Origin of the sequence: Agrobacterium albertimagni AOL15, from assembly GCF_000300855.1 — a bacterium.
In the GTDB taxonomy this organism is placed as follows: Bacteria; Pseudomonadota; Alphaproteobacteria; order Rhizobiales; family Rhizobiaceae; genus Allorhizobium; species Allorhizobium albertimagni.
Genome location: NZ_ALJF01000006.1, coordinates 113709 through 168510, shown reverse-complemented (window position 1 = coordinate 168510; position 54802 = coordinate 113709). Strand labels below are relative to the sequence as shown.

Annotated in this window: 54 protein-coding genes and 2 pseudogenes (2 of these 56 only partly in view); 26 read left to right on the top strand and 30 right to left on the bottom strand. The window is 61.3% G+C overall.

All coding sequences use genetic code 11. The features are described 5' to 3' along the window. Positions 1 to 261: the 3' portion of a DUF6220 domain-containing protein gene (locus QWE_RS07825; protein ID WP_006725566.1), read on the top strand. It extends 114 nt beyond the left edge of the window; 261 of the gene's 375 nt are visible here — the last part of the coding sequence; its start codon lies beyond the left edge, outside the window; its stop codon occupies positions 259 to 261. 54 nt (positions 262 to 315) lie between these two features. On the opposite strand, the gene QWE_RS07820 is transcribed toward QWE_RS07825, so the two are convergent. The 4 genes from QWE_RS07820 to trxB all read right to left on the bottom strand — a co-directional run bounded on the left by QWE_RS07820 (position 316) and on the right by trxB (position 4030). Further along, entirely contained in the window at positions 316 to 1416 is a 1101-nt protein-coding gene (locus QWE_RS07820; RefSeq protein WP_006725565.1) for an alkene reductase, read from the bottom strand. A gap of 61 nt (positions 1417 to 1477) precedes the next feature. After that, on the bottom strand, positions 1478 to 1771 hold the full coding sequence (locus QWE_RS07815; protein WP_006725564.1) for an ArsR/SmtB family transcription factor: 294 nt from the start codon (positions 1769 to 1771) through the stop codon (positions 1478 to 1480). Between the two features lie 364 nt (positions 1772 to 2135). Next, on the bottom strand, positions 2136 to 3032 hold the full coding sequence (locus QWE_RS07810; RefSeq protein WP_006725563.1) for a LysR family transcriptional regulator VtlR: 897 nt from the start codon (positions 3030 to 3032) through the stop codon (positions 2136 to 2138). Positions 3033 to 3052: 20 nt separating this feature from the next. Beyond that, entirely contained in the window at positions 3053 to 4030 is a 978-nt protein-coding gene (trxB, locus tag QWE_RS07805) for a thioredoxin-disulfide reductase (protein ID WP_006725562.1), read from the bottom strand. A gap of 237 nt (positions 4031 to 4267) precedes the next feature. On the opposite strand from trxB, the gene QWE_RS07800 reads away from it, so the two are divergent. Then, a complete protein-coding gene (locus QWE_RS07800) occupies positions 4268 to 4735 on the top strand; it encodes an Lrp/AsnC family transcriptional regulator (RefSeq protein ID WP_006725561.1) in 468 nt (155 codons plus the stop codon). A gap of 9 nt (positions 4736 to 4744) precedes the next feature. Here QWE_RS07800 and QWE_RS07795 read toward each other — a convergent pair whose 3' ends face one another. From QWE_RS07795 to greA, 3 genes are read right to left on the bottom strand one after another with little or no spacing between them, the layout of a single operon-like run. Continuing rightward, positions 4745 to 5701, bottom strand: coding sequence for a glycosyltransferase (locus QWE_RS07795; protein ID WP_006725560.1), 957 nt, complete (start codon positions 5699 to 5701; stop codon positions 4745 to 4747). A gap of 3 nt (positions 5702 to 5704) precedes the next feature. Beyond that, a complete protein-coding gene (locus QWE_RS07790; RefSeq protein WP_006725559.1) occupies positions 5705 to 6802 on the bottom strand; it encodes a glycosyltransferase family 4 protein in 1098 nt (365 codons plus the stop codon). A gap of 22 nt (positions 6803 to 6824) precedes the next feature. Further along, a complete protein-coding gene (greA, locus tag QWE_RS07785; protein WP_006725558.1) occupies positions 6825 to 7301 on the bottom strand; it encodes a transcription elongation factor GreA in 477 nt (158 codons plus the stop codon). A 267-nt stretch (positions 7302 to 7568) separates the two neighbouring features. Here greA and QWE_RS07780 point away from each other — a divergent pair, with 267 nt between their 5' ends. Next, positions 7569 to 8798, top strand: coding sequence for a putative DNA modification/repair radical SAM protein (locus tag QWE_RS07780; protein ID WP_006725557.1), 1230 nt, complete (start codon positions 7569 to 7571; stop codon positions 8796 to 8798). Next, positions 8798 to 10258 (top strand): UdgX family uracil-DNA binding protein, encoded by a 1461-nt coding sequence (locus QWE_RS07775; RefSeq protein ID WP_006725556.1) that lies wholly within the window; start codon positions 8798 to 8800, stop codon positions 10256 to 10258. Before QWE_RS07780 ends, QWE_RS07775 begins: the two co-directional genes overlap by 1 nt. Before the next feature lie 9 nt (positions 10259 to 10267). Here the strand turns inward: QWE_RS07775 and QWE_RS07770 are convergent, their stop codons facing one another. Further along, complete coding sequence (locus QWE_RS07770; RefSeq protein ID WP_006725555.1) at positions 10268 to 11812, bottom strand: MFS transporter; 1545 nt, start codon at positions 11810 to 11812, stop codon at positions 10268 to 10270. Between the two features lie 111 nt (positions 11813 to 11923). Beyond that, a complete protein-coding gene (locus tag QWE_RS07765) occupies positions 11924 to 12352 on the bottom strand; it encodes an SRPBCC domain-containing protein (RefSeq protein WP_006725554.1) in 429 nt (142 codons plus the stop codon). 112 nt (positions 12353 to 12464) lie between these two features. Between QWE_RS07765 and QWE_RS07760 the strand changes: the two genes are divergently transcribed. After that, positions 12465 to 13322: a DMT family transporter gene (locus QWE_RS07760; protein WP_006725553.1), complete on the top strand. Its 858-nt coding sequence runs from the start codon at positions 12465 to 12467 to the stop codon at positions 13320 to 13322. Positions 13323 to 13343: 21 nt separating this feature from the next. Here QWE_RS07760 and QWE_RS07755 read toward each other — a convergent pair whose 3' ends face one another. Next, positions 13344 to 13529 (bottom strand): hypothetical protein, encoded by a 186-nt coding sequence (locus QWE_RS07755; protein ID WP_006725552.1) that lies wholly within the window; start codon positions 13527 to 13529, stop codon positions 13344 to 13346. Positions 13530 to 13774: 245 nt separating this feature from the next. Next, entirely contained in the window at positions 13775 to 17257 is a 3483-nt protein-coding gene (gene carB, locus QWE_RS07750; protein WP_006725551.1) for a carbamoyl-phosphate synthase large subunit, read from the bottom strand. Positions 17258 to 17513: 256 nt separating this feature from the next. On the opposite strand from carB, the gene QWE_RS07745 reads away from it, so the two are divergent. Continuing rightward, complete coding sequence (locus QWE_RS07745) at positions 17514 to 18230, top strand: DUF1868 domain-containing protein (RefSeq protein ID WP_006725550.1); 717 nt, start codon at positions 17514 to 17516, stop codon at positions 18228 to 18230. A gap of 70 nt (positions 18231 to 18300) precedes the next feature. Here QWE_RS07745 and QWE_RS07740 read toward each other — a convergent pair. Next, positions 18301 to 20675: pseudogene (locus QWE_RS07740) on the bottom strand (methyl-accepting chemotaxis protein). A gap of 207 nt (positions 20676 to 20882) precedes the next feature. On the opposite strand from QWE_RS07740, the gene QWE_RS07735 reads away from it, so the two are divergent. Then, entirely contained in the window at positions 20883 to 22370 is a 1488-nt protein-coding gene (locus QWE_RS07735; RefSeq protein WP_006725549.1) for an amidase, read from the top strand. Between the two features lie 9 nt (positions 22371 to 22379). Here QWE_RS07735 and QWE_RS07730 read toward each other — a convergent pair whose 3' ends face one another. Next, entirely contained in the window at positions 22380 to 23405 is a 1026-nt protein-coding gene (locus QWE_RS07730; RefSeq protein WP_040299829.1) for a zinc-dependent alcohol dehydrogenase family protein, read from the bottom strand. A gap of 179 nt (positions 23406 to 23584) precedes the next feature. On the opposite strand from QWE_RS07730, the gene QWE_RS07725 reads away from it, so the two are divergent. Continuing rightward, positions 23585 to 24253, top strand: coding sequence for a glutathione S-transferase family protein (locus QWE_RS07725; protein WP_006725547.1), 669 nt, complete (start codon positions 23585 to 23587; stop codon positions 24251 to 24253). Between the two features lie 119 nt (positions 24254 to 24372). Beyond that, positions 24373 to 25299: a KPN_02809 family neutral zinc metallopeptidase gene (gene ypfJ / locus QWE_RS07720; protein WP_006725546.1), complete on the top strand. Its 927-nt coding sequence runs from the start codon at positions 24373 to 24375 to the stop codon at positions 25297 to 25299. Positions 25300 to 25312: 13 nt separating this feature from the next. Here ypfJ and QWE_RS07715 read toward each other — a convergent pair whose 3' ends face one another. Next, positions 25313 to 25792, bottom strand: a complete 480-nt coding sequence (locus tag QWE_RS07715) for a DUF2938 domain-containing protein (RefSeq protein WP_006725545.1) — start codon at positions 25790 to 25792, stop codon at positions 25313 to 25315. 291 nt (positions 25793 to 26083) lie between these two features. On the opposite strand from QWE_RS07715, the gene QWE_RS07710 reads away from it, so the two are divergent. Next, complete coding sequence (locus QWE_RS07710; RefSeq protein ID WP_052018118.1) at positions 26084 to 27496, top strand: MATE family efflux transporter; 1413 nt, start codon at positions 26084 to 26086, stop codon at positions 27494 to 27496. Between the two features lie 34 nt (positions 27497 to 27530). Here QWE_RS07710 and carA read toward each other — a convergent pair whose 3' ends face one another. Continuing rightward, on the bottom strand, positions 27531 to 28736 hold the full coding sequence (carA, locus tag QWE_RS07705; protein WP_006725543.1) for a glutamine-hydrolyzing carbamoyl-phosphate synthase small subunit: 1206 nt from the start codon (positions 28734 to 28736) through the stop codon (positions 27531 to 27533). 319 nt (positions 28737 to 29055) lie between these two features. Here carA and QWE_RS07700 point away from each other — a divergent pair, with 319 nt between their 5' ends. Beyond that, positions 29056 to 29508, top strand: a complete 453-nt coding sequence (locus QWE_RS07700; protein ID WP_006725542.1) for a GatB/YqeY domain-containing protein — start codon at positions 29056 to 29058, stop codon at positions 29506 to 29508. Between the two features lie 51 nt (positions 29509 to 29559). Here the strand turns inward: QWE_RS07700 and QWE_RS07695 are convergent, their stop codons facing one another. After that, a complete protein-coding gene (locus QWE_RS07695; protein ID WP_006725541.1) occupies positions 29560 to 29892 on the bottom strand; it encodes a BrnA antitoxin family protein in 333 nt (110 codons plus the stop codon). Then, entirely contained in the window at positions 29855 to 30157 is a 303-nt protein-coding gene (locus tag QWE_RS24655; RefSeq protein WP_006725540.1) for a BrnT family toxin, read from the bottom strand. Before QWE_RS24655 ends, QWE_RS07695 begins: the two co-directional genes overlap by 38 nt. Positions 30158 to 30301: 144 nt before the next feature. Here QWE_RS24655 and dnaG point away from each other — a divergent pair, with 144 nt between their 5' ends. The 3 genes from dnaG (at position 30302) to rpoD (ending at position 36135) form a co-directional block, all read left to right on the top strand. After that, a complete protein-coding gene (gene dnaG, locus QWE_RS07690; protein WP_006725539.1) occupies positions 30302 to 32299 on the top strand; it encodes a DNA primase in 1998 nt (665 codons plus the stop codon). Between the two features lie 81 nt (positions 32300 to 32380). Next, on the top strand, positions 32381 to 33688 hold the full coding sequence (locus QWE_RS07685) for an adenylate/guanylate cyclase domain-containing protein (RefSeq protein ID WP_006725538.1): 1308 nt from the start codon (positions 32381 to 32383) through the stop codon (positions 33686 to 33688). 383 nt (positions 33689 to 34071) lie between these two features. Then, a complete protein-coding gene (gene rpoD / locus QWE_RS07680) occupies positions 34072 to 36135 on the top strand; it encodes an RNA polymerase sigma factor RpoD (protein WP_006725537.1) in 2064 nt (687 codons plus the stop codon). A 62-nt stretch (positions 36136 to 36197) separates the two neighbouring features. Here rpoD and QWE_RS07675 read toward each other — a convergent pair whose 3' ends face one another. Together QWE_RS07675 and QWE_RS07670 are read right to left on the bottom strand one after the other, a co-directional pair. Further along, positions 36198 to 36620 carry a type II toxin-antitoxin system VapC family toxin gene (locus QWE_RS07675; RefSeq protein ID WP_006725536.1) on the bottom strand — a complete coding sequence of 141 codons (423 nt, stop codon included), beginning with the start codon at positions 36618 to 36620 and terminating at the stop codon, positions 36198 to 36200. Further along, complete coding sequence (locus tag QWE_RS07670; protein ID WP_006725535.1) at positions 36620 to 36853, bottom strand: type II toxin-antitoxin system Phd/YefM family antitoxin; 234 nt, start codon at positions 36851 to 36853, stop codon at positions 36620 to 36622. Before QWE_RS07670 ends, QWE_RS07675 begins: the two co-directional genes overlap by 1 nt. Before the next feature lie 146 nt (positions 36854 to 36999). On the opposite strand from QWE_RS07670, the gene QWE_RS24360 reads away from it, so the two are divergent. Beyond that, the gene (locus QWE_RS24360) at positions 37000 to 38058 is read left to right on the top strand and encodes a DUF930 domain-containing protein (RefSeq protein ID WP_006725534.1); all 1059 of its coding nucleotides are present in this window, start codon (positions 37000 to 37002) and stop codon (positions 38056 to 38058) included. Between the two features lie 11 nt (positions 38059 to 38069). On the opposite strand, the gene QWE_RS07660 is transcribed toward QWE_RS24360, so the two are convergent. Continuing rightward, the gene (locus tag QWE_RS07660) at positions 38070 to 39218 is read right to left on the bottom strand and encodes an amidohydrolase (RefSeq protein ID WP_006725533.1); all 1149 of its coding nucleotides are present in this window, start codon (positions 39216 to 39218) and stop codon (positions 38070 to 38072) included. A gap of 75 nt (positions 39219 to 39293) precedes the next feature. Continuing rightward, entirely contained in the window at positions 39294 to 39893 is a 600-nt protein-coding gene (locus tag QWE_RS07655; protein WP_006725532.1) for a LysE/ArgO family amino acid transporter, read from the bottom strand. Between the two features lie 87 nt (positions 39894 to 39980). Here QWE_RS07655 and QWE_RS07650 point away from each other — a divergent pair, with 87 nt between their 5' ends. Together QWE_RS07650 and QWE_RS07645 are read left to right on the top strand one after the other, a co-directional pair. Then, positions 39981 to 40883, top strand: coding sequence for a LysR family transcriptional regulator ArgP (locus tag QWE_RS07650; RefSeq protein ID WP_006725531.1), 903 nt, complete (start codon positions 39981 to 39983; stop codon positions 40881 to 40883). A gap of 74 nt (positions 40884 to 40957) precedes the next feature. Then, positions 40958 to 41338, top strand: a complete 381-nt coding sequence (locus tag QWE_RS07645; RefSeq protein ID WP_006725530.1) for a nuclear transport factor 2 family protein — start codon at positions 40958 to 40960, stop codon at positions 41336 to 41338. A 12-nt stretch (positions 41339 to 41350) separates the two neighbouring features. On the opposite strand, the gene QWE_RS07640 is transcribed toward QWE_RS07645, so the two are convergent. Next, complete coding sequence (locus tag QWE_RS07640; RefSeq protein ID WP_006725529.1) at positions 41351 to 41812, bottom strand: heme-degrading domain-containing protein; 462 nt, start codon at positions 41810 to 41812, stop codon at positions 41351 to 41353. A 104-nt stretch (positions 41813 to 41916) separates the two neighbouring features. On the opposite strand from QWE_RS07640, the gene QWE_RS07635 reads away from it, so the two are divergent. The 6 genes from QWE_RS07635 to QWE_RS07610 all read left to right on the top strand — a co-directional run bounded on the left by QWE_RS07635 (position 41917) and on the right by QWE_RS07610 (position 45444). Beyond that, positions 41917 to 42333, top strand: a complete 417-nt coding sequence (locus QWE_RS07635) for a secondary thiamine-phosphate synthase enzyme YjbQ (protein ID WP_006725528.1) — start codon at positions 41917 to 41919, stop codon at positions 42331 to 42333. A gap of 153 nt (positions 42334 to 42486) precedes the next feature. Continuing rightward, positions 42487 to 42855 (top strand): hypothetical protein, encoded by a 369-nt coding sequence (locus QWE_RS07630; protein ID WP_006725527.1) that lies wholly within the window; start codon positions 42487 to 42489, stop codon positions 42853 to 42855. A 408-nt stretch (positions 42856 to 43263) separates the two neighbouring features. Further along, the gene (locus QWE_RS07625; RefSeq protein ID WP_006725526.1) at positions 43264 to 43566 is read left to right on the top strand and encodes a hypothetical protein; all 303 of its coding nucleotides are present in this window, start codon (positions 43264 to 43266) and stop codon (positions 43564 to 43566) included. 3 nt (positions 43567 to 43569) lie between these two features. Continuing rightward, positions 43570 to 43914: an ATPase inhibitor subunit zeta gene (locus QWE_RS07620; RefSeq protein ID WP_100220864.1), complete on the top strand. Its 345-nt coding sequence runs from the start codon at positions 43570 to 43572 to the stop codon at positions 43912 to 43914. 156 nt (positions 43915 to 44070) lie between these two features. Continuing rightward, the gene (locus QWE_RS07615; protein ID WP_006725524.1) at positions 44071 to 44433 is read left to right on the top strand and encodes a hypothetical protein; all 363 of its coding nucleotides are present in this window, start codon (positions 44071 to 44073) and stop codon (positions 44431 to 44433) included. A gap of 252 nt (positions 44434 to 44685) precedes the next feature. Beyond that, the gene (locus tag QWE_RS07610) at positions 44686 to 45444 is read left to right on the top strand and encodes a hypothetical protein (protein ID WP_157790684.1); all 759 of its coding nucleotides are present in this window, start codon (positions 44686 to 44688) and stop codon (positions 45442 to 45444) included. Positions 45445 to 45538: 94 nt separating this feature from the next. On the opposite strand, the gene QWE_RS07605 is transcribed toward QWE_RS07610, so the two are convergent. Together QWE_RS07605 and QWE_RS07600 are read right to left on the bottom strand one after the other, a co-directional pair. Further along, on the bottom strand, positions 45539 to 46012 hold the full coding sequence (locus QWE_RS07605; RefSeq protein WP_006725522.1) for a hypothetical protein: 474 nt from the start codon (positions 46010 to 46012) through the stop codon (positions 45539 to 45541). A 547-nt stretch (positions 46013 to 46559) separates the two neighbouring features. Beyond that, positions 46560 to 46751, bottom strand: a complete 192-nt coding sequence (locus QWE_RS07600) for a hypothetical protein (RefSeq protein ID WP_006725521.1) — start codon at positions 46749 to 46751, stop codon at positions 46560 to 46562. 512 nt (positions 46752 to 47263) lie between these two features. On the opposite strand from QWE_RS07600, the gene QWE_RS07595 reads away from it, so the two are divergent. From QWE_RS07595 to QWE_RS26030, 3 genes and pseudogenes are all read left to right on the top strand, one after another. Continuing rightward, positions 47264 to 47623: a hypothetical protein gene (locus QWE_RS07595; RefSeq protein ID WP_040299731.1), complete on the top strand. Its 360-nt coding sequence runs from the start codon at positions 47264 to 47266 to the stop codon at positions 47621 to 47623. A gap of 1159 nt (positions 47624 to 48782) precedes the next feature. Next, entirely contained in the window at positions 48783 to 49355 is a 573-nt protein-coding gene (locus QWE_RS07585; protein ID WP_202802981.1) for a site-specific integrase, read from the top strand. A 59-nt stretch (positions 49356 to 49414) separates the two neighbouring features. Beyond that, positions 49415 to 50152: pseudogene (locus QWE_RS26030) on the top strand (IS5 family transposase). Between the two features lie 163 nt (positions 50153 to 50315). On the opposite strand, the gene QWE_RS07575 reads toward QWE_RS26030, so the two are convergent. The 6 genes from QWE_RS07575 to QWE_RS07550 all read right to left on the bottom strand — a co-directional run. Further along, the gene (locus tag QWE_RS07575; RefSeq protein ID WP_006725517.1) at positions 50316 to 50963 is read right to left on the bottom strand and encodes a DapH/DapD/GlmU-related protein; all 648 of its coding nucleotides are present in this window, start codon (positions 50961 to 50963) and stop codon (positions 50316 to 50318) included. Then, complete coding sequence (gene phnE, locus QWE_RS07570; RefSeq protein ID WP_006725516.1) at positions 50960 to 51820, bottom strand: phosphonate ABC transporter, permease protein PhnE; 861 nt, start codon at positions 51818 to 51820, stop codon at positions 50960 to 50962. The genes QWE_RS07575 and phnE (QWE_RS07570) overlap by 4 nt, the downstream gene beginning before the upstream one ends. After that, complete coding sequence (phnE, locus tag QWE_RS07565; RefSeq protein WP_006725515.1) at positions 51820 to 52746, bottom strand: phosphonate ABC transporter, permease protein PhnE; 927 nt, start codon at positions 52744 to 52746, stop codon at positions 51820 to 51822. Before phnE (QWE_RS07565) ends, phnE (QWE_RS07570) begins: the two co-directional genes overlap by 1 nt. Positions 52747 to 52810: 64 nt before the next feature. After that, on the bottom strand, positions 52811 to 53713 hold the full coding sequence (phnD, locus tag QWE_RS07560; protein ID WP_006725514.1) for a phosphonate ABC transporter substrate-binding protein: 903 nt from the start codon (positions 53711 to 53713) through the stop codon (positions 52811 to 52813). Positions 53714 to 53734: 21 nt separating this feature from the next. Then, positions 53735 to 54541, bottom strand: coding sequence for a phosphonate ABC transporter ATP-binding protein (phnC, locus tag QWE_RS07555; RefSeq protein ID WP_006725513.1), 807 nt, complete (start codon positions 54539 to 54541; stop codon positions 53735 to 53737). Between the two features lie 177 nt (positions 54542 to 54718). Continuing rightward, positions 54719 to 54802: the 3' portion of an alpha-D-ribose 1-methylphosphonate 5-triphosphate diphosphatase gene (locus tag QWE_RS07550; protein WP_006725512.1), read on the bottom strand. 1086 nt of this gene lie beyond the right edge of the window; 84 of the gene's 1170 nt are visible here — the last part of the coding sequence; its start codon lies beyond the right edge, outside the window — the gene reads right to left on this strand; its stop codon occupies positions 54719 to 54721.

Here is a 54802-nt window from a genome sequence, read left to right as displayed (position 1 = left end):
GGCGCCGGGACAGGCTGGGAATTGCATGCGGCGACTGGCGGGGCGCTTGGATTGCCGGTGCTCGCGCTCTTCCTGTTGTCGCTGTCGCAGGCGGCGCGCGGGTATCGCCGAATTGGCACCCTGTTGTTTGCCGCCTATCTGCTGCAGATCGCGCTGGCCGCTGTTGGGGACGCGTTGCCGATGCTGGGGGCGCTGCATCCGGTCAATGGGATGCTGATGGGGCTGATCACTGTAAGGCTGGTCGGCCGCGCGGCGCCCTGACGATGTCAGACGCAGGCCGAAGGGCACCCGGCAGAACCGGGTGCCCTTGTGATGTCAGGCAAGCGCCGGATAGGTTGTGTAGCCCTCCGCGCCGCCGCCGTAGAGCGTGGCCTGATCCAGCGGGTTAAGGGCTGCATCTTCCTTCAGACGGCGGACGAGATCGGGATTGGCGATGAAGGGGCGGCCGAAGGCGACGAGGTCGGCATAGCCGCTCTCGACGGCTTCGATCGCAGACTCGCGGTCATAGCCGTTGTTGGCAATCCAGGTACCCTTGCCGCCAGCATCGCGATAGGCGGATTTCAGCGCCTTCCAGTCAAAGGGCAGGACGTCGCGCGGGCCGCCGGTTGCGCCTTCGATGACGTGCACGAAGGCAAGGTCGAACTTGGCAAGTGCCTCGACAAGTGCCGTATAGACGGCCTTCGGATCGGGGTCCGAGACATCGTTCGCCGGGGTGGTGGGCGAAATGCGGATGCCGGTCTTGTCGGCGCCGATTTCCTTGGTCACGGCCTCGACGACTTCCAGCGTCAGGCGGATGCGGTTCTCGATCGAGCCGCCATATTGATCCGTGCGCTGGTTGCTGTTCGAGCGCATGAACTGCTCGAGCAGATAGCCATTGGCAGCGTGGATTTCCACGCCATCGAAGCCGCCTTCAATGGCAGCCCGTGCGGCCTTGCGGTAGTCCTCGACGATGCCGGCCAGTTCTGCCGTTTCCAGAGCGCGGGGCTCGGAGGTCTCGACGAAAGCGCCGGAGCCATCGGGATTGAGGATGTAGGTCTTCGACTTGGCGGCGACGGCGGAGGGGGCAACCGGGGCGCCGTTGTCGGGCTGCAGGCTGGTGTGTGAGATCCGGCCGACATGCCAAAGCTGGGTGACGATCTTGCCACCGGCTGAATGCACGGCGTCGGTGACCCTTTTCCAGCCTTCGATGGCTTCGGACTTGTAGAGGCCGGGCACGTCGGCATAGCCTTGCGCCTGGTGGGTGATCGCCGTGCCTTCGCTGATGATCAGGCCGGCAGTCGCACGCTGGCGATAATACTCGACGTTGAGATCGTTCGGCACTGCGCCTGGCGACCTGTTGCGGGTCAGCGGCGCCATGGCGATGCGGTTGGAAACGGGGATGGTGCCGACGGATGTCGGTTCAAAAAGCTTGGACATGAAACCTCTCGGGAGTTTCCGACGACGGGAAGGTTGTCGTCGGCACCCCCGATGTGGGGCATCAAAGCGTGGTGTTCAAGGACTTGATGAATTCTGCAATCGTGTCTTCGTTCCGTCGGTAGAGGACCCGCTGGCCGACACGCTTGGAACTGATGAGACCTGCGCGCTGAAGCGTCGCGAGATGCGCTGAAACTGCGGATTGAGAAAGGCCTGACCGCTCGAATTGACCTGCACTGATGCCGTCGGTCGCGTCCTCTTTCGGTACCCCGAAATACTCCTTGGGATCTTTCAGCCAAATCAGCATTTCCATGCGCGCCGGGTGAGCCAGCGCCTTCATCACGTCCTCCAGGAACATATCCCCTCCAAATCGTCAGCAATTCGAGTCCGCGGCGGAGTGATCTCTGGTGTCGGGCGGCACGCTGCCCGGCGTCAGTTCCGCCAGACGCTGAAACGGTTCGTGGGATCTATTGTTCCAACAAAATAACAAAAAAAGAGGGCCACCGGAAAAACCAGGGCCCTTTGAATTGTGAAGGTCAAAAACCTCCAGAGGGGAACAGCTGCTGCGGTGGAACTGGGAGGAAAAAGCCACCATGTGCATCAGCTGTGTGCGATATGGTGGTTTTTTGTGCAGTGAACAATGCTTTTTTATGCATGTCAGGCATGCACTCGTCGCAGGTCTGTGCGCGCGACCTACTAAAAAAGCGGATGAGGGGCTGCCTTTAGAAGTTCCAGTTGCGGGCTTTGGCGACGATGAAGTCCCTGAATGCCTTGAGCTTCGCGGCGTTCTTGATCTCGTCGGGATAGCAGAAATAGGTGTCGAAGGAGGGGACGTCGGCGCTGGTGACCAGCTGCAGCAGTCCCGGATCGCGACCGACGATGTAATCCGGCAGCATGGCGATGCCGATACCCAGAAGACAGGCGCGCTTGATCGAGGTCAGACTGTTGATCTGCAGATGCGGGACGCGCGGATTGTCGGAGGAGCGGCCGGCGACTTCGAGCCAGTTGACGTCCAGCAGGTAATTCGGTGCCGGTTCGCCGAAGGTGATGATCCGATGGTTGTCGAGATCCTCGATCGACTGTGGCTCGCCGTAGCGGTTGATGTAGGACGGTGCCGCATAGACGTGCATATGCACGGTGAACAGCTTGCGCTGGATGAGGTCCGACTGCTGCGGCTGGCGCAGGCGAATGGCGCAGTCGGCATGGCGCATGTTGACGTCCAGTTCCTCGTTGTCGAGGAGCAGCTGGATCGACATATCAGGATAGAGCTGCAGGAATTCCTGCACCTTGTCAGTCAGCCAGCCCTGGCCGAGGCCGACGGTGGTCGTGACCCGCAGCTTGCCGGAGGGCTTTTCGGTCGTTTCGGTCAGCTGCATCTTGACGGTCTGCAGCTTCAGGAGAACGTCATGGGCGGTGCGATACAGCAACTCGCCCTGTTCGGTCAGGATCAGGCCGCGGGCATGGCGGTGGAAGAGCTTGACGCCGATGTCCTGCTCCAGAGAGGAGACCTGGCGGCTGATCGCCGACTGGGACAAATGCAGCTTGTCGGCCGCATGGGTGAAGGACCCAGCTTCGGCGGCCGCATGAAAAATGCGCAGTTTGTCCCAATCCAGCGGCATGCCGGCCCCTCTCATGTCGCTTATTCCGCGGCTTGTTGTGTCTCGACGGGCAGGGCCGAGAGGAAACGTTCGGCCTCGAGCGCTGCCATGCAGCCCATGCCGGCGGCGGTGATCGCCTGACGGTAGACATCGTCGGTGACGTCACCGGCGGCAAAGATGCCGGGCACGTCGGTCGCTGTCGAATCCGGCGCGGTCCACAGATAGCCGTTCGACTTCAGCTTCAGCTTGTCCTTGAAGAGTTCGACGGCCGGCGCATGGCCGATGGCGACGAAGACGCCGTCGATCGGCATGTCGGTGACGGCACCGGTCAGCGCATCCTTGAGCTTCACGCCGGAGACGGACGGCGGCATCGGCGGCTTTGCCGGAGCCCCAGTGATTTCCTCGACGGTTGTGTTCCAGAGGACGCGGATATTGTCCTTGGCGAAGAGACGTTCCTGCAAGATTTTTTCCGAACGGAATGAGTCACGGCGATGGACGACGGTGACCGACTTGCAGATATGCGAGAGGTAAAGGGCTTCCTCGACGGCCGAATTGCCGCCGCCGACGACGATGACGTCCTTGTTGCGATAGAAGAAGCCGTCGCAGGTCGCGCAGGCGGACACGCCAAAGCCCTGAAAATGCTGCTCGCTCTCGATGCCGAGCCACTTGGCCTTGGCGCCGGTGCAGATGATCAGCGTGTCTGCTGTCCAGACCTGACCGCTGTCGGTCTTCACCGTGAACGGACGGTGGCTCGTGTCGACTTCGGTCACGAGATCGCTGACGATCTCTGTGCCGACATGGATGGCCTGGTTGAGCATCTGCTCCATGAGCCAGGGGCCCTGGATCGGATCGGCGAAGCCTGGGTAGTTTTCCACATCCGTGGTGATCATCAACTGACCACCCTGTTCCATGCCGGCGATCAGAACCGGCTTCAGCATGGCGCGGGCAGCGTAGATCGCAGCGGTGTAGCCGGCAGGGCCGGAGCCGATGATCAGCACCTTGGTGTGGCGGGCAGTCATGTCGCTTCCTTTCAATGCGCTGATTTCGTCTTCAATCGTGACTAGTCCAACAGGACCGCCCGATCATCGCGCAACTGTCCCCCATTTAGGATCGAAGCGACAAGCAATTCAAGGCATGGCCGGGCATTAGCAACAGAGCTTTGCGCGTCCACGCAATAATTGTGCGTGAACGCGGAGGATTCTTGCCAATTGCCTCTGAAGGAGTAGATATCGCACACATCTTCAAAAGGATCGGCCGTGCTCAAGGTAGAACTCGACGCCATCGACCTGCGCATTCTCAAAGAATTGCAGCGGGACGGGCGCATGACCAATGTGGAACTTTCCGAACGTGTCGGCATATCGGCACCACCCTGCCTGCGCCGGGTGCGCAAGCTCGAGGAGGCCGGCGTGATCGAAAGCTATCACGCCGTTCTGAATGCCAGCCGGCTGGGCTATGATCTCGTCGCCTTCTGCATGGTGGGGTTGAAGCACCAGTCGGAGGCGAACCTCAAGGCCTTTGCGGCGGCGACCGACAGCTGGCCGATCGTCCGGCAGGCTTGGATGGTCAACGGTGACAGCGATTTCCTGCTGCATTGCGTGGCGGAAAACCTGACACGCTTCCAGGACTTCGTGATCGAGGTGCTGACGGCGAACGAACATGTCGACACGGTGCGCACCATGCTGACGATCCGGCAGGTGAAGAAAGTCGGTCTGGTGGAGATCTGAGCGGCCAGCTCAGAACGATTCCAGCGCTTCTGCGAGTCTCGTGCGGAAGCCTGTATCGATCTCGACGAAGCGTTGGCGCGCAGCGCTTCCCTGCGCCTGCTTTTGCGCGACGTCCATGGTCAGCAGATTGTTGATGACCGTCTCCATCGCTTCGAGATCAACGCAATAATTGGTACCCAGATGCCGGGGCTCCGTCCGCGCATAGGGCACGAGGATGCCGCAATCGGTGGTCACGTGCTCGTTCATCGGCGGGCCATCGGTGGTAACGGTCACTGCGCCGACGGAGAGGGCTTCAACGAGATGATGTCCCCAGCCTTCCGAGCGGGAGGGGCAAAGATGGACGCCGCAGCTGTTCTGCAACTCTCTCAATTCGGCGTCGGTGATGTAGCCGCTGACCACACGGATATTCGGGACCCCGGCGGCCTTCGGATGCGGATCGCGCTGGACCAGGACCAGTTCCGGCCATTCGGGATGGCGGGACCACAATTCGATGACGTCTTCCGTGCCCTTCAGCGTGCTGCCGCCGGCCAGATGAAAGAAGCTGTTCCAGTTTTTGGCGATGCTTTCGTCGAGCCGGTCTTCGGAGGTGAAACCGACATAGGCCGTAGTTACGCCCAGATCACGGAAGATCTTTTCGGCGTGGCGGCTCTTGGCGAGAACGAGGTCAATGCCCTTCAGTCGCTTGATGTGCCGCCGCGGGAAGCGCTCCTGGTTGGGACAAAGCAGATTGTGTCGGGCGGCGCTGTACCAGCGGGGAAAGGCGCGTTCGACGTGGATGATGGTCTTTGCCTGTTTGCGGCCAAGCAGCCGGTCGAGGACGTTTCGTGCTCGAATGCCCTTGGTCGCGACACCCTCGGAGCGGCCTACGGAGGCCAGCGCTTCGATCAGCAACGACGTGTCGCGCGTCAGCCCGAAGCTGTTGTCCTTGTTGACGATGAGGATGTCGAGGAGATCGCGGTCGGCCATCGGTCAAACGGTTCCGGATGTTGCAGGCTTGGAGCTTGCGCGCGCATGGGGCAGGGCAGTGCCGAGCAGACCCGCATAGACTTCCGCCAATTGATCGGCTTCGCGTTCAAGCCCGAACGCCGCCTCGACATGCTCGCGCGCGCGCCGACCGGCCTGCATGGCCTTTTGCGGCTCGAGAAAGGTCGAGATTGCGTCGCGCAGGCGTTCATAGTCGCCGGCCGGCACGACCGAACCCGTTTCGCCCTCGACGATCATCTCTGCATAGGCGCCGGCGTCACTTGCAACCACGGCGGTGCCGGAGGCCATGGCCTCGAGCGGCGTGAGGCCGAAGCCCTCATTGCGCGAGGGGGCGACATAAAGCGTCAGGCGGCGATACCAGGGTTTGATGTCATCGACTTCGCCGAGGAAACGGATGCGATCGGTGAGCCCGGCGGCGGCGATGTCGGCCTTCAGCTTGTCGGCAAAGGCCGTATGCTCGGCGGTGACCCGGCCGGAGATCACGGCCGTCCATTCGGGATTATCCGGAAGGAGTTCGATCATCGCCCGGACGAAGAGATCCGTGCCCTTTTGATGGCGGACCCGGCCGAAGCAGCCGACGAGATGCCGGCCCTTCAGATCTTCCGGGAGGTTCGTGTCGATCTCGTCGGAGGGATGAAAAAGCTGCAAGTCCACGCCGTGGCGGATGACACGATGCGGGACCTTGAGAAAGGAGCCGGACTTTCCATTCGTCGCTACCACGCCGTCCATCTTCGAGATGAGCCAGCGAGTGTAGCGGCTGTGATGTCTCTGGGCTGCCGATGTGAAGAGCAGTTTCAGCGGCATCCGGAAGAGATCGCGCAGGATCAGACCCGCGAGCATTTCGTTGTTGCGGCGGGCATGCCAGACGCGGGCAGGGGCGGATTTCGGCCTCTTCCAGAGGCCGGGCAGCTCGGCCCAGCGCATGCTGGGCAGATGACCGGGAAGGCCCGGGCCGAGCGTCAGGATGCCGAGACCCTGACGCTTCTGTTCCGGCACGAGCTGGATGACGGTCGAGGTCACACCCGAGAGGCGCCGCTTGAAATGCGGCGCAATCACCGTGATCTCGTCGAGAGAATGCGCCACAGAGGAGCCCTTCCGGACTGGATCAGCCCCACTTGACCGCAAGGATCTCGTAGGCCTTCGAGCCGCCGGGGGCGACGACTTCGATGCTGTCGCCGGCTTCCTTACCGATCAGCGCGCGGGCGATCGGCGAGGAGATCGAGATACGGCCGGCCTTCACGTCGGCTTCTTGGTCGCCGACGATCTGGTAGGTCTTCTCTTCCTCGGTGTCTTCATCGACCAGCTTGACGGTCGCGCCGAACTTGATCTTCGAGCCGGACATCTTCGAGAGATCGATGACCTCGGCGCGCGCGATTAGATCCTCGAGTTCGCCAACACGACCTTCGTTATGGCTCTGGGCTTCCTTGGCTGCGTGATATTCCGCATTTTCGGAAAGGTCGCCATGAGCGCGCGCCTCGGCAATTGCCTCGATGATGCGCGGACGCTCTTCCTGCTGACGCCAGCGCAGCTCTTCGCTGAGCTTCTCGAAACCGTTCTGCGTCATCGGTACCTTGTCTACCATTTCCTCTTCCTTCGTCTTCATGGCCGCGAGCGCGGGCACAAAAGAAAACAGGTTCCGAAGCAAAGCTGCGGAACCAGTCACAAATCACGTTGATAGGGACTATAGCAGAATGCTTCGCGCAATTTCCAGAGTTTTCGTCGAGCGGCTCCTAAAGCCTGTCCGAGACTGAAAAAGCGCAGCAAAATCAGAATGAAGAGCGATAGGCGGACGCAATGTCGCAGGTTGCATTCTTGACCATTGTCATGGGAACGTATAGAGAACATTCTTATGAAGAAGTCGCTCAAAGAACGTCTTGCCATCCTATCCGACGCTGCCAAATATGATGCCTCCTGCGCGTCGAGCGGGACGACGAAGCGCGACTCGTCGGCATCGGGCGGGCTCGGCTCCACGGAGGGCTCGGGCATCTGCCATGCCTATGCGCCGGATGGGCGCTGTATCTCGCTCCTGAAGATCCTACTCACCAATTTCTGCATCTACGACTGTGCCTATTGCATCAATCGCTCTTCGAGCAATGTCGAGCGCGCGCGCTTCACGCCGGATGAGGTCGTCTGGCTGACGATAGAATTCTATCGTCGCAATTACATTGAGGGGCTGTTTCTCTCCTCCGGCATCATCAAGTCCTCGGATGATACCATGGCCGAAATGGTGAAGATCGCGCGGGATCTCAGGACCAAGCACGATTTTCGAGGCTATATCCATCTGAAGACGATCCCCGAGGCATCGGCGCATCTGGTCGAGGAGGCGGGGCTTTATGCCGATCGCCTGTCGATCAATATCGAGCTGCCGACCGATCACGGGCTGGAGCGCTATGCACCGGAGAAGCGTCCGGTCAACATCCGGCGCTCGATGGCGGATCTGAGGCTGAAGATCGACGAGGCGCGCGAACCGACGCACACCGGACGGCGCAAGAGGTTCGTGCCCGGCGGGCAAAGCACCCAGATGATCGTCGGTGCAGATGGCGCCAATGACGCGACGATCCTAGGCTCCAGCGCACGGCTTTACAGCAGTTATGGGTTGAAGCGTGTCTACTATTCCGCCTTCAGTCCGATCCCCGACAGTTCTAAAAACCTGCCGCTGATCAAGCCGCCCCTGATGCGCGAGCACCGGCTCTATCAGGCGGACTGGCTTTATCGTTTCTACGGTTTCTCGGTGGAAGAGATTTCGTCGATCGGGCAGGGTGGGATGCTTGATCTGGAGCTGGATCCGAAGCTTGCCTGGGCGCTGGCGAACCGCGATCGTTTTCCGGTCGATGTGAACAAGGCTGATCGTGAGACGCTTCTGCGTGTCCCAGGCTTCGGGACGAAGACGGTCAACGGGCTGCTCTCGGCCCGCCGTCACCGGCGCGTGCGGCTCGAAGATCTGACGCGTCTGGGCGTGTCGCTGAAGAAGGTGCGGTCTTTCATCGTCGCCGAGGGATGGTCGCCCAATCGCAGCCTCGATCGGACCGATTTGCGGGCGGTGTTTGCGCCGCCGGCCGAACAGCTGTCGCTCTTCTGATGCGGACCGTTACACTCGAAGGGCGAGGAGCGTTCGACGAGTGGCGCGATGCTGCACGTTCGCTCCTGGCTGATCGGGTGACACCCGATCAGGTTCGCTGGCAGCTTTCGGGCGAGGGGGGCGATCTGTTCGGCGCGTTGCTTCCAGAGAAAACTCCTGTCGAGGCACCCTCCGGGACCGTCGTGCCGAAGGGCTTCATCGAGGCGGCGGAGGCGGCGATCTGCCATTCGGATCCGGATCGATTTTCACTTCTCTATCGCATCCTGTGGCGGCTGCAGGGGGAACGGGCACTGCTGCAGGTAAGCTCCGATCCCGAAGTCGCCGACCTCACACGTCTCATCAAGAATGTCCGACGCGACAGCCACAAGATGAAGGCCTTCGTGCGGTTTCGCGAGGTCGAGGCCGTGCAGGCGGAGCGACGGCGCTTCGTCGCCTGGTTCGAGCCGGATCATTTCATCGTTGCCCGTACCGCGGGTTTCTTCCAGCGACGCTTCACCGACATGGACTGGCTGATCGCGACGCCAAAGGGATCGGCGGCCTGGAACGGGCAGGAGCTGAAGACCTCGCACGAGCCTGCTCTCCGCCCAGAGGCCGAGGATGAGACCGACGAGCTGTGGCGGACCTATTTCGCCAATATCTTCAATCCGGCGCGGGTGAAGATCAGGGCGATGCAATCGGAAATGCCAAAGAAATACTGGAAGAACATGCCGGAAGCCTCGCTCATTCCGGACCTGATTGCCGGTGCGGAGCGGCGGGTTGCCGAGATGGCAGAACGGCAGGCGAGCCAGCCGCCGGCCTTTCACGAACGGCTACAGGCGCAGTGGCGCGGTCGGGAGGATAGCGAGCCCTCGGCTGATCTGCCACCGCTTGAACAGCTCCGGCAGGAGGCAGCCGGCTGCACGCGCTGTCCGCTCCATTGTCATGCGACACAGACGGTCTTCGGTGAGGGGCCCGGCGATGCCGAGATCATGTTCGTTGGCGAGCAACCGGGTGACACCGAGGATCTGGCGGGTCGGCCGTTCATCGGCCCGGCCGGTCAGGTCTTCGATGAGGCCGTGGCGGCGGCACGGATCGACCGATCGCAGGTCTATGTCACCAATGCGGTCAAGCATTTCAAATATGAGCGGCGCGGCAAGCGGCGCATCCATATGCGCCCGGATGCAGGCGAAGTTGCCCATTGCCGCTGGTGGGTGGCGAAAGAGATCGAGATCATCTGGCCGCGTATCGTCGTGGCGCTGGGGGCGACCGCCTATCTGTCGCTGACCGGCGAAAGTCGACCGATCGCCGAGGTGCGCGGCATGCCGATCCCGATGCAGGACAACCGCATCCTGCTGGTGACCACGCATCCCTCCGCCATCCTCAGGATGCCGGATCCTGACCTGAAGGCACGAAGCCTCGCTGCCTTCCGATCGGACCTTGCCGACGTCAAGCGGCTACATGAGACGCTGGCTGCGTCCTGATTTCCGTCGTCAGTGGCCGCCGATCCGGCTTTCGTCCAGCTCGGTGCGCGCATAAACCCGCGCTGCGATGGCGGCGAGAAGCAGCAGGGTCACGGTTGCCAGCGCGCAACAGAGGGCAAAGCCGCCCGCATAGCTCGCCTTTGCCAGATCGATCCATGGTGCAGTTTCGTTGCCGGTGGTCCGGGCGACCTCCAGAGCGGTGCCGAGTGCCGAGGTGACGGAGGTCTGGTCGCTTCCGGAAAGGCCGGTCAGGTCGGCATCCTGCATGCCGAAACGGTAGAAAAGCGTTCCCAGGCTGCCGAGTACAGCGACACCCAAAGCACCACCGAATTCGGCACTTGTTTCAGAGATGGCGGAAGCCGAGCCCGCGCGCTCCGGCGGGGCCGTGCCGACGATCAGGCCTGTTGTCGTCAGGATCACCGGTACGAAGCCGAGGCCCATGATCATGCTGGCACCGAGGACACCGATGAGGCTCGAATGCCAGGCGGCGATTGCCATGAGGCCTGTGCCGAGCGCGTTGACGACGAGGCCGAGCAGGACGGTTCGGACCGGGCCGAGCCGGTTCGTCACCCGCCAGGCCTGGAAAGACATGACGGTAAAGACCAGCGAGGAGGGGATGGACCAGAGGGCTGCCTTCAGCGGTGTCAGACCGATCACCAGCTGCAGGAAGAGGTTCTGGAACAGGAAAATGCCGAAAATGAAGAAGACGCCGGCGAGATTGACCATCAGCGAGGCGGTGAAGGCCGGGATCTGGAACAAGGCAAGATCGATCATCGGATGCTCCAGCACCTTCTGACGCCTGACGAAGATCGTGCCGACGCCAATGCCGAAGAGAACGGGAACTAGCTGTACCGTTTCGAAGCCCTCGGCTGCCATCTTCTTGAAGCCATAAACGACGGGAAGCACGGTCAGAAGCGAAAGCAGGACACTGAAGAGATCGAGGCGGCCGGCATTCTCATCCTTGTATTCTGGCAGCAGGAAGGGCGCGCTGGCGAGAAGTGCTGCCATGATCGGGACATTGATCAGGAAGACCGAGCCCCAGTGGAAATATTGCAGCAGCAGGCCTCCGATCAGCGGGCCGATCAGGCCGCCGAGCGCAAAGGCGGTCCCCCAGACGCTGATTGCGCGGTTGCGCTCATGCTCGTCGCGGAAGAGATTGACGACCAGCGACAACGTCGAGGGCGCGATCGTGGCACCGGCAATGCCGAGCAGTGCGCGGGCGACGATCAGCATCGAGGCGGTGTTGGCAAAGGCGGCGAAGACGGAGGCTGCCCCGAAGAAGAAGGCGCCAATCAGCAGCACCTTTCGACGGCCGATCCGGTCACCGAGCGTGCCCATGGTCACCAGGAAGCCCGCGACCATGAAGCCATAGATGTCGTTGATCCACAGCAGTTGGGTGGCCGACGGATCCAGATCAGCGACGATCGCCGGCATGGCGAGGAAGAGGACCGACAGGTCCATCGAATAGATCAGGCAGGCAATGGACAGGATCAGCAAGCCGATCCACTCGCGGCGCGTCGCCTTTGCGGCGCCATCGGCAACAGTGACGGACATGGGGCAATCTCTCACTTCAAACCAAGGGAGATTGCCGCAGCCGGAGTCTTTCGACAAACGTCAAATTTTGATGGAACAGGTCAGGCCAACTGATCGATCGATGGGTGGTGTCTAGGCGCCGAGCTCCGCCACGAGTCGATCGAAATTCTGCTCGTTGGCAACAGCAATGAAGCGCTCGATCTCGCGGTTTTCTGGCGTGTCGTCGAACTGCATGCGCCAGGTCATGCGCGTTCCCTTGGCTTCGGTGGCCAAGGTCACCTCGAGCGTGAAAACATGCATCGGCTCATGGTGGAGCGCCAGAATCCGGGATGGCGGTTCGATCGCCTGAAAGGTCCAGCGATTTGCAAAATCGGTGCCGTCGGAATTGGTCATGGTCACAACCCAGTCGCCGCCGGGCGAAAAGTCGAAATGGGTGATCTCGTTGGTGAAGCCGTGCGGCCCCCACCAGCGGGCAAGGGTCACCGGATCGGCAAAGGCGGCGAAGAGGCTTTCGGCCGGAACGTTGAAGAACCGTTCGGTGACGATGTGCAGCTTTTCCACGGAAATCTCCAGACGATCACAGCTTGCCAAGGTGTGGAGCTTCGCGTTTAACACGTGGCGGACCCCGCCGGATAGTCTTGCGACACGGCATGGTTCGGGAGGGGTATTTCAGTTGCATTCGACATTTTTACTGACCGCCGTCGCCATGCTGGCCTTTGCCGCCAATTCGCTCCTGGCGCGTGAAGCGCTCGGGACAGTGTCGATCGAGGCCGCTGGCTATACTGCCGTCCGTATCGTCTCCGGGGCGCTGGTCCTCTACGGCCTCATGCGGCGCGGGAAGCTCCAGTCTGCATCGGTCGAGAGAAGCCTGCCGGGGGACTGGTGGGCGGCTGCAGCGCTCTTCGTTTATGCCATCGCCTTCTCGGCAGCCTATCTCTCGCTTGGTGCTGCGACCGGCGCGCTGATCCTCTTTTCCTCCGTCCAGGCGAGTATGCTGGCCTTCGGACTTTTCAGGGGTGATCGGCCGAGCCTCCGGGAAATGATCGGCTTTGCGATCGCGTTTGCGGCCTTCGTCTACTTGATCCTGCCCGGTGTAGGGCGACCGGATCTGGGCGGCAGTTTGCTGATGATCGCCTCGGGCGTGGCCTGGGCCGTCTATACGCTGCGCGGTCGAGGCTCACGCGATCCGATCGGCGAGACCGCCGGAAATTTCGTCCGAGCCTCCGTGTTTTGCCTGCCGCTTGCTATTTTCGCGCTGCTTTACGAGACGGCGACGCTCTCGGGCGTGCTCCTGGCCCTCGGCTCTGGCATCGTTGCCTCCGGGCTTGGCTATTCCGTCTGGTACAGGGCACTGCGCGGGCTCACCACCTTCCAGGCGGCGCTCATTCAGCTGTCCGTCCCGGTGATTGCGGCGCTCGGTGCCATCCTCTTCCTCAATGAGCAGCTTACACTGCATTTTGTCGTGGCTGCGGCTTTCGTCATCGGCGGTATCGCCTTTGCCATCCTTGCCAAGCAGAAGCGGCAGGTCTGAGAGCGCCGAGTTTCGACTTGGTCATTTGAAGAATTCGAGTAGTCCCGAAATGACCGTCGCGCCGCCGATGGGTGCGATGAACAGCAGGATGATGTTCAATCCGACGATCCAGGCCACCGCCTTCTGCTGGCGCGGCGTCAGAGGCTCCGGCCCCCGGCTCGGTGGTGGCTCTGGCGGCGGCGTGTAGTTCTTGAGATCGAGAAACATGACGATTGACCTGTCTCGCCTGCCGGTCGGTGAGGATCGATCCTCATAACATAGGCAGCGCAGACAGAGTTCAATGTGCGACACTATGGGCCTGTCACTCTTCTGAATGTGATGTCTGTCCGGCGCCCTTGGCGAAGCTATGCCTATGTCGCGTGAAAACAAAATCGCCGCATCCGAGGACGCGGCGATCATGTCGATTCAATGCAGTCTCAAGCTGCTCGGAAAGCGGCTGAAGCGTACCCGCCTCAGAAGTAGCTCTGCAGCGGGCGCACCTCGAGCTGGCCGCCCTTGAGTGCCCGGATGGCTTCGGCGGCGGCAAGGGCTCCTGCCATCGTCGTGTAGTAGGGCACCTTCTGCATCAGGGCGGCGCGGCGGAGCGACTTGGAGTCCGAGATCGCCTTGTTGCCGTCGGTCGTGTTGATGACCAGCTGGACCTGACGGTTGCGGATCGCGTCCTCGATATGCGGACGTCCCTCCAGCACCTTGTTGATCTTGATCGCCTCGATGCCGTTCTCGGCCAGGAAGCGCTGGGTTCCACCCGTTGCCATGACCCTGAAGCCGATTTCCGACAAAATGAGGATTGCCGGCAGGACGCGGGCCTTGTCCTCGTCACGGACCGAGACGAAGACCGTGCCGTCACGCGGCAGTTCGACGGATGCGCCGAGCTGGCTCTTGGCGAAGGCCAGCGCGAAATCCGTGTCGAGGCCGATGACTTCGCCGGTCGAACGCATTTCCGGACCGAGCAGCGTGTCGACGCCGGGGAAGCGGGCAAACGGGAAGACGGCTTCCTTGACAGCGATGTGCTTCAGGTTGCGCGGATCGGGCTTGGCGCCATAGGCGGCAATCGCGTCATCCAGCTTTTCGCCGGTCATGATGCGGGCGGCGATCTTGGCGATCGGGGCGCCGATGGTCTTGGCGACGAAGGGCACAGTGCGCGAGGCGCGCGGGTTGACTTCGAGAACGTAGATCACGTCGTCCTTGATGGCGTACTGGACGTTCATCAGGCCGCCGACATTGAGCGCCTTGGCCATGGCGGCCGTCTGGCGTTCCAGTTCGTCGAGCATCGCCTTGGAGAGCGAACGCGACGGGAGCGAGCAGGCACTGTCACCCGAATGGATACCGGCTTCCTCGATATGCTCCATGATGCCGGAGACGAAGACTGTCTCGCCGTCGCAGAGCGCGTCGACGTCCACTTCAATGGCGTTGGTCAGGTAGCTATCGAAAAGCAGCGGGTTCTTGCCGAGCAGGGTGTTGATCTGGCCGGTCTTGTCGTTCGGATAGCGCTGCTTGATATCCTCGGGGACCAGGCCCGGAACCGTGTCGAGCAGGTAGGACTGCAGCATGGATTCCGAATGAATGATCTGCATGGCGCGGCCACCCAGAACATAGGAGGGGCGCACGACCAGCGGGAAGCCGATCTCGCTGGCGACCAGGCGAGCCTGCTCGACGGAATAGGCGATGCCATTGTTCGGCTGCGTCAGGTCGAGCTTCATCAGGAGCTTCTGGAAGCGGTCGCGGTCTTCGGCAAGGTCGATCATGTCGGGCGCGGTGCCGAGGATCGGGATGCCGTTCTTTTCGAGTGCTTCAGCGAGCTTGAGCGGGGTCTGGCCACCGAACTGGACGATGACGCCCACGACTTCACCCTTTTCCTGCTCCGCGCGCAGGATCTCGATAACGTCTTCGGCCGTCAGCGGTTCGAAATAGAGACGGTCGGAGGTGTCGTAGTCGGTCGAGACGGTTTCGGGGTTGCAGTTGACCATGATGGCTTCGAAGCCTGCATCCTTCAGCGCAAAGGCGGCGTGGCAGCAGCAATAGTCGAATTCGATGCCCTGGCCGATGCGGTTCGGACCGCCGCCGAGGATGACGACCTTCTTGCGGTCTGAGACCTGGGCTTCCGAGCGGAGCGCGCCGACAAACGGCGTCTCATAGGTCGAGTACATGTAGGCCGTCGGCGAGGCGAATTCGGCAGCGCAGGTGTCGATGCGCTTGAAGACCGGGCGGACGTTCAGGCCGTTGCGCAGTTCCGCGACTTCCTTCGGGCGCTTGCCGGAGAGCGAAGCGAGGCGGGCATCGGAGAAGCCCATGGCTTTGAGCATGCGCAGGTTTTCAGCATCTTCCGGCAGCCCATGCTCGCGGATGCGGGCTTCCATGTCGGTGATCGCCTTGAACTGGGCGATGAACCACGGATCGATCTTGCAGCCTTCGTGGACTTCTTCCGGCGACATGCCGAGGCGAAGCGCCTGGGCGACCATGCGCAGGCGGTCGGGCGTCGGGGTGCCGATGGCAGCACGAATGGCATTCTTGTCGTCACCCTGGCCGAGGCCTGGGATTTCGATCTCGTCGAGGCCGGTGAGGCCGGTTTCGAGACCGCGGAGCGCCTTCTGCAGCGATTCGGCGAAGGTACGGCCGATGGCCATGACTTCACCGACGGACTTCATGGCGGTGGTCAGCGTCGGTTCGGCGCCCGGGAATTTTTCGAAGGCGAAGCGCGGGATCTTGGTGACGACGTAGTCGATCGACGGCTCGAAGGAGGCGGGCGTTGCGCCGCCGGTGATGTCGTTTTCGAGTTCGTCGAGCGTGTAACCGACGGCGAGCTTGGCAGCGATCTTGGCGATCGGGAAGCCGGTTGCCTTGGACGCCAGAGCCGACGAGCGCGAGACGCGCGGGTTCATTTCGATCACGACGAGGCGACCATCGGCCGGGTTGACGGCGAACTGGACGTTCGAGCCGCCCGTCTCAACGCCGATCTCGCGGAGAACCGCGATCGAGGCGTTGCGCATGATCTGGTATTCCTTGTCCGTCAGCGTCAGCGCCGGCGCGACCGTGATGGAGTCACCGGTATGAACACCCATCGGATCGATGTTTTCGATCGAGCAGACGATGATGCAGTTGTCCGCCTTGTCGCGGACGACCTCCATTTCATACTCCTTCCAGCCAAGCACCGATTCTTCGATCAGGACTTCGGTGGTGGGGGAGGCGTCGAGACCGGAATTGATGATCTCGTAGAATTCCGAGCGGTTGTAGGCGATGCCGCCGCCGGTGCCGCCCATCGTGAAGGACGGGCGGATGATGGCGGGCAGGCCGACGACGTCGAGCGCCTGTGCGGCAATCGCCATTGCATGGCTCATGTAGCGCTGCTTGCGGTCGGTCTCGCCGAGGTTCCACTGGTTTTCCAGCTCATCCAGCGCCTTGTCGAGTTCGGCGCCCGAGAGCTTTGCCTTCAATTCGGCGCGAGCAGCCTCATGGGTCTTGCGGTCGGCATCCTTGATCTCGGTCGCGTTGGCGAGCATCGACTTCGGCGTCTCGAGGCCGATCTTGGTCATGGCTTCGCGGAAGAGGGCGCGATCTTCTGCCTTGTCGATAGCAGCGGGTTTCGCGCCGATCATCTCGACATTGTAGCGGTCGAGTACGCCCATGCGCTTCAGCGAGAGCGCGGTGTTGAGCGCCGTCTGGCCACCCATGGTCGGGAGCAGCGCGTCCGGGCGCTCCTTGGCGATGATCTTGGCGACGACTTCAGGCGTGATCGGCTCGACATAGGTTGCGTCAGCGAGGCCCGGGTCTGTCATGATGGTGGCCGGGTTGGAATTGACCAGGATGACCCGGTAGCCTTCTTCCTTCAGCGCCTTGACGGCCTGGGTGCCGGAATAGTCGAACTCACATGCCTGGCCGATGACGATCGGCCCCGCGCCGATAATGAGGATGGACTTGATGTCTTGGCGCTTGGGCATGGCTCTATCCGTTCTTTGACCTGCGCGAAAAACCGGCCTGGGTGAGGGAGGTCACCGGCCGGGCGCAGATAGATGGTCTTTTCAGGCTAGAAGCGGCTTATAGGGAAATGTTGGGCCGGAAGGAACCCCATATTTGCAGCCTCCGACAGGAAAGTTGGGGAGCGCTGAAATGCTGCCGCGACGGGCGCGCAATGTCATATGTGCTTCGCACTCGGCGCGTACCGCAGGTCCTTCCTACTCAGAGGGACGATACTCTATGACCCCGGACTTACCTGACCACCTTAAATCTGCCGCCCTCAGCCACAATCCCGGCCCGATCCCGCATCTCGGGCGGCGCTACGACACCTCGGGCACCTTCCTTCGTGAACGCGGCAACACCGTCGTGTGCCACCTCGTTGAGGGGTCCGAAGCGGCGGTTGCGATCAACGATGCACGCGCGCGGTTCACGCAGATGCCGGGCGCCGAAAAGCTGGCTTTTACGGCCGCCTCCAGTCTGCACATGACGCTCTTTCAGGGGATCATCGAGACGAGGCGCGAATTGCCCTACTGGCCATCCGACGTGCCGCTGGAGACGCCGATCGACGACATGACGGGGCTCTTCATCGATCGCCTGGCGCGATTCGAGCCCGGTGACGCCTTCGCGATGGAGGTGACGCATGCCACCCCGAATGGCCTCACGCTCGAGGGTGTGACCGATCGAGACCGGGCCATTCTGAAAGACTGGCGCAACCGTTTGGCGGATCTGCTCGGCTACCGGCATCCGGATCACGAGACCTATGTCTTCCACATCACCTTCGCCTACATGATCGAGCGCTTCGACGATCAGACCATGGCGGCCTGGGTTCCGTTCCTCGATGACATCGCCAAGGATATTCGTGCGCGTGCTCCGGTCATCACGCTTCGGCCCCCGGCCTTCTGTGCATTCGACGACATGAACCACTTCGAAGAACTTCTTGTCTTCGAACCGAAGTGAGCTTCAAAGCGGAAACAAAAAATGGCGGGCCGCAGCCCGCCATTACCAAAATCAAATGTAGTCTTTGCGATCAGAATTCTTCCCACTCGCCGCCGCTCGGGGCGGGCTTTGCGCCCATGGCCGAGGCGATCTTGCCGGCCAGTGTGCGGGCCGGAGAGGGGACCGGACGGGCAGCTTCGCTCACGGCCGACGGACGGGCAGGGGATGCGGGACGCGTGGCGATGGTTGCCGGAGCGCTGTGGGTCCGCGCCGAATGCGTCGTTGCCGATGCGTGTGAGGCCGCGCCGAGATTGAACTGCGCGAGGCGAGCGGAGAGCGCCTGGACTTCCGACACGAGGGTGTGGGACGCGGCATTGGTTTCCTCGACCATGGCGGCGTTTTTCTGGGTGCCCTGGTCCATGATGTTGACGGCCGAGTTGATCTCGTGAAGGCCGGTCGACTGCTCGCGGGCCGCTTCGACGATCGCATGAACATTGGTGTTGATCTGCTGCACTTCGGCGACGATCGCCGAGAGGGCCTCTCCGGTCTCGTCTACGAGCGAGACCCCGTGCTTGACCTGCTCGCCGGATGCGGTGATCAGGGTCTTGATTTCCTTTGCGGCATTGGCCGAGCGCTGCGCGAGCTCTCGGACTTCCTGGGCGACGACGGCAAAGCCCTTGCCGGCTTCGCCCGCGCGGGCGGCCTCGACCCCTGCATTGAGTGCCAGCAGATTGGTCTGGAAGGCAATCTCGTCGATCACGCCGATGATGTTGGAAATCGACTGGGATGACTGTTCGATCGCGCTCATCGCATCGATCGCGGAGCGCACGACCTCACCGGAGCGTTCGGCACTTTCCTTGGTGCGGCTGACCTGCTGGCCGGCTTTTTCGGCGCGCTGGGTCGATTCCTTGACGGAGCGGGTAATCTGCGACAGGGCGGCTGACGTCTGTTCGACCGAGGCCGCCTGCTGTTCGGTGCGGCGCGCCAGATCGTCGGCCGCCGAGCGGATTTCGTTCGAGCCGTTCTCGATGGTGGTCGCGTTGTCTCGGAAGGAGATCATCGCGGCGCGCAGTTTCTCGATCGAATCGTTGAAGTTGCCGCGGATTTCGTCGAGCGCCGGCGAGAAGGCCTTGTCGAGTCGAACCGTCATGTCGCCGTCCGACAGGCGGGCGAGGCCGGCGCGCAGTTCATCGACAACGAAGCGGATTTCTTCTTCGCGCGCCTTATGGCCCTTGGAGCGTTCGACGCGTTCGATCTCTTCCTGCTCGTAGCGGGCTTCCGCCTCTTTCTCGAGCGCGACCTTCTTGCGGTTGCTGTCGAGGAGGACGGCGAGCGAGCGGGAGAGGTCACCCAATTCGTCCGAACGGTCTTTGTCGGTCAGCTCGACGTCGAGGCGACCGGCGGCGATGTCGGTGGTCTGACCGATGACACGGTTGATGCGGCCGATGAAGCGGCGAGCGAGCAACCAGCCGACGACGATGAGAATGATGGTGGCGCCGGCGATGATGAGGGCGGAGGTCCAGACGGTCTCCGTCAGGACACCGAGCACGGTTGCGCTCGGGACGGCGACCACGACCTTCCAGACGGCACCCGGGAAGGGCTCGATCGGGACCGCAATGGCCATGCGCTCGACGCCGTCCTTGTCGATCATGGTGCCGACCGTACCAGGTGATTTCAGCAGGCCTTCCCAAGCGGCGGCATCGAGACCACTGTCCTTCAGCGCCTTGCCCATGGCCGCCTTGTCCGGATGGCTGACAAAGGCGTTGGCGGAGGAGAGGAGGGCGATGTAACCGTCGCCCAGCGGGCGCTTGGCCGCGAGATCGGCGGCCGTCTTGTCGAGGTCGATATCGGCGCCGACATAGCCGAGTGCCTTGCCGTTCTCCATCACCGGGATCGAGATCGTCGTCATCAGGACGTCCTTGCCGTCCACCGGATAGACGTAAGGCTCGAGCAGGACCGTCTTCCCGGTCTTGACCGGCAATTGGTAATAGTCGCCGGCGCCGGGCGTGTCATAGTCAACCAGCACGTCGGTCTTGATCACGCCGCCGGCACGATAGATGTAGGGCACAAAGCGGCCGGTCTGATCGTGGACGGGTTGCCGACGAATTCAGAATCCTTGCCATCGAAGGCATTGGGTTCCCAGCCTGTGGAGAGCCCAATGGCTCCCGGAAAGCCTTCGAGCGTCTTCGTCAGAACCGCCATGACGAGTTCGCGATCGGCTATTCCTTGCTGTCTGAGTGCCGAAACCGAGTAGTCGAGGCCTGCGACCATTTCATGGGCCACGCTCAGCGTGCGATTGACCTCGGCGGCGGCTTCAGAGGCTGCCGTCTGCATCTTGTCGATGCCGGCGCCGCGGATTGCACCATAGCTGATGCCAACCACTGTCGCGGCCACGCCGATGGTCGTCACGACGCCGAGTGCCACCGTCGAAAAGATGTTCCGGCTGGTTGCCGATTTGAATAACATGGGCCGTTCCCTCATTAGCCTATGACTGCGTTGCGGCAGACAGCGTCCACCGCGCCGGTGTTGTGCCGGCCGTTGAGGCAGACTTTAGTCCTCCATGGTTAAGTAGGTGTTTATATTCGGGTGAGCCGCTAAGTCCGATGGCGCTTGATCGATGTGTGGATTGACCGGAAGGTGAGGACAATCGACCGAGTCGGCCGTGGGGGAGTGATGGTGTTCAAGGAATATGCTGACTTCGACGGATTGGCACTGGCCGATCTGATCAAGCGCAAAGAGGTGTCCGCTGGCGAAGTGCTGGAGGCGGCGATCACGCGGATCGAGGCGGTCAATCCCAAGCTCAACGCGGTGATCCGACCGCTCTTCGATCGGGCGCGGCAGCGGGTCGCGAAGGGATTGCCGGACGGCCCGTTTTCCGGTGTGCCGTTTCTGGTCAAGGACCTCCTGGCGCAGATTGACGGCGTGCCGACTGGCAATGGTAACCGCCTCTGGGCAGCCCGGGTTGCGCAGGGCAACAGCGAATTGGTCAACCGGTGGGAGAAGGCCGGCCTCGTCATCGCAGGGCGCACCAACACGCCGGAATTCGGACTGACGCCCTATACCGAACCGGGCGCCAATGGCCCGACACGCAATCCATGGGATCTCACGCGCACCCCCGGCGGCTCATCCGGCGGTTCGGGTGCGGCGGTAGCCTCCGGCATGGTGCCGATCGCATCGGGCGGCGACGGGGGAGGGTCCATCCGCATCCCGGCGTCTGCCTGTGGCGTATTCGGCATGAAGCCGACGCGTGGGCGCACACCGGTCGGTCCCTTCATCGGCGAGGCCTGGTCCGGTTTTGCCATCGAACATGTGCTGACGCGCTCGGTGCGCGACAGCGCAGCCGTGCTCGACGCCACGCATGGAGCCGACCGCGGTTCGCCCCATCCGCTGCCGCCGCAGGAAGGCACATTCCTCGAGGCCTGCCAGCGGGCGCCTGGAAAGCTTAAGATCGCGGTGTCGCGCCAGCCGATGCTCGGCAAGGCCGTGGCGCCGGAGGTGGCGGCTGCCTTCAATGATACGGTGAAGCTGTTGGCCGACCTCGGGCATGAGGTGATCGAGGCAGCGCCGCCCGTCGACCGCGAGGCCTTTTCCATGGCCTTCCTGACCGCTCTTGCCGGTGAGCTGCGGGCAGATATCGAGTTTACGGCGAAGACCTTCGGCGTGAAGATCAGACCCGGCGACTATGATGCCTCCTCCTTCGGCATGGGTCTCCTGGGCGAGGGGTTCACCGCCTCTGACTTGATCACCGCCCATCGCTATCTCACGCTTTCCGCCCGCTCGATCCTCGGCTTTTTCGAGGATGTCGACGTGCTGATGACGCCGGTGCTGTCCAGCTTGCCGGTCAAGATCGGCGCTTTGCAGCCGAGTGCCGTGGAGAAGAAGCTCTTGACGGTGCTCGGCTATGTCGGCGGCGGCAGGCTGTTGAAGAAACTCGGGATCGCCGAGCAGCTGGCGGCCCAGACCTTCGAGTTCATCCCCTGGACACCCATATTCAACGTCACCGGTCAGCCGGCCATGTCGGTTCCGACAGGCTGGTCACCGGAGGGTTTGCCGATCGGCATGCAGTTCGTCGGGCGGTTTGCCGGGGAGGACACACTGTTTTCGCTTGCAGGCCAGCTCGAGCAGGCGCTGCCCTGGAAGGACAGGCGCCCGCCGCTCTGACAGCCCCGCTTACAGGCCGGGCACGACGAGCACCTTCACCTCGCCCGGTTGCGGCGGATTGCTGACCACGACTGGCGCGTCATCGAGCGAGACCTTGCGCGAGATCAGCTTCTCGACCTCGATTTTGCCCGAGGCGATCAAGTCGGCTGCGCGGCGGTGGGTGAAGGGGTTCAAGAATGAGGTGACCAGCTTGACCTCGCGGAAGAGCAGGTCGAATGGCTCGATCGCTACCTTTTCGCCCTGCGCCATCACGCCGAGAATGACGGCGGTGCCACCCGGACGGACGAGCTTCGTCGCCTGAATGACCGTTTCACCAACGCCCGCGCATTCGAGGACAACGTCCACGCCGCCGGGAACGAGACCGTTCTCGCCGGAAATCTGCGTCACGACGTCACCTGCGGCAGGATCGACGCTCGCCGTCGCGCCGAGTTCCTCGGCAAGCTTGCGGCGGGCCGCCTGGCGGGTCACGAGGATCACCGTGGCTGCACCCGCCAGTCTGGCCAGTTGCACCGTGAGTAGGCCGATGACGCCACCGCCGAGCACGACGACCGAGGAGCCGGCCTTGATCTCGGCGAGATCGATGCCGTGCAGGCAGCAGGCGAGCGGTTCGCAAAATGCGCCGTGCATCGGGTCGAGGTCTGCCGGCAGGAGAAAGGCCTGTTTGTGGGGAACAACCACGTAGTCTGCGAAACCACCATCGCGATGAATGCCGATGGCTTTCAGGTTCCGGCAGAGATTGACCTGGCCGTTGACGCAGTGCCTGCAGCGGCCGCAGGCGATGTTCGGGTCTCCCGTGATGCGGTCACCGAGTTTAAAGCCGGTGACGGCGCTTCCCACGGCCTCTACGATGCCGCTGAATTCGTGGCCGAGGGTGACCGGTGGCGTGCAGGGAAATTCACCGTGGTAGAGATGCCGGTCGGTGCCGCAGACGCCGCAGGCTTCGACGCGCACCAATAGATCGTCCGGTCCTGCTTCCGGCTTTTCCACCTCCCGTGTGAAAAGCTGGCCTGTCGCTTCCAGTCGCATCGCTTTCATTCGTCGCTCCTCCCAAAGCACTGTCTGTCCTTGCAGATTTGCATGCAGGAGGAGGGCTGCCAAGTCGTCGTTGCGGGCGATCTGGCGTCCGGTCGTCGACAAAGTTGCGGTCTCAGCCTCGACGGCGGTCGGGGTCGTCGCTAGATGTTCAAGCAACGACAATCGAAGGGCCGTTTCTGATGATCACTGTGCACTATCTCGACAACTCGCGCGCCCACCGGATTCTCTGGCTGCTCGAGGAGCTCGGGCTCGACTATCAGGTCAAGGTCTATCATCGGACGAAGGAATACCTTGCGCCGAAGGAGCTGAAGGCGGTGCATCCGCTCGGCAAGTCCCCGGTCATCGAGGATGGCGGGCGCGTGGTCGCGGAAAGCGGCGCGATCATGGAATATCTGATCGAGACCTATGGCGGGGAGGGCTTGCGCCCCGCCGCTGGCACCGACGAGCGGCTGCGCTATCGTTACTGGATGCATTATGCCGAGGGATCTGCCATGCCGCTTCTGGTGATGAAGCTGATCTTTGCGCGCATTCCCGGCCAGGTGCCCTTCTTCATCCGGCCTGTCGCCAAAATGATCAGCCAGGGTGTCTCGCGCAAGCTGCTTGACCCGCAGCTCTCTGACCATCTCGATCTGTGGATCAGTGAAGTCGGCAAGGACGGCTGGTTCGCCGGCCGGAAATTTTCGGCCGCCGATATCGCCATGAGCTTTCCAGTCGAAGCCGGTCTGACCCGGATCGCCGGGGGCAAGGATGTCAGCGAGCTCAAGGGCTGGATCGAGCGTATCCGGGCACGACCGGCCTATCAACGGGCGCTGTCGCGTGGCGGGGACTACGGTTACGCCAAGGGCTGATAGACATTTGGTCGGCCCTTCGCTTGCCTTTCGCCAGAAGAATGTCGTTGCCTCACTGGTGTCGTGGAACAGTTCGGCTATCTTCTCATTAAGCTGCGACATCGGAGAGAGGTAGCACCATGGAATGGCGAGGGCGGCGGCAGTCGAACAATGTCGAGGACCGGCGTGGGCAATCCTCCGGTGGCGGCCTAGGACGCAATCCTTTCGGGCGCTCCGGCATTCAAATTCCGATGGGTGGACGGCGCGGCGGCGGCTTGAGCTTCGGCACCATCATTTTCCTTGTCGTCATCTACTTCGTGCTGAAGGCCATGGGCATCGACATGCTGCAGGTTCTGGGCGAAGGCAATGTCGGCGGCGCCGGATCCGGCTACGAGCAGTCGATCGGCCAGCGTCCTTCAGGGCAGTCCAGCGACGACACCACAGCTTTCGTGCGCACGGTTCTGGCCGAGACCGAGACCACCTGGAACACAATCTTTGCGGCTTCCGGCGAAAACTATCGGGAGCCGACCCTTGTTCTGTTTGCCGGTTCGACGTCATCGCCGTGCGGTCAGGCCTCTTCGGCCACGGGGCCCTTCTATTGCCCGGCCGACAGCAAGGTCTATCTCGATACGGAGTTCTTCGACCAGCTCGAGCAGAAGTTCGATGCGGCCGGCGATTTCGCCCAGGCTTACGTGATCGCGCATGAGGTCGGGCATCATGTGCAGAACCTCACCGGTGTTCTGCCGGAGTTCAACCGCCAGCGGCGCTCGATGGGGCAGCGCGAGGCAAACCAGATGTCTGTGCGCGTCGAGCTTCAGGCGGATTGTTATGCCGGGATCTGGGCGAAATCGGCCGACAAGGAGGGCATCCTGTCGGACGGCGATCTCGAGGAGGCATTGAATGCCGCACAGCAGATCGGCGACGATACGCTGCAGAAGCGCAGCCAGGGCTATGTCGTGCCCGACGCCTTCAATCACGGCACGTCTGCGCAGCGGATGAAGTGGTTCAAGCGCGGCTATGACAGCGGCAATGTCGGGTCTTGCGACACCTTCTCCGGCGCGATCTGACGCGCCGGTCCTTTCAGCGGATCACCAATGCGGTCAGCCAGAGGCCGAGACCGAACACTGTATGGGCCAAGAGATTGAGGGTGCGGACCTTGTTCGGGTTCGGGGTCTTTGCGGCGGCCCAGCCGAGCCCAAGGCCTGGCTGCAGCAGGAACCAGCCGGCCGCAACGGTGGCAATCGCCCAGATCAAGGCCGGAAGCAGGGTCGGTTCGGCAAGCCAGCTTGAGCCGAGCGCGAGGACGAGGATGATGCCGTAGACAATGCCGACGGCGTAATGCGCGATCCAGCCAAGTGCCTGTTCGTGGCGGTAGGGGGCAGCATCTGCGATTGTGTGATGAAAAACCGTGCCGGTTTTCAAGTGGTAGAACCAGCGTCCGACGGGAGCCCAGTTGGCCTTGGGCTGGCGGAAGGCGAGCGTCAGAAATATGGCCCAGAGGTCCATGGCAAGCGTTGCGCCGAACCCGATGATGGAGCCGCGCCAGATCAGTTCCCACATGCTTAATCCGCCCCTGTGATTGGAAATAGAGACTTGAACCTATGGGCGGTTTCCGGCCGTGAGAAAGGCCGTTTTGCGCGTCAACGGGCACATCCCCTGTTTTTCGGGAGGAAATCGGTGCTGATCTCATGGTTCAGTCCTGATTTTCATCAATCTTGCTGATGCATGGCGCAATTATTTTGCAGGTTGTCGATTCCGACTTGCTGGATTGCAGGTTGCCGCTTATCCCGTTGCGACATGCCGCTCGCCAGGGACCCTCTGGAAGCGGCTTTTTCCGTTGAGATCATCGCCATGCACATCGACGTCGCTCCGCTTGAAACGCACAGCCATGCACCCGTGGGTGCCGGCAGCTGGACGTCTCATATCCGCGCCACCCTTTCACTCGGGATCCCGCTGATCGGTGCGCAGCTGGCGCAACTCGGCATTCACACGACGGATGTTGTCATCGTCGGTCAGCTTGGGGCGGTGCCGCTTGCAGCCATGGTGCTGGCCGGGCAGTTCTTCTTCACGATCTTCATCTTCGGATCCGGTTTTTCCATGGCTGTCATGCCCATGGTTGCCCAGGCCTATGGACGCGGTGACATCGTCTCCGTTCGGCGCTCCATCCGCATGGGCATGTGGGTCTCAATCCTCTATGTGATCCTGACGATGCCGCTGTTCTTCAATGCGGAGGCAATCCTGCTTGCCTTGGGGCAAAAGCCCGAGGTGGCAGCACTTGCGGCAAACTATGTCTTCATCATCCAGCTCGGCCTGCTTCCGGCACTGCTCTTTGCCGTCTTGCGTGCGCTGGTCAGTGCGACGGGACGGGCCCGGATCGTGCTGTGGGTGACGCTCGGCATCCTGATCCTCAATGCGATCCTCGCCTATGCGCTGGTGCTCGGGCACTTCGGACTGCCGGCGCTCGGCATGACAGGAGCGGCGATCGTTGCCGTGATCGTGCAGTGGGTGAGCTTCGTCGCCATGGTGATCTACATCCAGACCCGCGACGAGACGAAGCGCTACGAGCTCTTCGTGCGCTTCTGGCGGCCCGACTGGCAGGCATTTCGCGAAGTGCTGCATCTGGGGATGCCGATCAGCGTCACAGTACTTGCCGAAGTCAGCCTGTTCAGCGCTGCCTCGCTGCTGATGGGGCGGATCGGCACGATCGAACTCGCCGCCCATGGTATCGCGCTGCAGCTCGCATCGATTGCCTTCATGCTGCCGCTCGGTTTGGCCCAAGCCGCAACCGTGCGGGTCGGCCTCGCTCATGGACGCGGCAATTATCCGGAGCTGGTGCGGGCATCGATCACGGTCCTTGGCATTGCCGGTCTCATGTCCCTGTCGGGCGCAATCCTGTTCCTGCTCGTGCCGAACCAATTGTCTGCCGCCTTCATTAACGAGAATGCCCCGGCCGCTGCCGAAGTGCTGGCCTATGCGGGGCCGCTCGTCATGGTGGCCGGGCTCTTCCAGCTGGTCGACGGGCTGCAGGCGATCGCGGCGGGCCTCCTGCGCGGACTGAAGGATGCGCGGGTGCCGATGATCCTCGCGCTCGTCTCCTATTGGCCGATCGGCTTCTTCCTCGCCTGGCTTATGGCCTTCCCGCTGGGGATCGGTGGCATCGGCATCTGGTACGGCTTCTGCCTTGGGCTTGCCAGCGCTGCCTTCATGCTCAGCCTGCGGTTCTACCTGAAGGTCCGTGGGGAAATGCAAACGGCCCGGGGGTAAACCGGGCCGTTGTCTTCAAACAGTCAGAAATCGCTCAGCGCTCAGCGAGTGCCGGTTCGCCCTTCGTTTCACGCACCATGTTGATGAAGCGGCGGAAGAGATAGTGGCTGTCCTGCGGGCCGGGGGAGGCTTCCGGGTGGTGCTGGACGGAGAAGACCGGCTTGGCCTTGAGGCGCAGGCCGCAATTGGTGCCGTCGAACAGCGAAATATGAGTCTCTTCAACGCTTTCCGGCAGTGACTTAGAGTCGACTGCGAAGCCGTGGTTCATCGAGACGATCTCGACCTTGCCGGTGGTGAAGTCCTTGACCGGATGGTTGGCGCCATGGTGGCCCTGGTGCATCTTCTCGGTTGTGCCGCCAAGCGCGAGGCCGAGCATCTGGTGGCCGAGGCAGATGCCAAAGACCGGCTTGTCCGTTTTGATCAGGTTCTGGATGACAGGAACTGCGTATTCGCCGGTTGCTGCCGGATCTCCCGGACCATTCGACAGGAAGACGCCGTCCGGGTTGAGCGCCATGATATCCTCGGCCGAGGTGGTGGCGGGAACGACGGTCACCTTGCAATCGAGGCCGGCAAAGAGGCGCAGGATATTGCGCTTCACGCCGAAGTCGACGCAAACGATGTGGTATTTGGCGTCGTCCGCACCGAGTGTCGTGTGGCCTTCGGTCCAGGACCAGGCCTTCTCGTTCCAGACGGAAGACTGGCCCGAGGTCGCGACCTTGGCGAGGTCGAGGCCTTCGAGACCGCTCCAGGCCTTGGCTTCGGCCTTCAGCGCTTCGATGTCGAAAACGCCATTCGGATCATGGGCGATGACCGCATTTGGCGCACCGTTTTCGCGGATCCAGGCGGTGAGCGCGCGGGTGTCGATGCCCGAGAGGCCAATGATGCCGCGGCTCTTCAGCCAGGCGTCGAGATGGCTTGCGGCACGATAATTTGAAGGCTCCGTGATGTCGGCCTTGAAGATCGTGCCGACCGCGCCGTGGCGGGCTGCCGGCGTCAGGTCTTCGATGTCTTCGTCATTGGTGCCGACATTGCCGATATGCGGGAAGGTAAAGGTGACGATCTGGCCGAGATAGGAGGGATCGGTCAGGATTTCCTCGTATCCGGTCAGGGCCGTGTTGAAGCAGACCTCGGCCTGGACCTTGCCGGTCGCGCCGATTCCGTGGCCTTCGATGACGGTGCCGTCGGCGAGAACGAGGAGGGCGGTCGGCTTGCGGGTCGTCCAGGGGGCTGTCGCGGTCATGGTCGTTCCTTGTTCGCCCGCGTGCCTGCCCCTTGTCGGAGCGGTTTCGCAGGACCATTTATGTTGCAGATCGAGGGCGCGCGAAGTCGCGCGTTTTCGGCCCTGATGACAATTTGCGTGCAGGTGCCGAGCAATAGACGCATCGTGGGGAGAGGTCAATTCCGGAGTCGTTGCCGGGGCGGATTTCTCCCAAGCCATTTCAAGGCTTTGCTCAATTCGTTTGCGCCGCAGCAAATGTCTGGCTATGAGAACCACTCAACGAACACGGAAAAGCCACAATCGCCAAGGGCGAAGCGGCTGCTCCCCGGAGAAGAAAAAAATGTTACGCGACACGCTCGCCAACTCGCTGAAAGAAGCTTTGAAGGCCAAGGATGTCCGCAGGACCTCGACCGTGCGCCTGATCCAGACCGCGATCAAGGACCGCGACATCGCCCATCGCGGTGCCGGTAAGGATCCGGTCAGCGACGACGAGATCATGCAGATCCTGATGAAGATGATCAAGCAGCGGGACGAATCCGCCAAGATCTATGCCGAAAACGATCGGCCGGAACTTGCCGCGCAGGAGCGCGAGGAAATCGTCATCATCAAGTCCTTCATGCCCGAGCAGCTCTCGGAAGAGAAGGTGCGCGAGCTCTGCGCTGCGGTGATCAACGAAACCGGCGCCCAAGGGCTGCGCGACATGGGCAAGTGCATCAGTGCTCTGAAGGAACGCTATGCCGGCCAGATGGATTTCGGCAAGGCTTCGGGCGTGGTCAAGGACCTCTTGAAGTAAGAGGCCTGATCCTAAGATGTTCGACGCCGCCTCCGGGCGGCGTCTTTCGTTTCAGGGTTTCGAGCGCTTCTGCTCGTCGACGAAATGGCGCAGGACCGCGTTGATGCGGGTCTGATAGCCCTTTCCGGTCGCCTGGAAGAAATCGATGATGTCGGGATCGAGGCGGATCGAGATCGCCTTCTTCTTGTCGGGGATGACCATCCTGGCCTTGGACCAGTCGATGTCCATGAAATCCTTCCAATCGGGATCGTCGCGCATGGCCCGCTCGATGTCCTCGTCGGTCATGGCATCGACGCGCGCCCAGTCGGTCTGGCTTTTTTCACCGCGCGCCCGCTTTTCCAAAATCTCAGCTATGGTAGTGCGCGTGATATTCTCTTCGCTCATTTCTTCTCGCAACGCGGGCGGATATGATCCGACAGACGTTTCCTCTCATGGTGTAGACGGCGGTAATCAACCGGCCGCTTTCCGGGCATGTCGCAAGAACCCGCAACTCACCGTTGGCTATGGTCTGGGTCTCAAGACGAGGTCCAGCTAGCGCTAAGACAACGTCATCGAAGTCAATCCCATGCTTGTGGCGATTGCTGATCCGCTTCGCCTCGTCCCACTCGAAGGCCCATTCTTCCTGCGGAATGTCGTCCAGGCTTCGCATGGCGGCTCTCGGGTGCTCGTCCTGTGAGTGTATATACAAACGTCTTGATGTACAAGCGCTGTGAATAACGGGCACTGCGTGCGAAAGCCTTGGCGCTGCGCCGCCGCGGCGCCTATATGGAGGATCAGCTTCCCAGGGATACAGATGCGTTTTTCCAGCGACTTCCTCGACGAGATCCGTGACCGCGTGCCGATTTCGGCCGTGGTGGGCCGCCGCGTGACCTGGGATCGCAAGAAGACCAATGTGTCGCGGCAGGACTACTGGGCCTGCTGCCCCTTCCATGGCGAGAAGAGCCCGAGCTTTCATTGCGAGGATCGCAAGGGGCGATATCATTGCTTCGGCTGTGGCGTTTCTGGCGACCATTTCCGTTTTCTGACTGATCTCGAGGGGCTGAGCTTCGTCGAAGCCGTGCAGCAGGTCGCCGATATGGCCGGGATTGCCATGCCGCAGCCCGATCCGCAGGCGGAGCGGCGCGAGCGGGAGCGCACGACGCTGCAGGACGTCATGGAGATGGCGACGCAGTTCTTCCAGGATCAGTTGCAGACAGCGAGCGGGGCGCGGGCGAGAGCCTATCTGCGCGAGCGTGGCCTTTCCGGCCGGACGATCGAGACGTTCAGGCTCGGCTATGCGCCGGAAAGCCGCAATGCGCTGAAAGAGTATCTGGCCTCCAAAGGGGTGCCGAAGGAGCAGATCGAGGCCTGCGGGCTTGTCGTGCATGGCCCGGATATCCCGGTCTCCTATGATCGCTTCCGCGATCGTATCATGTTCCCGATCCTGTCCTCGCGTGAGAAAGTCATCGCCTTTGGCGGTCGCGCGATGGCCGCAGATGCGATGGCGAAGTATCTCAATTCCAACGAGACCGAGCTCTTTCACAAGGGCAATGTTCTCTACAATTTCTCCCGCGCTCGCCGGGCGATGCAAGGGGCTGACGGCGCCGATACCCTGATTGCGGTCGAAGGCTACATGGACGTGATCGCGCTCTACCAGGCCGGGATCGAGAATGCTGTCGCGCCGCTCGGCACGGCGCTCACCGAAAACCAGTTGCAGCTGATGTGGAAGACCACGCCGGTGCCGGTGCTTTGCTTCGATGGCGACGGCGCGGGCCAGCGGGCAGCGTTCCGCGCCGTCGATCTGGCCCTGCCGCATATCAAGCCTGGCCAGTCGCTCCGGTTTGCCATGCTGCCTGACGGCAAGGACCCTGATGATCTCGTCAAGCGCGACGGGCGCCAGCCTTTCGACCGTGTCCTCTCGGAAGCGCGACCGCTCGCCGAGATGGTCTGGGTGCGCGAAACGCAGGCCGGCGGGTTCGATACGCCGGAAAAGCGCGCCGAACTCGAAGCGAAGCTCAAGCAGGTCGTCAACGTCATTGCCGACGAGAACGTGCGGCGCCACTATCAGCAGGATGTGCGTGACCGTCTCTATGCCTTCTTCCAGGGCAGCCAGCCGGGCCGCGGAGAGCGTGGGAATTTCCAGGGCGGCGGGCGCGGGCAAGGGCAGGGTGGCCGCAATAGCGGCGGACGTCCGCCCGGTCCCGTTGCCTCGAGCCGCGGCACGATTTCGGACCGGTTGGCGCGGTCAGGCCTCGTGCGCGGCGCGCTTGATCAGCCGACGCTGAGGGAAAGCGTGCTGGCGCTGACCATCGTCAACCATCCGCAACTTCTCGAGGGCGAATACGACGAGGTGGCGGCGATCGATTACGAGCATGCGGGATTGCAAAAGCTGTGGTCGTCGCTGCTGACGGCCGTCGCGGAAGCCGGCCCGACACTCAGCCGTGAGATCCTGATCCAGAAGCTGGAGGCCCACGGCCACGGCACGCTGCTGCGTGGTCTCGACCAGCAGATCCGCAATGCGCGGCTCTGGATCGCCACGGAAATTGCCGCAGCCGAAGATGCCCGTGAGGGCTATCGACAGGCGCTCGCGCTCTACAAGAGGGCAAGGGCCTTGAAGCGTCAGCGTATGGAGTTGGAGCGGGAGATTGCCGAGGCGACCGAAACTGACGACGGCGCACGCATCGAGCAGGTGATCAGCGCCCTGCATGAGGTTCAGAACGAAGTGACGCGCATGGAAAACCAGGAAGCGATCATCGATGGCTTCGGCGTGATGTCCGGGCGCGTCAAGGGGCCGGCCACCGGACACGGCTGATGTAATCGTTTGCATAAACCTGTTGCACTGCGGCGGCAAATGGGGGATTCAGGTCCTGTTCCATTGTTACCGGAAACAAGAGTGGCGCAGGACGAGTTCGATTTCATAGCCCGTAACGGGCGCAAGCTCCGCTCGTTCTGGCGTCTGCCGAATGCCGTCTGGTGGGTGGCAAGGATCGGAACCGCCGGTTATCCGCCGCGTATTCGCCGCAGGCTCGCGGTTACCAACATCATCGCAGCGATGGTCAGCCTGATGACCATTCCCTATGTGCTGCTTTATGTGGCCTATGACTGGTATGGTCTGCTGCCGGCGATCATCGCCTTCTCTCCACAGGTGATCTTCTACGCGCTGACACCCTATTTTCACCGCTACGGACCGATTTCCGGCGCGCTCTATCTCTGTACGATCTGGCTGATCTTCGGCATCGGTTACTGCATGTTCTTCGGTCGGGACTCGGGGCTTCATTTCTATTTCCTGCCCGGGGCGGCGGCCTCCATGCTCGTTTTCGGGGCCGAGCGGCTATTGCTTTCGGCCTTTGTCACCATTGTCGGACTGGCTGCCTTTCTTGCGACCGAGATCCTCTTCGTCGCGCCGCTTGATTTCATCCGGGTGGAGCCGATTTTTCTCAATACGCTTTACTATCTGACGGTACCCTTCGCCTTCCTGCTGATCTTCACCACCTCCTTCTTTGCCTTCAAGGAGGCCGCCCAGGCCGAGATGGCGCTGGAATCGGAGCATGAGTTCTCGGAGCGGCTGCTGCAGAACATCCTACCGCAGGCGGTGGCGAGTCGGCTTCGCGATCACAAGACGCAAGTCGTTGCCGATCACATCCCGTCCGCCACTATTCTGTTCGCCGATATCGTCGACTTCACGCCGCGAGCGGCACGCTGGGAGCCGCAACAGGTCATCGCCTTCCTCGGGCGTGTATTTTCGCAATTCGATGCGATTGCCAGCGCACACGGCCTTGAGAAGATCAAGACGATCGGGGATGCCTACATGGTGGCCGGCGGTCTTCCCGAACCGAAACCGGATCACGAGACAGCAGTTGCTATGATGGCGCTCGATATCATCGCATGTTGCCGCAGGATTTCGGAGCAGGTGGGCGAGGTGGTCGAGGTTCGCATTGGCCTCGACACCGGGCCGGTGGTGGCCGGCGTGATCGGCCCCAACAAGCTGCTTTACGATGTCTGGGGCGATACGGTGAATACGGCGGCGCATATGGAGTCCCATGGCATTGCCGGTCGCATTCAGGTTGCCGACTGCCTGAAGCAGAGATTGGAGAGCTGCTTCGATTTCGAGTTGCGTGGTGAGATCGAGGTGAAGGGCAAGGGGTCGATGCGCGTCTGGTTCTTGACGGGTGTCAAGAGCGAGTCTCTCACCGCAGCATGACTCGGCCCTTGCGGGTTTTACCTCTTGTTTCTCTGGCCCGATGTCCTACATCTGCGAAGATCGGTGATAAAGACGCCGTTGAACGGCTTGTTTTGTTGATTTTCCCTGTCCAGCCTTCAGAAAGGCTTGACGCCAGGAAAAATTGTGGGAATCACCAATCCAAGCACACAAGGGTGAAGTGGGTTCGGACGGATCTCTGGTATGATGACCGGTCATGCAGACAAACAAGTTTTTGGCGCTGCGACCGCAATGCCCATAGTTAAGCAGGAATTAAGCAACACTCCGTTAGGTCAGTGACAGCTATCCGCCCGGGTGAGTGGTTCGTCTCCCATTCCTCCGGCGGCAAGGCGCATGATCAGACGTCAGGGAAAGCGACAAGATAAATGGCATCGAAAGTCAAAGAAAACGAAGAAGCCGAAGGCGAACGCGACGGCGCGACGGACGGCCCGCTTCTCGATCTTTCCGATGACGCGGTCAAAAAGATGATCAAGGCCGCGAAAAAACGCGGCTATGTCACCATGGATGAACTGAACTCGGTTCTGCCGTCGGAGGAAGTGACCTCCGAGCAGATCGAAGACACCATGGCCATGCTTTCCGACATGGGTATCAACGTCATCGAAGACGAAGACGTGGATGAAGCCCAAGGCGGGGAAGACGACGCCGAGGAAGAAGGCGAGAGCGAAGGCGGCGAACTGGCGCCGACGGCCGGCACGGCTGTCGCGACCGCCAAGAAGAAAGAACCGACCGACCGCACCGACGATCCGGTGCGCATGTATCTGCGCGAAATGGGCTCCGTCGAGCTTCTGTCGCGCGAAGGCGAAATCGCGATCGCGAAGCGCATCGAGGCTGGCCGCGAGACGATGATCTCCGGCCTCTGTGAGAGCCCGCTGACCTTCCAGGCGCTGATCATCTGGCGCGACGAACTCAACGAAGGCACGACGCTTTTGCGCGAGATCATCGATCTCGAAACCACCTATTCCGGTCCGGAAGCCAAGGCTGCTCCGCAGTTCCAGAGCCCGGAAAAGATCGAAGCCGATCGCAAGGCTGCCGAAGAGAAGGAAAAGGAGCGCGCCAAGCGCCGTCCACAGGCCGCTTCCGGTGACGACGACGACATCACCGCCATCGGCGGCGAAGGCATGCCGCCGGAAGAAGAGGAAGAGGATGAGGACGAATCGAACCTGTCGCTGGCTGCGATGGAATCTGAATTGCGTCCTCAGGTCATGGAGACCCTCGACCTCATCGCCGACACCTACAAGAAGCTGCGCAAGCTGCAGGACCAGCAGGTGGAGGCACGTCTTGCCTGTGCCGGCACGCTGTCGTCAGGCCAGGAGCGTCGCTACAAGGAACTGAAGGATCAGCTGGTCACGGCGGTCAAGTCGCTGTCGCTCAACCAGAACCGCATCGACAGCCTTGTCGAGCAGCTCTACGACATTTCCAAGCGCCTGATGCAGAACGAGGGCCGCCTGCTGCGTCTCGCCGAAAGCTACGGCGTCAAGCGTGACTCCTTCCTCGAACAGTATCAGGGTGCCGAACTCGATCCGAACTGGATGAAGTCGATCGCCAATCTTTCGGCGCGTGGATGGAAGGATTTCGCCCGCGAGGAAAACCAGACGATCCGCGATATCCGCGGCGAGATCCAGAACCTCGCAACCGAAACCGGCATCTCGATCGCCGAATTCCGCCGCATCGTATCGATGGTCCAGAAGGGCGAGCGCGAAGCGCGTATCGCCAAGAAGGAAATGGTCGAGGCAAACCTGCGCCTCGTCATCTCGATCGCCAAGAAGTACACGAACCGCGGCCTGCAGTTCCTCGACCTCATTCAGGAAGGCAATATCGGCCTGATGAAGGCGGTCGATAAGTTCGAATATCGTCGCGGCTACAAGTTCTCGACCTATGCGACCTGGTGGATTCGTCAGGCGATCACCCGCTCGATCGCCGACCAGGCCCGCACGATCCGTATTCCGGTGCATATGATCGAGACGATCAACAAGATCGTCCGTACCTCGCGCCAGATGCTGCACGAAATCGGTCGAGAGCCTACGCCGGAAGAACTGGCCGAAAAGCTTGCCATGCCGCTCGAAAAGGTCCGCAAGGTCCTGAAGATCGCCAAGGAGCCGATCTCGCTCGAAACACCCGTGGGTGACGAAGAGGATTCGCATCTCGGCGACTTCATTGAGGACAAGAACGCGCTTCTGCCGATCGACGCCGCCATCCAGGCGAACCTGCGCGAAACAACCACCCGCGTTCTCGCCTCGTTGACCCCGCGCGAGGAGCGCGTCCTGCGCATGCGCTTCGGCATCGGCATGAACACAGACCACACGCTCGAAGAAGTCGGCCAGCAGTTCTCGGTTACCCGCGAACGTATCCGTCAGATCGAAGCCAAGGCACTGCGCAAGCTGAAGCATCCGAGCCGGTCGAGGAAGCTCAGAAGCTTCCTGGACAGCTGAGCTGGACATGAATGTTTGACATTAGGACCCGTCGGAGCGATCCGGCGGGTTTTGTGTTTGTGTCAGATCGCAATGACTGGATGGGCAATCGTGCTGCAAGCTGTGGCCATGATCTTGTCGAGCGTGGCCACCTTAAGACCATTGCTGACAGCGATGGCGATGTGGAGACTGTCGCCGGCCCGCAGGCCCAACTCGGTCCGATCGCAGAGTCGGGCGGCAGCATGATACTCGGAGGGTGTCACTTGCAGAGTTACCAGCGAACGGGTGACCAGTTGATTGAAGGCGGCAAGAGCTTGTGCCTTCTGCTTCATGTCGATTTGCCCCGTGCGCTGTTTGAGCGACAGGGCTGACGAGAATTCCGTCATGGTCCGACCGCTTACATGGAGTGAACCTGGTTCCTGATTCCGCAGCCACGCATACACACGGTCCGCTGCTGGCTCGTTCGCTAGGAGCGCGACGAGGACAGAGGTGTCGACATACGCCATCAGTAGCGGTCTTCGTCGCGCAGACGGCGGATGCCGCTATCGTCGGTCTGCGGCATCTCCCTGATCACACTCTCGAGCCAGACGAAATCGATCGCTTCGCGAGCCTGATCGGCAGGCAAGATACGCGCAACCGGCTTCCCATTACGCTCGATCTCGATCGTCTCGCCCTGTTCGGCTTTTGCGATGAGGTCGCTCAGACGCTCTTTAGCGGTCGCAATGCTTACGGTTGTCATGCAGGCCGCGCCTAAGCACGGGTTACTGGAACTATCGTCATGATAATCCTATCTGCAGACAGAGAAAAGAATTGGCGTCGCTAAGTTCTGCATGGGGATTGAATTAAGCCTCCCTTTTTGCCGCAATCGTCGCTATGGATCGGATCATGAAGGACACCAAGACGACAGGCTGGCGGCGCTTCGGGGGAGGGCTGACCCTTTCTCTGCTGCTGCACGGGCTTGCAGTGGCCGTCTTTCTATTGAGTTTCGATACTCCGATCGAGCTTCCGCCGGAGGAGCAGGCCGTCGAGGTAACGCTGGTTGCGCCGCCGCCTGAACCGGAGCCTGAGGTCGAGCCGGAGCCTGCGCCAGAGCCAGAGCCTGAGGCGTCGGAGCCTCCGCCCGAAGAAACCGCAGAGGCCGAGCCGCCAGCACCCGCGCCCGAGCCGCTGGCACCGGAACCGGTCGCGGAAGCCGAACCCGAAGTGCAGCCGGAACCCGTCGAGCAACCACCGGTGCCCGAACCAGAGCTGCCCGACGCAGCATCTGCTCCCATTCCCGTGCTGCGGCCGGTCGTGCGCTTCGGTGAAAGAGACAGCGGGCCGGAGCTTTCTCGCGGGACAGAGGCCGAGGTCGAGACCGCCGAGGAGGCTCAGACGCAGGAAGAGGCGGATGAAGTTGCCGATGCCGCACCGACACTGGCACAGCCCGAGATCACGCTGCCCGAAGCTCCGCCACTCGACGGAGTGCTGCCGGAGGCTGCCGCGGAGACCAATGAGGGGGAAGGCGAGGCGGAGGCCTCTGCTCAGGAGGAGCCGACGGACCCCGCCGTGGTTGCGGCCATCTCCGAAGCGCGACTTGAACCGCGTGAGGTGACGGAACTCTTCTCCTCGGCCATTTCAGGGGACCGGGCCGCAATGACGGCCATGGCCGGGCTGACGCGTCAGGAGCGCGGAGACCAGCTGTGCGGGACCGAACTCAGCCAGCAGCTTCGCAATGGGACGCCGGCCTATGTGCCCTATTTCCTGCCGATTCTGCGCCTCCGAGAGGGCAATGTTGTCGACGTGCCGCTTGCAGCCTTCCGCGACGTCAACGGGTCGTGGATCAACATTGCCGTGCGCTGCGAGGTTAACGACGACGCGACCGAGGTCGTGCGTTTCTCGCTGTCGGTCGGCAAGTCGGTTCCGCGCTCGGAATGGGCGGAGCGCGGTTTTCCGGACAGCTGAGGCGGACGTGGTTACCCAAGCGCCTTGCGGATGACCGCCATGAAGATGCGGGCGCCGATTGCGGTCAGGTCATCCGGGTAGTCATAGTCGGGATTGTGCAGGGCAGAGTGGTTCTCGCCCGCACCCAGAAAGAACATCGCCGACGGGCAGACGGTGCGCAGACGGCCGAAATCTTCCGATGCCCGCATGGGCAAGTTGCCTTCATCGAAGCGGATCCCTTCCGACTGCAGTGCCGCTTCCAGATGATCGACGGCTTCCGGTGCATTTTCGCAATGGAAGAAGATGTCGTGATAGCTTATGTCATGCTGCAGTCCGGCGGCCTGACAAGCCTCCGTCACGAGTGTCTGGGCTCGCTCGCAGAGATCCGCCATTCGGTCGTCGACCAGGGTTCTCAACGTCACCCAGATTTCCGCATCACCCGGGGCAATCCCGAAGGCCTGTTCGCCAAGCGTAGCGTGGGTGACGGTGGCCAGCGTGAAATCCGTCGATGGCGGTGCGCCATGGGAGAGAGCCGTCAGCTCCGGCATCAAACGCGACATCGCGGCCATGGGGGAGATGCCGGTTTCCGGCTGGGAAGCGTGGGCGGTCTTGCCCGAAAGCCTGATCTTCATGCCGCGCGACGCGCAGTTCACCGGGCCGCTCTTCAGCGCCACGGTGCCGAAGGCAAGACCCGGCATGTTGTGAAGCGAATAGGCGAAATCGGGCCGGATTTCCTCGAAACGCGGATCGGCGAGCACGGCTGCTGCCCCACTCCCGTCTTCTTCCGCCGGTTGCCAGAGGAGCACCACGCGTCCCTTGCCGATGGGTTGCCGGGACAGGCCCCGGGCCAGCGCCAAAAGGATGGTCGAGTGACCGTCATGGCCGCAGAGGTGGCCCTTGCCTGGAATGGTTGAACGATGATCGGCTGCGGATTTCTCCTCGATTGGCAAGGCATCGAGTTCGGCGCGGATGAGAAGTGTGGGGCCGGTCAGCCCGCTGTCGAAGACGGCCGCAACGCCATGGCCGCCGAGATCCGTCACGATCCTGGAAGGCGCGAGTCGTTGCAAGGCTTCAACCACGCGGCGGGCGGTTTCCTGCTCTTCGCCGGATACTTCCGGATGGCGATGTAGTTCGTGCCGAAAAGCCTGAAGCTCGATCACATCGCGGTTGGTCAGAAACATTGGTCCCTCCTCATGACATCCCGCGTCAGGTCTATACCATCGCTGGTCGTCGCCCAAGGCGAAGCGGGCTCAACATCACAGGATCAGCTTGATCGCGATGGCTGCCATGACGAGGGCGATCAGGCTATCAAGAATACGCCAGGCGACGGGTCTCGCGAACAAGGGGGCAAGCAGGCGCGCGCCATAACCCAGGCTGAAGAAGAAGGCGAAGGATGCGGTCATCGCACCCAGCGCAAAGGCAGTCTCCTGTCCGGCATAGCGGGTCGATATCGAACCCAGCAGCACGACCGTGTCGAGATAGACATGCGGGTTGAGCCAGGTGAAGGCAAGGCAGGTGAAAAAGGCGGCCTTGAGGCTCGTCGCAGTGATTTCGCCCGCCCGCAGGCTTGCACCCCCGTTCCATGCTGAATGGGCACTGCGTAGCGCATAGACGGTGAGGAAAGCGGCCCCGCCATAGCGCATCACCGGTTCCAGCCAGTCGAGGCGTGACAGAACCGTTGCAAAACCCGCGACACCCAAAGCAATCAGGATCGCATCGGAAATCGCGCAGGTGAGCACCAGTGGCAGGACATGCTCGCGCCGCAGACCCTGACGCAAGATGAAAGCATTCTGCGCGCCGATCGCGACAATGAGGCTGAGACCGAGCAGGAAACCGGCGGTGGCGGCAGTGAACATGGCGAACTCCGTTGACTTGCCGCTTTGACTAGTTGCTGCAGTCGAATTAGACCAGCTAATAAATCTAATGCATGATAAGGATTGCTGATGTTTGATCCCGCTCAGCTTGCTGCACTGTCTGCCGTCCTTCGGGCGGGCAGTTTCGAGCGGGCGGCCCAGATGCTGCATGTGACCCAATCGGCAATTTCCCAGCGTCTGCGGCAGCTCGAGGAGCAGGTGGGCACATCGCTCGTCATCCGTTCGCAGCCATGCCGGGCGACCGAGGCCGGCGAACGCCTGTTTCGTCATGCCGAAGAGGTGCGTCTCCTGGAACAGGGTGTGCGCCGCGATCTCGGGCTTAAGACGCAAACCGCTGGCGATGCCGACGGGTGGCCGACCTTGCGGCTTGCCGTCAATGCCGACAGCCTGGCGACCTGGTTCGTGGCTGCCATGCAGGATATTGAAGGCGTCTTGTTCGATCTCGTCATCGACGATCAGGATCACAGTGCCGACTGGTTGAAGCGCGGCGAGGTGCGGGCTGCGATCAGTGGCTCGGCCAAACCGGTCCAGGGCTGCGATTGCCGACCGCTCGGAACGCTGCGCTATCTGGCAACAGCAAGCCCTCGGTTCATGGCGCAATGGTTCGAGGCGGACGGAGTGACCGCGGCCAGCCTCGGCCGTGCTCCCGTCATCACCTTCAATGCCAAGGACCGGCTGCAGGCGCGCTGGGCGGAGGAAGCGCTCGGTATCACGGCAACTGGTCCCTCGCATTGGCTGCCCTCGAGCCATGCCTTTGTCGATGCTGCCATTGCGGGACTCGGCTGGGGCATGAACCCCGAACCGCTTGCGGGTGAGGCTCTCGCCGATGGGCGGCTTCGGGAAGTTGTGCCGGGAAAGCCGCTCGACGTGCCGCTCTACTGGCATGTCAGCCGCTCCGTGGCCGGCGCGATGAAACCGGTCACCGATGCCGTGATCCGCGCTTCCGCCCGTGTCCTGCGTCCCATTCCCTGACGGCGGGCAGGCTGCGGCTGCATCTTGCTTCCGGCGCTGACAGGCCTATCTTCACTCAGAAGAAGGAGAGGCCCATGTCCCTGAAAGAACAGACACTTGCCGTCATCGACGCCCTTAATCGTCATGACTTCGATACGCTTCTTCCAATGTTCGAGGAGGAGGCGGTGCTGGACCTGCCGGATGGGATCCGGGTGATCGGCCATGCCTCCTTCCGGGACACGCTGGCGGCCTATGTTCTGCGCCATGGCATCACACTGTCGGATCATGTCGTGATGACGGACGCTGCGGGCTTTCGCGTTGCGGTGGAATGCACGCTGAACGGGTCGGACCGACGCGACGCCGATGGCGGCACAGACGTCGAAGAGGGGCCTTATGCCCTGCCAGCCGTCCTCGTGCTCGAGCGCGAAACCGATCTCTTCCTGAGGCTCAGCCTCTATGCGGGAACGCGCCCCTGAGAGAGGCGCTTTTCAGCCGGAGCCGAGATAGGCTTCCAGCACGGTCACGATCATTGCATGGTCTTCTTCCGACTTCAGGCCGGATACGGTGATTGCGGCGACGACGCCGGTGCCTTCCACCCGGACCGGAAAGCTGCCGCCGTGATCGGCATAGTCCATGGGATCGAGGCCAATCTCCGCTGACACACTGCGGCCACGGGCGCGGTTGAGCTCGCCGACCCGGAGCGATGCCTTGTGCATGCGCAGCGTCACATTGCTCTTTCGACGCGCCCAGTGGTCATTGTCGGGGGAGGCGCCGGGCAGGGCGGCGTGAAACAGCGTGCGGTCGGAGGTGCGGATGTCGATGACCACCGGCGCCTTCTGCGATAGGGCGAGATCTATGAGCCGCTGGCCTATATCGAGCGCCGCGCTTTCGTCGAAGCTCTTGAAAACGAGCAGGCTTTCCTGTCTCTCGATGGTTTCGATCAGGCTCATGATGGGCGGTCCTCCGTTTGTCGGCGCGAGACTACTAGGGGTGGTCCGGATAGGCTAGGGGTGCGGCCCGGTTCTCCCCGCCGAAGCATGAAGGGATGTTTGAAATGGCAATGCAGCGACTGACGATCGCCACCCGCGGACAGGGTCTTTACGAGTTCACGGATGGCGCCCGCAGATTTCTTTCGGAGAGCAGCGCCGACGAGGGTGTCCTGACGATCTTCGTCCGTCACACCTCCTGTTCGCTTCTGATCCAGGAAAACGCCGATCCCTCGGTTCAGGTCGATCTCAAGGCCTTTTTTCGCCGCCTGGTGCCGCCGACGACGGATCCGGCGATGAACTACATCACCCATCGCGACGAGGGGCCGGATGACATGCCGGCGCATATCAAGGCAGCGCTTCTGCCGGTGTCGCTTTCCGTCCCCTTTTCCGAGGGGCGCCTGTTGCTCGGAACATGGCAGGGCATCTATCTTTTCGAACACCGCGACAGCCCGCATCGCCGGGAGGTCGTCCTGCATGTCTGAGGGGCCGCGGTGCTTCTGCCTGGCAAGGTGAACCGTGCCTGAATGACGGATTCGGACTGCGTTCAGTGAGGCGCATCTACTCTCTCCTCAATCGCTCGTAACGGCGGGATGGAAACGACGGCGCCGGGGCGCGCCATTTCTAGGAGAGAGAAAATGATCGGCATGCTTCGCAAAATCGGTCTCGCAGCCATCGTCTCGGTCATCGCGACCACTGGCCTCGCCAGCACGGCTTCGGCCGACAGCTTCGGCTGGGGCGTCTATATCGAAGGTCCCCGCCATGGCGGCCCTGGCTGGGATCGTCCGGGTCATCGCCCGGGCTGGGATCGTCCTGGTTGGGATCGACCGCGCGGCGGCGAATGCCGTCCGAATCAGGCCGTCGAAAAGGCGCGCTGGAACGGGTTGCGCCGTGCCTTCGTCGCCGATGTGACGCCGCGGCGCGTGGTCGTCGCCGGTGTTCGCCACGGCGGTCGCGACCGCATGGTCTTTGCCAATGTCCGCGGCTGCCCGGTCATTCGCCACTGACGCCATGGCTGCGGAGCCGATCGGCTTTCGCCCGAAGGCGTGAGCCTTGATTGCCCGCCGCCCGGGCCATGCAACAAGGGGCCAGACAAGACCCCCGCTGCATGGCCCGACTTTTTCATATCGGCCTTTGCCGATGCCTTGAAGGCGCCCGAATCGATTGCCATATCAGCGTCAACCCGCTGGTCCGGGCCCCTCTGGCAAGAGCCTCCGGCGCTCTTGTGATGTCGGACCGTTTCGACACCGCTGCCGGTCCAAGGACCAGTCCATGAGATACCACCACTCCATCCTGATTTCACCGGGCCGTTTCCCGGCCCATGACGGCGTACATCCGCGCCCCGGCATGCCGAAGCCGCGTATTGCTCTGCCGGGCCCTCTTGCCCAGTCGCCTGCAAGGGCGGAGACGATGCGATGATCGGCGAATGGATCGCAGCGCTCTTTGCTGCCTTCGTCGTCGATCCTGTCGAGGCGGATATTCGCCAGAGGCTGGAGGCCATGCAGGCACCCGTACAGGTCGTCGCCCAGGTGGGGACCTGTCTTCGCACAACCGGGCCCATGCTCGTCGATCGTGCGAGCGGGGATCTCTGGTGGGCCGCCACGACGGCGATGTCTGTTGCGACAGGGCTGACAAGCCCGGCGGAACTGCTCGATGCCGACAACCCGGCTTGTGCGCCCATCGCCGGCTATCTCATCTCCGCGGAAGCGGATGCCTGATTCATGACCGAGGAGGAACTTCAACCCATGCCGCTTACCATTGTCAAAACCGCTGCCCAATCCGCTCACCCGCATGAGGAAGACGGGCTCGGCAGCATCCGCGCCCGCCGCAACCTGCTCGCCGGCTACTGGGCAGGGTCGCTGATCGGTTTTACCGGCGATGACCTCGGGCGCTACGCGCGCGATCTGCACGCGGTCGATCATGTGGTGACCGGCGACAGCGACGTGATCGCGCGGCTGTCGCGGGATCTGGCGACCGCCGGGCACTCGCTGAGCAAGACCGATATCGAGGCCGCACTGCGCCGCTTCCACGCCCAGGCGCTGAAGGACACCGGCTGCACCGAATAAATAGCCGGTTCGAAGCCTGCCCAGATGGGCAATCGCGTGGCGCCGTTCACGCGTCGTTCGGTGATTGCCCGATCTGACGTTGTTTCCGGCGCAAGACACGCTACACTCCCCCTGTCACCATCAACGCGCTCGGGGAGGAGCACTGTTATGAGACGTATGTGGCCGGAGGAATTCAGTTCACTTCTCGATGGTGCGGAGGAGGTCACGCTGACCAGTCCGGCCCGAACCCGTGAGGATGGTGCGCACAGTGAAGCGATCCGTCGCCAGGCACTCAAGGTGCGCCTGACGCAGGCCGACTTCGAACGCATCTGGCCACTGGCCGAAGCACGCTACCGCCTGCAGGGCCAATATGCCGGCAAGGCGATCACGCTGATCGTCAACAATCCCCATTACAGCCAATGGCACCCCGCCGACGGCGGCTCGGTCGAAAGCGTCTCCGACGCAGGCCGTCCCTACTCGATACAGTATGTGGTGGTGCATTTCCTGCTCGACGATGTTCGCGAGACGGCGGACGCCTGACGATTCCCGTCGCTAGACGGATCGTCTGGTAGGCCGGGCTACAATTTCTAACGGCTGCCGACCTTGCGCGGTCGGCAGCCCCAGCTGGGTGCCATTCGCCGATACATTTGCGGTGTCCAGCAACAGCATGAGGCTTGCCTCGGCCGCATGCGGCGTTGCCGCTTCCGTTTGCTCGTTAACGTTAAATTATGCATCTCTAAAAAGATCTTGCGCATAGATGCATTTGTGACTAACAGACCGTTAAAGGCGCGGATGGCTGCTGCCGCATTCTCAGAGGTTCCCCTTATGTATGGTAATAAAGCGTTGTTCGCTGCTGCGGCAGTGACGGTTCTCTTCGGCTTGAATTCGGAAGCAGTGGCTAAGCAGACACGCGCTCAATTGGTTTCCATGGCGAATAGTGCCTGCGAAGCAGCACTCATGTCTGGTGACCTTGCGGCGCTGGAAAAGGTCCGGAAAGAATACAAATCGGTCGTTACCGCCTGTTCTGCGCGCGCATCCACAGCCGCAGCACCCGCTTCTCGTACTGGTTCTTCCGAAGGCGGCGCTCGCAGCGAAAGGTCCTTCGTCGAGGCTGTCTTTGGTGGCTTTGGTGGAGGTGCCGCGGTCAACTCTGGCAGCGGTGCGGGTGCCACGGAGGTCGCTGACAATTCTAACGGCGGTCAGGCAAGCGAGGGCAGCACCGGCGGCCCAAGTGATGGTGACGCTGGCGCAGGCACAGGCACCGGTGGCAGCACCGACGGCGATGGCAATGCCGGCAGCGGCAACCGCGGTAACGGCGGCGGCAATGGCGGTGGGAATGGGACTGCGAATGAAGGCCGTGCCGCCAACAGTGACGACGCCACTAGCGGTGGCAATCGGGGTGTCGGTGGTGGCAACGGTGGCGGTAATGGAGTTGCCAGCGAAGGTCAGGCCGACAAGAGTGAGTCCAACGACAACGGCAATAACAACAGCGGTAACAACGGCAAGAGCGAGAATGCCGGTGGAAACGGGAACGGACCTAAAAAGGACTGATATCAGTCTTTGAGTTTCGAGCTGTTGGGCCGGGGAACGAGTACCCCGGCCTTTTTTCGAACTCATGTCGCGGGACCCGCTTTGGCATGTTCGTTCAGAAACTTGCCTGCTGCGTCATGTTGGTGCGGCCTTCGCAAGGCTTGATGTACTGACTCGCATAGGAGTAAGGCATGACCTTCAGCTTGGAACTGAGGCCGCCATTGGCTTCCAGCCACTTATGCACCCATTTCGGGTATTTCTTCATCATGAAGTTCGCTGCAACCTGGTTGCCACGCCGATCGCTGCCGAACGGCAGGTGGAACCCGAACTTGGCTGCAGTGGTAATGCATGTCTGGGCTTTGTTGAGCCCGAGGTAGATGGTGCAGGCGGAATCACAGCGCCCAGCGAACTTTACCAGGCGCCGAGACTTTTCCATTTTCAGCATATCGATCGCATAGTCGATCACGTAGCCGCCACGGTCGTAACGGATCACATGTTCATTGCCCGTGCGTGGCACCGCATTGGCGTTGAAAGCGGACAGAGAGAGAGCGACCGCGGTCAGTGTCAGGCTGAATTTCGAAATGGTCATAGGTGCCTCCGTTGAAGACACTTTGGACACAGAGCGCTGAACTTCGGGTCAAACCGACAGTTACAATTTTAGACAATGCTCAGTTTTGCCGCTGATGGGAGGCTATCTGCAAGTTGGCCCGTAGCGAGGTGCTGACTGCGTGCAGTCGGAACGGGCAATCGGGTTTTGGCGAGCCCGGAGGTTTAGCCATTGTGATTGTAAAACAAGGGGTTGCGTTGGCTAACCCTTTCGAGCGGGGGTATTACATTCATTGATGAATTCGCTCGATTGGCTAACTCGTTCCTGCGTTTGTCGCTATCTACTTCGCTGATTTCGCAGCCCCGGAGCGCCGCCTTGAAGGGGAGGGCCAGCACACTTTTTCGTGGTAAAATCAATAGATCGGAGGGCATCATACGGTGTGTCCGGGTCCCGGTGTTTGATAGGAGCCGGCGTATGCTCGAGGCGATCCCATTGCGCTTTTGAGAGCTTGCCTCTCTTGGTGTGCTCGCTTTGCATCTTGTTGAGCTTCCGCCTCAGTTTCTTCGCGGCTTTTGTCATCACTGTCATCTCAGTTGTTAGGTTCGATGCCGCTGCAGATACGAGCGGTGAAATGCGCCCACATCCGTTCCTCGCTGTTCTCAAGTCTGTGCTGTGCCAACTCTGAAAAGCAGCTTTCGAAGTCGTTCTTTTTCAGGAGGATGGCGCTGCTCAACAGTGCAAAGCCGATAAGGATAGCAAACGCTGTCGGTTGGATTTGCAAGCTTCATCTCCAAAATGTGACTTAGGTGGCCGCAATAATTCGAGTGCTATCGCGTCAGCCGCTTTTATCCGCCTCGGAACTGGGCTGTCATCGCTACCGAAACCTATCCCACTCCAGTTATCAAGGGGGCAACCCTGCTTGCGACCTGCATTAGCGGGAAGTAACGCCATCGCTGGCATGCTTGCTTCTCGCCTTGACCAAGTCTTGCCGGCGGCTCTCGCGTTGCACCCATTCTACGTGAGGCGCCTGATCCCTGTGCTAGAGCGGGGGGGCATCATCGTGGGTGGTAGAAGGCACCATGCAGTGAGCGTGGAAAATCGGCACTGCTGACCTGGAGAATACCCGGTTGTCAGCATGCTGGTCGCTGCAGTGGCCCCCTTATGCAACATGAAATGGGTAGCGGCGACATTTGTGAATTCGTGCCTTTTCTGAGAGAAAAACACGCAAAATCAATGACATAACTTCATCAATGTGGGAACCTTTTTATAGTCGTTTTTTTCAAGGGCTATGAAATGCAACTGTTCACGAACTTCTCCCGACTACCCTCCATCCGAAACCTGTCACTCCTCCCCGATAACTGGCTCGCCACGTCCACCTTGCAGAAGGCCATCCGGCGCGGGGAGATTGAAACAGCGCTACTGGCGGCAGCATATCTGATCGAGAAACAGCCAGCCCGTTTCTGGCGGCGGCTGGTGGTGATCACTCTTGAGGATGTCGGCATCGCGGACCTGCGACTTGTTGGAGAGGTGTTGCTTGCCTTCGGGCGGCTATCTTGGCGGGCGGAACATGGCGGAGAGGGGCACTGGCTGCTGATCTGGTCAGTCGCCTCTGCGGTGCTGAGAAGATCAGGGACGCCTGCGACGCGCTGGTAGTCGCCGACCTGCACCCCCGACCTTGCTCGACAGCGGTCCGGGTTCTTGAACTTATCAGCATATCACCTGTGTGAAGTTCTGGCGATCAGGAGCGGTCGATTGGTGAGCGGGTTCTTGCGGCCTGGATGATCACCGGAACCAAGCGCTTTCCGGCTTATGGGCTCCCAGAGCGTGATGGTTCATTCGCTGAGCTGCTCACTGTCTACGACGCTATTGGAGTTCCGCCTGAGGTTCTTAAGGTCGCCCGCTACGATTCGACCCGCACGAATGAGGGACACCCTCTTACTGTCCCGCTCATCTGGCTGCTGTCGAACCAGGAGGGAAGCGTTGCCCGACTGGAGACCGCCAATCTGCCGAAGACGCGCTTGATTGGCGGGTGGCCTGAGTATGCATTCGACATGCACACCCGCGCTGGCAAGATCGCCCTACGGCTATTCAGCTATCGTTGCGCCGAGCTTCAAAAGCTGCTCATGGCAAACCTGCCGGCGGAGCAGTGGCAGCATTTCATGGGCTCACTGGTTTTCCGAGTTGAAGGCGAGCTCGTGGACCGTCGTCAGGTGTTTTCCGCCACAGAGGCCGTCAGACGAGATGCTGAGGCCGCCCACCCTTCAAATCAGGGTTTTCCCGCACCCCTCGCCACGAGGCGCCGGGGGCATTCAGAGCCACGCAGACCTCCTCCATTCTGTCGAGTTGAGGCCCTTCGGAGCTGAGAGCGGCAGATTTCCAGCAACGAAAAGAAAATCGACTTTGCGATAAAAATTTTAGCGTGATCTTCAATGTAAAGTTAAAACTCAGGGTGGTATAATTAGTGTAATCAATTGCATCAAGGTCCCGCGCTATGTTAAAATACTTGGTGAAATCGAATGCATTAACCCTGCCGATTTTTTGCTGCACCTCAGCCGTCCAAACGCTCGTCGCTCATTTGATTTCCGATGCGACCCGGCGGGCAATAAGAAATGACCTGTAGCACTTCCGGAACCACGGTGGGTTATTGCCTGCTACTCCCGAGATCGTCGCCAGCTACATCGCTTGGATGGCGGAGCACGGTTATGCCGTCGCAACTGTCTCGCGCCACATCGCTAGCATCTCGAAAGCTCACCGATCTCTTGGCGAACAGAACCCCTGCCGATCCGAGCTTGTGCAGCAGGCGCTACGCGGCATGAAGCGTATCAAGGGAATGGCTCAACGCGAGGCGAAGCCACTTCTGAAAGAAGACCTTTTCTCAACCCTGGAAATGACCGGACATCGGATGAAAGACAGGCGCGACCGAGCGTTGTTGCTGTTGGGCTTCGCAGGCGGGTTCCGCCGCTCAGAGTTGGTCGGGCTCAACGTGGAGGATGTCGCTTTCGACAGAAAAGGAGTGATCGTCACCATCCGAAGAACGAAGACCGACCAGGAGGGGAAAGGGCGCAAGCTCGGCATTCCATTCGGTCGGGCGCGCTGGTGCCCAGTCAAGGCGCTTGAGGAATGGCTAGAGGCAGCCGAAATCCCCTCAGGGCCAATCTTCCGACCGGTCAGCCGACATTCGCAGGTAGGCATGTCGCGACTGACCGGAGAAGCCTTGTCGATTGTCGTGAAAGAGTGGGTGGCGAAGATCGGACAGACCGCCGAACTCTTCTCCGGCGATTCATGGCGGGCTGGATTTGGCCACACGTCTGACGCGATGCTATCTCGATATATCCAGGCAGGCGGAAATGTTCGACGGGAATGCGGCGAACCCAGGCCCTGTTGACAAAGTGGATTCCCAAATCAGCCGAAGCATGATTCAAGACTGCCATTTAGGAGGCGGTTTTGGCCCGCGGCGACCTGACGGATATGGAATGGCGGATTCATCGAGGGACTGTTGCCCACCGAACACGGCAGGAAGTCCCGACCCTCGCACGATAATCGACGATACCTGAATGGCATGCTGCATGTTCTTCGGGTCGGATGCCCTTGGCGCGACATGCATGAGCGCTACGGGAAGCGGAATTCTGTCTATGTGCGCTTCCGCTGTGGGGCCGAACAAGGTGTTTGGGACACTCTGCTTGAGACCCTCGTTGAATTGGGGCTGACGGATGACTGGCAGCACATAATCGACAGCACCACGGTTCGCGGCCATTCTCAGGCTGCGGGCTCTATAGGGGTGCTTATCAGGGGGCTTTTGGTCGATCACGCGGCGGCTTTACGACGAAAATCCACGCCAGAGCAGACGGTCAAGGGCGCCCTCTTGGCTTCGTCCTGACAGGCCGCGAGGCTTCGGACTACAATGCCGTTCCGGACCTGCTGGCGATACCAGTCGGCAAACCGAGACTGTTTTTTGCCGACAGAGGATATGACTGCAATTAACTGCGCGAGGAACTCCTGATCCATGGGATCAGGCCGGTCATTCCACCGAAGGATGGCAACCGCATCGACCGGATGTTCAGCCGCCTCAAGCAGTTTCGTCGCGTTGCGACCCAATACGACAAGACACGAAAATCCTTCTCAGCATTTCGCGCCCTGGCCGCTGCAAAGACATGGTTGCCATACTTTGTCAACAGGACTTAGTGGGGCAAGTAGTCAAACAGGAGCTGTAACCCAACTTGGCGCTCTGTCTATGCATAAAATCGGGATTCTTTTGATGGTTTTGTGCTGGTTATTTAAGGTCCTGCACTAAGGGCCTCCATTTCGTCAGCGGTCCGCGGAATTCAAGTAACTACGCGAGCGCGACTTACACCGGAATTCGTGTCGACATGGGGGAGGCCCTTTCCCGGCGATGTTTGTCTATGAAAGCGTCGATAGAGAGTTCGCGGATGTCGGAAAGGTTGCTGCGCAGTTTGTCATGGTCCCAGTCCCACCAAGCGATATCGAGCAGTGCGTCGGCCTGCTCCTCGCTGAAGCGCCGCTTGATCAATCTTGAGGGGACGCCACCGACGATCGTGTAAGGTTCGACGTCCTTTGAGACGACTGCACCGGCGCCGATCACCGCACCGGTGCCGATCTTCACGCCGGCAAGCACCGTGACACCGTGGCCGATCCACACGTCGTGGCCGATGGTCACCCAGTGATCCTTTCGCCATTGGAAAAAGTCGGTGTCGTCTTCGCCCAGCCCGTATTGTGCCGCGCGGTAGGTGAAGTGGTGCTGGCTTGCGCGCCAGGTGGCGTGGTTGCCGGGATTGATGCGCGCGCCTTCGGCAATCGAGCAGAACTTGCCGATGGTCGACCACACGACGTTGCCGCCCTTGACGATGTAGGAATAGTCGCCGAAATGACTTTCCCGCATGCTGACATGGGCCTGGATCTCGGTCCATCTACCGAGTTCGCAACCAACGACCGTCGCCGTTTCGTGGATGGTCGGAGCTTCGGAGAGCATCTTCATTTCGCGTGTTCCCATTTGCCGATGAACCGCTCGCGGATTGCGCCGGAGAGGGCGTCGATGACATAGACCATGGCGATGATCAGGAAGATGATCGACCAGGCCTCATCCCATCGATAGGCGCCGATGCGGTCCGATAGGATGAAGCCGATCCCTCCGGCGCCGACAATGCCGAGAATGGTGCCTGAGCGGACATTGGATTCGAAGTTGTAGAGAGTGATGGAAAGAAGCACCGGCCAGACCTGGGGCAGCATCCCAAAGCGGATGGCTTGGGAGCGAGACCCTCCAGAGGCAACAACGCCCTCGACGGGCTTCTTGGAGATGTTCTCGATCGCCTCGGCATAGAGCTTTGCAAGAACACCGATCTCGCCCACCGCGATCGCGAGCACGCCGGGAAGGGGGCCAAGGCCGAAGGCGCGGATGAAGACGAGCGCCAGGATCAGAGTTTCGAAGGCGCGAATGATGTCAAAACCGCGCCGAACGCCGAAGCGAAAGAAGGCGAAACGGTTGATGTTCTTGGCGCCGAGAAAGGAGAGCGGAAAGGCGACAATGGCGCCGAGCAGCGTGCCGAGAAAGGCCATGGCGAGCGTTTCGCCGAGGCCCTTTAGGATATCGCTTATCTGATCCCATTCTGTCCAGATATGGGGTGGAAACATGAAGGAGAGAACACGGCCGAGGCGGCTAAGGCCGTTGATGATGCGCTCCGGTGAAAAGCCGAAATCATAGAGGCACCAGGCGAAGAGTGCGCAGAAGCCCAACATCAGCCCCCAGCGCTTTAGCCGCGTGCCCATGGACGGGCGGAAGGCGAGCGGCATGGACTGGCGCAACGCCAGGATTTCCGCGCGGGTAATAGCCGTCATCAGTGGGTCCTTTCCATGCCGATGATCCGGTGGCGCAATTTCTCCGAGCCCCAGTCGATCACGAAGACGGTGACGAAGACGATGATGAAGAGCGCCGACAGATCAGTGTATTCCTGCAAGGAGATGGCGGTGCGAAGCTCCTGGCCCAGGCCGCCGGCGCCGACATAGCCGATGATCGAGGACGAGCGGACATTGATCTCGAAACGCAGCAGCGTGTAGCTGATGATGTTCGGCAGGATCTGCGGTACCGCGCCATAGCGGATCTGGTCGGCCCAGCTGCCGCCCGCCGATTTGACGCCCTCCAGCGGGCGCATATCGATGTTCTCGTTTACTTCCGAATAGAGCTTGCCGAGCGCGCCGCAGGTGTGCAGCGCGATCGCCAGCACGCCCGCCATCGGACCGACACCGAAACAGAAGACGAAGATAAGCGCAAATACGAGCTCTGGCACAGTGCGGGCGATCTCGAGATAGCGGCGCGAAAGCCAGAGCAGCCACTTGCTGGGCGAGAGATTGCGCGCTGCCGGGAAGGACATGACGAAGCCGCCTGCGACCCCAAGCGCGGTCGCCATGAAGGCAATGAGCACGGTTTCGAGGAGGAGCCAGCCCCAGACCTTCCACCGCCAGAACCACGCTGCGAGATCGGCGCCAAGCGTTTCCCATGACAGCTGAGGAATTGTCTTGGCAAGGTATTCGCCGAGCCTTGGCAAGCCTGCGAGCAGGATCCACCGTTCGGCCCTGCTGCCGTCTGAGAGCGTAATCTGGCTGACCTTGAGAAGATTGGAGAATTCGGCCGTCACTATGAAGGCAATCAGAAGAGCCGCCGTCACGATGAGAAAGGTCACCCGGCCGCGGGCGCGGTGGCGTGCATAGGCGCGTTCGAAATCCAGTACCGCCTCGGAAGGGGCTGCGGCAGAGGCGAAGGTCATGGCGTTTCCCTGTGAAAAAGGAGCGCTCCCTATCGAGATCGCCCCGTCTGCGTTCCGCTCGGGATCAGCTCTTGCGTTGGGCCTTCAGCCAGGCGCGCATGTCAACAATCCACTGGTAGCGTTCATGGTCAACCTCGACATAGCCCTTGGCGGTCGAGTTTTCGGCGCCGGTCATTTCCTTGTGGGCTGCCGGATCGGCCTCCGGGATGGCTTTCAACGCGGCCCGCATGTCGGCGATCAGTTCGGCCGGCAGGTTGGCGCGGGCGGTAAACGGACCGGAGGTGATCTCGGGCGACATCCAGATGTTGCAGACCTCGCCTTCCTTGATCATGCCCTTGCTGACCATACGCTGCGGGATGCCGCTCTTCTCATTGTTGATGTAGGCGGCGGCGGCATCGAATTGGCCGTTGACGACGCCTTGGACGCCGGCCTCGTGGCTGCCGGAGAACGGCGTGGCGGAGAAATAGGTCGAGGGCTCATAGCCCTGCTGCACGAGGTTGTAGTTCGGAACGGCATAGCCGCTGGTGGAATCCGGATCGGCGAAGGCCAGAACCTTGCCTTTCAGGTCCTCGATATTCTTGTAGGGGCTGTCGCAGCGCACCGTGATGACGGAGAAATAGCCGGTCGAATCGTCTTCCTGAACCGCAGTCAGGAGCGGAATGACGCCGCCGTTGGTCTCGGTATAGGCCGCGGCATAGGCCGAGGAGCCGAGGAAGGCGAATTCGATTTGGTCGGCGGCGAGCGCCTGGATCACGCCATCAAAGTTGCCGGCGGTGAACAGCTCGACGTCAACGCCAAGGGTTTTCTTGAGGTAGGCCTCGAAGGGCTTGTAGCGGGCGACGCGATCCTTCTCGTTCTCGCTGGAGAGGACGCCGAAGCGGACGACCTTGTAGTCGGATTTCCAGTCGGCAGCGACGGCCGGCAGGGCAAGAATCGTGAGGAGGGCTGTGGCGGCGATGAGACGCATTGATATTCTCCCAGAGGTTGATCAGGCCGGAACCGCCGACCGGATGGAGGTCGAGGTTATGGATTCGTTGAATTCGGCGAGGCCGGCCCCGCCGTAGATGTCGCGAACCACGTCGTCGGTGAGGTTGCGGGCGCTGCCGTCGAACATGACCACGCCGCAGCGCATGGCGATGATGCGGTCACAATAGGCGCGCGCGGTATCGAGCGTGTGCAGGTTGACGATGACGGTGATGCCGTCCTCGGTGTTGATCGTGCGCAGCGCCTCCATGACGCGCATGGCGTTGCCGGGATCGAGACTGGCAATGGGTTCGTCGGCAAGCAGGATGCGCGGCTCCTGCAGAAGCGCGCGGGCGATCGCAACACGCTGCTGCTGGCCACCCGAAAGCGTGCCGGCGCGCTGAAGCGCCTGAGGCGCGAGATCGAGCCGGTCGAGTGCGCGGATCGCGAGCGCCCGTTCGGCGTCGGAAAAGTGCATCGCCATGGAGCTCGCGAAACCATGCGAGGAGATGCGGCCGACCAATACGTTGGTCAAAACGTCGAGCCGCTCGATCAGGTTGAACTGCTGAAATATCATCGCGCATTCGCGCCGCCACTGACGCAGCGCCCGTCCGTTGAGCGACGTGATCTCGCGGTCACCAAAATGAACGCTGCCGTCGGTCGGGTCGATCAGGCGGTTGATGAGGCGCAGAAGCGTGGACTTGCCGGCACCTGAGCGGCCAATGACGCCTACAAACTCTCCGGCGGCGATGTCGATACTGACACCGTCGACGGCTCTGGTCGGGCCGAAGCTGCGGCCGAGATTGCGAAGGGAGAGCGTGTTCTTTTCCATGAAGCGATCATGGGGCGCCTCTGTGACAGCGACATATCATCCGAATGAATTTAATTTGGAGGATTTGCGACAGTTTTGTAGCAGCCTCAGCGGCGCTGCAAGCCTTGGAGACAAGGGCAAAAGAGAAGCGGGCCGCACGCTGTACGGCCCGCCGAGATGTCGTGAATGGTCGGGACCTTACGCTGCGCGCGAAAAGGCGAGCGAACCGTCGGAATAGATTTTGCGGCCGCCCCGGAAGACGCAGCGGACATGACCGATGCC

Bases quoted from the DNA above. Each gene is read 5' to 3' on its own strand.
- QWE_RS07820 (WP_006725565.1), bottom strand. From the start codon at position 1,416: ATGTCCAAGCTTTTTGAACCGACATCCGTCGGCACCATCCCCGTTTCC.
- QWE_RS07815 (WP_006725564.1), bottom strand. From the start codon at position 1,771: ATGTTCCTGGAGGACGTGATGAAGGCGCTGGCTCACCCGGCGCGCATG.
- QWE_RS07810 (WP_006725563.1), bottom strand. From the start codon at position 3,032: ATGCCGCTGGATTGGGACAAACTGCGCATTTTTCATGCGGCCGCCGAA.
- trxB (WP_006725562.1), bottom strand. From the start codon at position 4,030: ATGACTGCCCGCCACACCAAGGTGCTGATCATCGGCTCCGGCCCTGCC.
- QWE_RS07795 (WP_006725560.1), bottom strand. From the start codon at position 5,701: ATGGCCGACCGCGATCTCCTCGACATCCTCATCGTCAACAAGGACAAC.
- greA (WP_006725558.1), bottom strand. From the start codon at position 7,301: ATGGTAGACAAGGTACCGATGACGCAGAACGGTTTCGAGAAGCTCAGC.
- QWE_RS07780 (WP_006725557.1), top strand. From the start codon at position 7,569: ATGAAGAAGTCGCTCAAAGAACGTCTTGCCATCCTATCCGACGCTGCC.
- QWE_RS07775 (WP_006725556.1), top strand. From the start codon at position 8,798: ATGCGGACCGTTACACTCGAAGGGCGAGGAGCGTTCGACGAGTGGCGC.
- QWE_RS07770 (WP_006725555.1), bottom strand. From the start codon at position 11,812: ATGTCCGTCACTGTTGCCGATGGCGCCGCAAAGGCGACGCGCCGCGAG.
- QWE_RS07755 (WP_006725552.1), bottom strand. From the start codon at position 13,529: ATGTTTCTCGATCTCAAGAACTACACGCCGCCGCCAGAGCCACCACCG.
- carB (WP_006725551.1), bottom strand. From the start codon at position 17,257: ATGCCCAAGCGCCAAGACATCAAGTCCATCCTCATTATCGGCGCGGGG.
- QWE_RS07745 (WP_006725550.1), top strand. From the start codon at position 17,514: ATGACCCCGGACTTACCTGACCACCTTAAATCTGCCGCCCTCAGCCAC.
- QWE_RS07735 (WP_006725549.1), top strand. From the start codon at position 20,883: ATGGTGTTCAAGGAATATGCTGACTTCGACGGATTGGCACTGGCCGAT.
- QWE_RS07730 (WP_040299829.1), bottom strand. From the start codon at position 23,405: ATGAAAGCGATGCGACTGGAAGCGACAGGCCAGCTTTTCACACGGGAG.
- QWE_RS07725 (WP_006725547.1), top strand. From the start codon at position 23,585: ATGATCACTGTGCACTATCTCGACAACTCGCGCGCCCACCGGATTCTC.
- ypfJ (WP_006725546.1), top strand. From the start codon at position 24,373: ATGGAATGGCGAGGGCGGCGGCAGTCGAACAATGTCGAGGACCGGCGT.
- QWE_RS07715 (WP_006725545.1), bottom strand. From the start codon at position 25,792: ATGTGGGAACTGATCTGGCGCGGCTCCATCATCGGGTTCGGCGCAACG.
- QWE_RS07710 (WP_052018118.1), top strand. From the start codon at position 26,084: ATGCACATCGACGTCGCTCCGCTTGAAACGCACAGCCATGCACCCGTG.
- carA (WP_006725543.1), bottom strand. From the start codon at position 28,736: ATGACCGCGACAGCCCCCTGGACGACCCGCAAGCCGACCGCCCTCCTC.
- QWE_RS07700 (WP_006725542.1), top strand. From the start codon at position 29,056: ATGTTACGCGACACGCTCGCCAACTCGCTGAAAGAAGCTTTGAAGGCC.
- QWE_RS07695 (WP_006725541.1), bottom strand. From the start codon at position 29,892: ATGAGCGAAGAGAATATCACGCGCACTACCATAGCTGAGATTTTGGAA.
- QWE_RS24655 (WP_006725540.1), bottom strand. From the start codon at position 30,157: ATGCGAAGCCTGGACGACATTCCGCAGGAAGAATGGGCCTTCGAGTGG.
- dnaG (WP_006725539.1), top strand. From the start codon at position 30,302: ATGCGTTTTTCCAGCGACTTCCTCGACGAGATCCGTGACCGCGTGCCG.
- rpoD (WP_006725537.1), top strand. From the start codon at position 34,072: ATGGCATCGAAAGTCAAAGAAAACGAAGAAGCCGAAGGCGAACGCGAC.
- QWE_RS07675 (WP_006725536.1), bottom strand. From the start codon at position 36,620: ATGGCGTATGTCGACACCTCTGTCCTCGTCGCGCTCCTAGCGAACGAG.
- QWE_RS07670 (WP_006725535.1), bottom strand. From the start codon at position 36,853: ATGACAACCGTAAGCATTGCGACCGCTAAAGAGCGTCTGAGCGACCTC.
- QWE_RS24360 (WP_006725534.1), top strand. From the start codon at position 37,000: ATGAAGGACACCAAGACGACAGGCTGGCGGCGCTTCGGGGGAGGGCTG.
- QWE_RS07660 (WP_006725533.1), bottom strand. From the start codon at position 39,218: ATGTTTCTGACCAACCGCGATGTGATCGAGCTTCAGGCTTTTCGGCAC.
- QWE_RS07655 (WP_006725532.1), bottom strand. From the start codon at position 39,893: ATGTTCACTGCCGCCACCGCCGGTTTCCTGCTCGGTCTCAGCCTCATT.
- QWE_RS07650 (WP_006725531.1), top strand. From the start codon at position 39,981: ATGTTTGATCCCGCTCAGCTTGCTGCACTGTCTGCCGTCCTTCGGGCG.
- QWE_RS07645 (WP_006725530.1), top strand. From the start codon at position 40,958: ATGTCCCTGAAAGAACAGACACTTGCCGTCATCGACGCCCTTAATCGT.
- QWE_RS07640 (WP_006725529.1), bottom strand. From the start codon at position 41,812: ATGAGCCTGATCGAAACCATCGAGAGACAGGAAAGCCTGCTCGTTTTC.
- QWE_RS07635 (WP_006725528.1), top strand. From the start codon at position 41,917: ATGGCAATGCAGCGACTGACGATCGCCACCCGCGGACAGGGTCTTTAC.
- QWE_RS07630 (WP_006725527.1), top strand. From the start codon at position 42,487: ATGATCGGCATGCTTCGCAAAATCGGTCTCGCAGCCATCGTCTCGGTC.
- QWE_RS07625 (WP_006725526.1), top strand. From the start codon at position 43,264: ATGATCGGCGAATGGATCGCAGCGCTCTTTGCTGCCTTCGTCGTCGAT.
- QWE_RS07620 (WP_100220864.1), top strand. From the start codon at position 43,570: ATGACCGAGGAGGAACTTCAACCCATGCCGCTTACCATTGTCAAAACC.
- QWE_RS07615 (WP_006725524.1), top strand. From the start codon at position 44,071: ATGTGGCCGGAGGAATTCAGTTCACTTCTCGATGGTGCGGAGGAGGTC.
- QWE_RS07610 (WP_157790684.1), top strand. From the start codon at position 44,686: ATGGCTGCTGCCGCATTCTCAGAGGTTCCCCTTATGTATGGTAATAAA.
- QWE_RS07605 (WP_006725522.1), bottom strand. From the start codon at position 46,012: ATGACCATTTCGAAATTCAGCCTGACACTGACCGCGGTCGCTCTCTCT.
- QWE_RS07595 (WP_040299731.1), top strand. From the start codon at position 47,264: ATGCAACTGTTCACGAACTTCTCCCGACTACCCTCCATCCGAAACCTG.
- QWE_RS07585 (WP_202802981.1), top strand. From the start codon at position 48,783: ATGAAGCGTATCAAGGGAATGGCTCAACGCGAGGCGAAGCCACTTCTG.
- QWE_RS07575 (WP_006725517.1), bottom strand. From the start codon at position 50,963: ATGAAGATGCTCTCCGAAGCTCCGACCATCCACGAAACGGCGACGGTC.
- phnE (WP_006725516.1), bottom strand. From the start codon at position 51,820: ATGACGGCTATTACCCGCGCGGAAATCCTGGCGTTGCGCCAGTCCATG.
- phnE (WP_006725515.1), bottom strand. From the start codon at position 52,746: ATGACCTTCGCCTCTGCCGCAGCCCCTTCCGAGGCGGTACTGGATTTC.
- phnD (WP_006725514.1), bottom strand. From the start codon at position 53,713: ATGCGTCTCATCGCCGCCACAGCCCTCCTCACGATTCTTGCCCTGCCG.
- phnC (WP_006725513.1), bottom strand. From the start codon at position 54,541: ATGGAAAAGAACACGCTCTCCCTTCGCAATCTCGGCCGCAGCTTCGGC.